General features: G+C 44.9%; 54 protein-coding genes (1 of these 54 cut by a window edge). 2 read left to right on the top strand and 52 right to left on the bottom strand.

Translation table 11 applies throughout. The annotated features are described in order from the left end of the window. The 37 genes from spo0A (AB5150_RS09480) to AB5150_RS09300 form a co-directional block, all read right to left on the bottom strand. Positions 1-396, bottom strand: the start of a protein-coding gene (gene spo0A, locus AB5150_RS09480; protein WP_015533550.1) for a sporulation transcription factor Spo0A. 417 nt of this gene lie to the left of the window's left edge; 396 of the gene's 813 nt are visible here — the first part of the coding sequence; its start codon is at positions 394-396; its stop codon lies off the left edge, out of view. Positions 397-539: 143 nt separating this feature from the next. Continuing rightward, positions 540-1,343 carry a sporulation transcription factor Spo0A gene (gene spo0A, locus AB5150_RS09475; RefSeq protein WP_015533551.1) on the bottom strand — a complete coding sequence of 268 codons (804 nt, stop codon included), beginning with the start codon at positions 1,341-1,343 and terminating at the stop codon, positions 540-542. 245 nt (positions 1,344-1,588) lie between these two features. Next, a complete protein-coding gene (locus AB5150_RS09470) occupies positions 1,589-3,664 on the bottom strand; it encodes a SulP family inorganic anion transporter (RefSeq protein WP_368291737.1) in 2,076 nt (691 codons plus the stop codon). A 152-nt stretch (positions 3,665-3,816) separates the two neighbouring features. Next, positions 3,817-4,929: a SpoIVB peptidase S55 domain-containing protein gene (locus tag AB5150_RS09465; RefSeq protein WP_022216688.1), complete on the bottom strand. Its 1,113-nt coding sequence runs from the start codon at positions 4,927-4,929 to the stop codon at positions 3,817-3,819. Positions 4,930-5,034: 105 nt separating this feature from the next. Next, positions 5,035-6,720, bottom strand: coding sequence for a DNA repair protein RecN (recN, locus tag AB5150_RS09460; protein WP_055272711.1), 1,686 nt, complete (start codon positions 6,718-6,720; stop codon positions 5,035-5,037). Positions 6,721-6,777: 57 nt separating this feature from the next. Beyond that, positions 6,778-7,227: an arginine repressor gene (locus tag AB5150_RS09455; RefSeq protein ID WP_015533554.1), complete on the bottom strand. Its 450-nt coding sequence runs from the start codon at positions 7,225-7,227 to the stop codon at positions 6,778-6,780. A gap of 1 nt (position 7,228) precedes the next feature. Beyond that, the gene (locus tag AB5150_RS09450) at positions 7,229-8,083 is read right to left on the bottom strand and encodes an NAD(+)/NADH kinase (protein ID WP_055144060.1); all 855 of its coding nucleotides are present in this window, start codon (positions 8,081-8,083) and stop codon (positions 7,229-7,231) included. Positions 8,084-8,093: 10 nt separating this feature from the next. After that, positions 8,094-8,897, bottom strand: a complete 804-nt coding sequence (locus AB5150_RS09445; protein WP_022216691.1) for a TlyA family RNA methyltransferase — start codon at positions 8,895-8,897, stop codon at positions 8,094-8,096. 11 nt (positions 8,898-8,908) lie between these two features. Then, positions 8,909-10,786: a 1-deoxy-D-xylulose-5-phosphate synthase gene (gene dxs, locus AB5150_RS09440; protein WP_055144058.1), complete on the bottom strand. Its 1,878-nt coding sequence runs from the start codon at positions 10,784-10,786 to the stop codon at positions 8,909-8,911. 21 nt (positions 10,787-10,807) lie between these two features. Continuing rightward, positions 10,808-11,692, bottom strand: a complete 885-nt coding sequence (locus AB5150_RS09435; protein ID WP_022216694.1) for a polyprenyl synthetase family protein — start codon at positions 11,690-11,692, stop codon at positions 10,808-10,810. Beyond that, entirely contained in the window at positions 11,689-11,922 is a 234-nt protein-coding gene (xseB, locus tag AB5150_RS09430) for an exodeoxyribonuclease VII small subunit (protein ID WP_015533558.1), read from the bottom strand. The genes AB5150_RS09435 and xseB overlap by 4 nt, the downstream gene beginning before the upstream one ends. Positions 11,923-11,924: 2 nt before the next feature. After that, entirely contained in the window at positions 11,925-13,205 is a 1,281-nt protein-coding gene (xseA, locus tag AB5150_RS09425) for an exodeoxyribonuclease VII large subunit (RefSeq protein WP_022216695.1), read from the bottom strand. Further along, positions 13,189-13,668 carry a transcription antitermination factor NusB gene (gene nusB / locus AB5150_RS09420; RefSeq protein WP_015533559.1) on the bottom strand — a complete coding sequence of 160 codons (480 nt, stop codon included), beginning with the start codon at positions 13,666-13,668 and terminating at the stop codon, positions 13,189-13,191. The genes xseA and nusB overlap by 17 nt, the downstream gene beginning before the upstream one ends. Before the next feature lie 36 nt (positions 13,669-13,704). Beyond that, complete coding sequence (locus AB5150_RS09415) at positions 13,705-14,124, bottom strand: Asp23/Gls24 family envelope stress response protein (protein WP_015533560.1); 420 nt, start codon at positions 14,122-14,124, stop codon at positions 13,705-13,707. 100 nt (positions 14,125-14,224) lie between these two features. Then, complete coding sequence (locus AB5150_RS09410) at positions 14,225-14,857, bottom strand: SpoIIIAH-like family protein (RefSeq protein WP_015533561.1); 633 nt, start codon at positions 14,855-14,857, stop codon at positions 14,225-14,227. Positions 14,858-14,869: 12 nt separating this feature from the next. Beyond that, positions 14,870-15,478: a stage III sporulation protein AG gene (locus tag AB5150_RS09405; RefSeq protein ID WP_022216696.1), complete on the bottom strand. Its 609-nt coding sequence runs from the start codon at positions 15,476-15,478 to the stop codon at positions 14,870-14,872. Then, positions 15,478-15,951, bottom strand: a complete 474-nt coding sequence (locus AB5150_RS09400) for a stage III sporulation protein AF (protein WP_349818533.1) — start codon at positions 15,949-15,951, stop codon at positions 15,478-15,480. Before AB5150_RS09400 ends, AB5150_RS09405 begins: the two co-directional genes overlap by 1 nt. A gap of 18 nt (positions 15,952-15,969) precedes the next feature. Beyond that, entirely contained in the window at positions 15,970-17,178 is a 1,209-nt protein-coding gene (locus AB5150_RS09395) for a stage III sporulation protein AE (protein WP_133302879.1), read from the bottom strand. Beyond that, on the bottom strand, positions 17,168-17,557 hold the full coding sequence (gene spoIIIAD, locus AB5150_RS09390) for a stage III sporulation protein AD (RefSeq protein ID WP_022216698.1): 390 nt from the start codon (positions 17,555-17,557) through the stop codon (positions 17,168-17,170). Before spoIIIAD ends, AB5150_RS09395 begins: the two co-directional genes overlap by 11 nt. 25 nt (positions 17,558-17,582) lie before the next feature. Further along, on the bottom strand, positions 17,583-17,783 hold the full coding sequence (gene spoIIIAC / locus AB5150_RS09385) for a stage III sporulation protein AC (RefSeq protein WP_015533564.1): 201 nt from the start codon (positions 17,781-17,783) through the stop codon (positions 17,583-17,585). Positions 17,784-17,800: 17 nt separating this feature from the next. Then, positions 17,801-18,319 carry a stage III sporulation protein AB gene (locus AB5150_RS09380; protein WP_349818532.1) on the bottom strand — a complete coding sequence of 173 codons (519 nt, stop codon included), beginning with the start codon at positions 18,317-18,319 and terminating at the stop codon, positions 17,801-17,803. Between the two features lie 14 nt (positions 18,320-18,333). After that, positions 18,334-19,266 (bottom strand): stage III sporulation protein AA, encoded by a 933-nt coding sequence (gene spoIIIAA, locus AB5150_RS09375; protein ID WP_349818531.1) that lies wholly within the window; start codon positions 19,264-19,266, stop codon positions 18,334-18,336. A 195-nt stretch (positions 19,267-19,461) separates the two neighbouring features. Continuing rightward, on the bottom strand, positions 19,462-20,019 hold the full coding sequence (efp, locus tag AB5150_RS09370; RefSeq protein WP_055144922.1) for an elongation factor P: 558 nt from the start codon (positions 20,017-20,019) through the stop codon (positions 19,462-19,464). A 250-nt stretch (positions 20,020-20,269) separates the two neighbouring features. Continuing rightward, positions 20,270-21,361 carry a Xaa-Pro peptidase family protein gene (locus AB5150_RS09365; protein ID WP_055272699.1) on the bottom strand — a complete coding sequence of 364 codons (1,092 nt, stop codon included), beginning with the start codon at positions 21,359-21,361 and terminating at the stop codon, positions 20,270-20,272. Continuing rightward, positions 21,361-22,758: a shikimate kinase gene (locus AB5150_RS09360; RefSeq protein WP_349818530.1), complete on the bottom strand. Its 1,398-nt coding sequence runs from the start codon at positions 22,756-22,758 to the stop codon at positions 21,361-21,363. The genes AB5150_RS09365 and AB5150_RS09360 overlap by 1 nt, the downstream gene beginning before the upstream one ends. 107 nt (positions 22,759-22,865) lie before the next feature. Then, positions 22,866-29,159, bottom strand: coding sequence for a DUF5057 domain-containing protein (locus AB5150_RS09355; protein ID WP_349818529.1), 6,294 nt, complete (start codon positions 29,157-29,159; stop codon positions 22,866-22,868). Between the two features lie 17 nt (positions 29,160-29,176). After that, a complete protein-coding gene (locus tag AB5150_RS09350; protein ID WP_119999088.1) occupies positions 29,177-30,049 on the bottom strand; it encodes a prepilin-type N-terminal cleavage/methylation domain-containing protein in 873 nt (290 codons plus the stop codon). A 12-nt stretch (positions 30,050-30,061) separates the two neighbouring features. Then, a complete protein-coding gene (locus AB5150_RS09345) occupies positions 30,062-30,586 on the bottom strand; it encodes a prepilin-type N-terminal cleavage/methylation domain-containing protein (RefSeq protein WP_119999087.1) in 525 nt (174 codons plus the stop codon). 12 nt (positions 30,587-30,598) lie between these two features. Further along, the gene (locus AB5150_RS09340; protein ID WP_368291735.1) at positions 30,599-33,415 is read right to left on the bottom strand and encodes a hypothetical protein; all 2,817 of its coding nucleotides are present in this window, start codon (positions 33,413-33,415) and stop codon (positions 30,599-30,601) included. 3 nt (positions 33,416-33,418) lie between these two features. After that, positions 33,419-34,741 (bottom strand): prepilin-type N-terminal cleavage/methylation domain-containing protein, encoded by a 1,323-nt coding sequence (locus tag AB5150_RS09335; RefSeq protein WP_368291734.1) that lies wholly within the window; start codon positions 34,739-34,741, stop codon positions 33,419-33,421. A gap of 31 nt (positions 34,742-34,772) precedes the next feature. Further along, positions 34,773-35,537 carry a hypothetical protein gene (locus AB5150_RS09330; RefSeq protein WP_022216708.1) on the bottom strand — a complete coding sequence of 255 codons (765 nt, stop codon included), beginning with the start codon at positions 35,535-35,537 and terminating at the stop codon, positions 34,773-34,775. Positions 35,538-35,549: 12 nt separating this feature from the next. Next, the gene (gene pilM / locus AB5150_RS09325) at positions 35,550-37,163 is read right to left on the bottom strand and encodes a type IV pilus assembly protein PilM (RefSeq protein ID WP_022216709.1); all 1,614 of its coding nucleotides are present in this window, start codon (positions 37,161-37,163) and stop codon (positions 35,550-35,552) included. A 560-nt stretch (positions 37,164-37,723) separates the two neighbouring features. Continuing rightward, a complete protein-coding gene (locus AB5150_RS09320; RefSeq protein WP_022216710.1) occupies positions 37,724-38,149 on the bottom strand; it encodes a type II secretion system protein in 426 nt (141 codons plus the stop codon). Positions 38,150-38,293: 144 nt separating this feature from the next. Then, a complete protein-coding gene (locus AB5150_RS09315; protein ID WP_055144040.1) occupies positions 38,294-38,710 on the bottom strand; it encodes a type II secretion system protein in 417 nt (138 codons plus the stop codon). A gap of 18 nt (positions 38,711-38,728) precedes the next feature. After that, on the bottom strand, positions 38,729-39,937 hold the full coding sequence (locus tag AB5150_RS09310; RefSeq protein ID WP_161171708.1) for a type II secretion system F family protein: 1,209 nt from the start codon (positions 39,935-39,937) through the stop codon (positions 38,729-38,731). A 220-nt stretch (positions 39,938-40,157) separates the two neighbouring features. Next, complete coding sequence (locus AB5150_RS09305) at positions 40,158-41,219, bottom strand: type IV pilus twitching motility protein PilT (RefSeq protein WP_022217246.1); 1,062 nt, start codon at positions 41,217-41,219, stop codon at positions 40,158-40,160. 74 nt (positions 41,220-41,293) lie between these two features. Next, positions 41,294-43,036 carry a GspE/PulE family protein gene (locus tag AB5150_RS09300; protein WP_015533121.1) on the bottom strand — a complete coding sequence of 581 codons (1,743 nt, stop codon included), beginning with the start codon at positions 43,034-43,036 and terminating at the stop codon, positions 41,294-41,296. Between the two features lie 284 nt (positions 43,037-43,320). Here AB5150_RS09300 and sigK point away from each other — a divergent pair, with 284 nt between their 5' ends. Continuing rightward, positions 43,321-43,941, top strand: coding sequence for an RNA polymerase sporulation sigma factor SigK (gene sigK, locus AB5150_RS09295; protein WP_015533122.1), 621 nt, complete (start codon positions 43,321-43,323; stop codon positions 43,939-43,941). Between the two features lie 19 nt (positions 43,942-43,960). Here sigK and AB5150_RS09290 read toward each other — a convergent pair whose 3' ends face one another. The 9 genes from AB5150_RS09290 to mtaB all read right to left on the bottom strand — a co-directional run bounded on the left by AB5150_RS09290 (position 43,961) and on the right by mtaB (position 50,878). Next, positions 43,961-45,190 carry a U32 family peptidase gene (locus AB5150_RS09290; protein WP_368291732.1) on the bottom strand — a complete coding sequence of 410 codons (1,230 nt, stop codon included), beginning with the start codon at positions 45,188-45,190 and terminating at the stop codon, positions 43,961-43,963. Between the two features lie 25 nt (positions 45,191-45,215). Next, positions 45,216-45,857 carry an O-methyltransferase gene (locus tag AB5150_RS09285; RefSeq protein ID WP_368291731.1) on the bottom strand — a complete coding sequence of 214 codons (642 nt, stop codon included), beginning with the start codon at positions 45,855-45,857 and terminating at the stop codon, positions 45,216-45,218. A 15-nt stretch (positions 45,858-45,872) separates the two neighbouring features. Next, positions 45,873-46,313: an endolytic transglycosylase MltG gene (locus AB5150_RS09280; RefSeq protein ID WP_118649242.1), complete on the bottom strand. Its 441-nt coding sequence runs from the start codon at positions 46,311-46,313 to the stop codon at positions 45,873-45,875. A 45-nt stretch (positions 46,314-46,358) separates the two neighbouring features. After that, positions 46,359-46,706, bottom strand: a complete 348-nt coding sequence (locus tag AB5150_RS09275) for a YlbF family regulator (RefSeq protein ID WP_015533125.1) — start codon at positions 46,704-46,706, stop codon at positions 46,359-46,361. Between the two features lie 12 nt (positions 46,707-46,718). Beyond that, positions 46,719-48,383, bottom strand: a complete 1,665-nt coding sequence (locus AB5150_RS09270; RefSeq protein ID WP_022217240.1) for a ribonuclease J — start codon at positions 48,381-48,383, stop codon at positions 46,719-46,721. A gap of 5 nt (positions 48,384-48,388) precedes the next feature. Further along, positions 48,389-48,667, bottom strand: a complete 279-nt coding sequence (locus tag AB5150_RS09265; RefSeq protein ID WP_015533126.1) for a DUF1292 domain-containing protein — start codon at positions 48,665-48,667, stop codon at positions 48,389-48,391. Between the two features lie 64 nt (positions 48,668-48,731). Beyond that, on the bottom strand, positions 48,732-49,181 hold the full coding sequence (ruvX, locus tag AB5150_RS09260) for a Holliday junction resolvase RuvX (RefSeq protein WP_015533127.1): 450 nt from the start codon (positions 49,179-49,181) through the stop codon (positions 48,732-48,734). A gap of 14 nt (positions 49,182-49,195) precedes the next feature. Continuing rightward, positions 49,196-49,453, bottom strand: a complete 258-nt coding sequence (locus tag AB5150_RS09255; RefSeq protein ID WP_022217238.1) for an IreB family regulatory phosphoprotein — start codon at positions 49,451-49,453, stop codon at positions 49,196-49,198. Positions 49,454-49,519: 66 nt separating this feature from the next. Beyond that, positions 49,520-50,878, bottom strand: coding sequence for a tRNA (N(6)-L-threonylcarbamoyladenosine(37)-C(2))-methylthiotransferase MtaB (gene mtaB, locus AB5150_RS09250; protein ID WP_118649243.1), 1,359 nt, complete (start codon positions 50,876-50,878; stop codon positions 49,520-49,522). 92 nt (positions 50,879-50,970) lie between these two features. Here mtaB and AB5150_RS09245 point away from each other — a divergent pair, with 92 nt between their 5' ends. Continuing rightward, positions 50,971-51,204 (top strand): HPr family phosphocarrier protein, encoded by a 234-nt coding sequence (locus AB5150_RS09245; RefSeq protein WP_015533130.1) that lies wholly within the window; start codon positions 50,971-50,973, stop codon positions 51,202-51,204. A gap of 101 nt (positions 51,205-51,305) precedes the next feature. Here the strand turns inward: AB5150_RS09245 and thiI are convergent, their stop codons facing one another. From thiI to AB5150_RS09215, 6 genes are all read right to left on the bottom strand, one after another. Continuing rightward, entirely contained in the window at positions 51,306-52,493 is a 1,188-nt protein-coding gene (gene thiI, locus AB5150_RS09240; RefSeq protein ID WP_022217236.1) for a tRNA uracil 4-sulfurtransferase ThiI, read from the bottom strand. Between the two features lie 8 nt (positions 52,494-52,501). After that, positions 52,502-53,647 carry a cysteine desulfurase family protein gene (locus AB5150_RS09235; RefSeq protein WP_118649244.1) on the bottom strand — a complete coding sequence of 382 codons (1,146 nt, stop codon included), beginning with the start codon at positions 53,645-53,647 and terminating at the stop codon, positions 52,502-52,504. A 77-nt stretch (positions 53,648-53,724) separates the two neighbouring features. After that, positions 53,725-54,483 carry a 16S rRNA (uracil(1498)-N(3))-methyltransferase gene (locus tag AB5150_RS09230; RefSeq protein WP_368291729.1) on the bottom strand — a complete coding sequence of 253 codons (759 nt, stop codon included), beginning with the start codon at positions 54,481-54,483 and terminating at the stop codon, positions 53,725-53,727. A gap of 28 nt (positions 54,484-54,511) precedes the next feature. Continuing rightward, positions 54,512-55,474, bottom strand: coding sequence for a 50S ribosomal protein L11 methyltransferase (gene prmA / locus AB5150_RS09225; protein WP_015533134.1), 963 nt, complete (start codon positions 55,472-55,474; stop codon positions 54,512-54,514). 11 nt (positions 55,475-55,485) lie between these two features. Further along, positions 55,486-56,643: a molecular chaperone DnaJ gene (dnaJ, locus tag AB5150_RS09220; protein WP_055144029.1), complete on the bottom strand. Its 1,158-nt coding sequence runs from the start codon at positions 56,641-56,643 to the stop codon at positions 55,486-55,488. 26 nt (positions 56,644-56,669) lie between these two features. Further along, the coding region (locus AB5150_RS09215) for an Hsp70 family protein (protein WP_368291728.1) at positions 56,670-57,671 on the bottom strand (1,002 nt) is incomplete at its 5' end.

Below are 57,671 nucleotides of genomic sequence, written 5' to 3'. Positions count from 1 at the left end.
CTCAAGCTCCTTCTTCTTCATATACATCTGTCTGAGTCTTGTCACAAGCTGCACCGGATTGTACGGCTTCAGGATATAATATGTCGCACCCATCTCAAATGCACATCTTATAAGTCTCTGTGATGACACCGATGTGAGTACCACAAATATCGTATTCTGATATTCAGGCAGTTCACTCATATGCTCCATCACTCCCAGGCCATCCATTCCCGAAAGACAAATGTCCAGTATCACTATATCCGGCTTGTAGAGCTTTATTGATTCCACCGCTTCATCCCCGGTGCTGACCATATCAACTACTCTCATCTCGTCCTTTGATGCATATGTGGCGATCTGTTTTGCTATCTGTGTGCTGTCGCCATCAGCAATTACAATTTCGATCCCTTTGTTTCCCATAGTATCTCCCTTGTTATGTATAAATTTACAGGATTAAGCGCTTATCCCAACTACTCTATAATAATATTAAATATGATATAATTTGTCAAGTGCTTTTAATATCATTTTTAATATCACATATTATGACAACATTTTACTACAAATTACCCTGCATTTCTCATCTTCGCTTCCAGTCTTATCTTGTCGGCAATGAGAGCGACAAATTCTGAGTTCGTAGGCTTTCCTTTGCCCGCACTTATGGTGTAACCAAACAGTTCGTTGATAGTCTCTATCTTTCCTCTGCTCCAGGCCACCTCTATGGCATGTCTTATGGCTCTCTCCACCCTTGATGCAGTTGTGCCGTACATCTGGGCGATCGTTGGATAAAGCTGCTTTGTTATAGAATTCAAAATATCCATATCCCCCACAGCTATGACTATCGCGCTTCGGAGATACTGGTAGCCTTTGATGTGCGCCGGGACTCCTATCTCGTGGATTATCCTGGTCACCACCGCCTCCAGCTCATCCGTCTTCTGCTCATTTTCATCCATCTTCAGAAGCTGGGTTGTATTGCTTCCGCGTCCTTTACATGCATCATCAAGCACACCTCTGACCTTTTTCTCATCGTATGGCTGTTCAAGCAGTCTCACCACTGCCTTGTCACCTATCGTCGAAAATACAAAGTCCAGATAATTTCTGTGCTGCTTCGATGAACAGAGCACAAATTTGACATTTCTCAGGTTCTTATTTCCAGATACGCCCTCGACCATATCCGTGATATCCGTACCGGGTATAACCTCGTCCGCGATCACTATGTCTGGCTTATCTTCTGCAATTTTCTTAACAGCTTCGTCACCCTTCTCACAACATCCAATGTACTCATAATCAGGCATATCCTCAAATACGTGCTTTAGCTGTTCAATTTCTCTTTTGTCATGTTTTACCATCATAACTTTAACATGACTCATGTTATACTCCTTCCCAAGTATAATGACGGAATAACAATATTTACTTTTTTATTCCTGTTATTCCACTACGAACATTATATATAAATGTAGTTTTCTTGGGAATATATAGAACTTCGCAAGTTACGACAGCATCAGCTTCCGGAAAACATTTTTTCTACTGCGACTGACACCAGCAGACCACATACGCACATTTAATGAAAAAATGCGGCATATCTTCCCTTTTCGGGTCGATATGCCGCGCATGATCACTTCTCTTTTGTATGTTCTTTTTCTCTGAGTCTTATGATCGCATCATAGGCCGCCGGATTGTGCTCCTTCAGGTGCTCATCCATTCGTTTTCTTCTCGCCTTATATCTGTCGACAAATTCAGGATGCTCGCTCTCAAGCCTGTGAAGAAGCTGGCTCCGCCTGCGCTCGATACGCTCTGCAACAGAGTCCTCATCCTCGCCTGTGGCCCTCACGATCTCCTCTATGTGGGCCTCCATATGCTCAAGCCATTCTTCCTCATCCTGTATATCCATCCGCTTCCAGAAACCGGTCATGAGCTGTTCAACCCCGGTTCCGTTCTTCATACTGCCTATGGATTCACGGATGTGCTTCTCTATGACATCTTCCGCATCATCGCCAAATGCCCACACAAGCTCCTGAGCCATGTGCTCCGCTCTCTTTCTCCTGATGTCATGATAACTGTTATGTACACCAACCAATGGATATGGACTCTCAAGGCCGCAGTCTGACAGTGCTCTCTCCATGGTCTGTCTCACGCATCCTGCCTCTATCATGTCGCCAAGTCCAAGCTTTCTGAGCTGGACGTTGAGCTGGCCTATATGCTCCGTGATATAGAGCTTCACCCCCTTCTCTTTCAGCGTATCATACATGATCCTGAGGGTCTTGGCAGCCGTCACATCCACGCTTCCCATGGCGGACGCATCCACTATTACAGCCTTTGTGTCATCCTGCACCGCATCCATGATATCCTTCTGGAATATGGCTATATTTGCAAAAAACAGGTTACTGCTGAATCTGTAAATAACTATATTCTGTATCGGGTATGCATGCTTGAACCTCTCGAGCGCAAGGAATTCCTCATGTCCAGGTACCAGTCCAAGGAAGCTTCTCGGAGGGTCCGCAGCCTTCCTTATGACTGCGGCAAATGAGAGTATGATTCCTATAAGAACTCCATTTATCGTTCCAAGTACCAGCACACCTAGGAAAGCTCCGCAGAATATGTAGAATTCCACCTTACTCACCTTCCACAGCTTTGCCGCCAGATCAAATTCCAGAGCACTGTAGAGTGCGGAGATGACGATTGCCGTGAGCACCGGAACCGGCAGATAACCTATAAATCCCGTTCCACACACGAGGATCACGATCATCACTACTCCTGCAAATATTCCAGTGAGCTGTGTCCTGCCTCCATACTGCTCACTCATTGTGGTTCTGGACACGGAACCGTTTATCGGACAGCAGCCTGTGAATGCCGCTGCAAGATTTGCCATTCCAAATGCCAGAAGCTCCTGATTATCGTCTATCTTATATCTGTTCTTCTGGGCGAAATTGTTCTCAGCCAGAAGCGTCTCCGCCATGATTACTACTGCTATCGACAGACTGACCGTCATGATATTTGGAAGCATCCTCTCATCTATCTGTGGTACAACGATCTGTGGAAGTCCTCTGCTCACCTCCGACAGACATACTATTCCGTATTCATCCATATCTATCACGCAGGACAGCAACGCTCCCGCTGCCATGACGCATATCGCCATCGGAAACTTTGGTATGAATCTTCTTGAAACAAGCAGTACCGCAAGAGCCGTAAGTCCCATGATTATCGACGGCACATTTACATCTCCTATCGTCTCTGCTATGTGTTCCACAAGCTCGAACAGTTCTCCTGTTCCCGCTCCGGCTCCATAGAGCTTCGGCACCTGCATGAGTATGATGGTGGTGCATATTCCTGATATGAATCCGCCCATGACCGGAGTCGATATGTAATTTACAAGCTTGCCCGCCTTGAACAGGAAGAATACCAGCAGCCACAGCGCCGTAAAGAATGTTATCACAGGAACGACCTGCATCGCCTGCTCTGTTCCCGGCGTAACCCCCAGCGTCACCAGTGCCGCTCCGACCAGCGCCGCAGGCGCGGCATCCACACCGAACACGAACTGCCTCGACGTGGACAGCAATCCAAATATTATGATCGGGAACACCGACCCATACAATCCATATACCGCCGGCAGCCCGGCTATCTGTGCATACCCCATCGATATCGGTATGGACACCGCCGCTATGATAATTCCTGTCAAAAGATCAGAAAGCAAATTCTCTTTTTTATAATTCTTTAGTGTATGACATAATGAAATTTTTGAAACCTTGATTTTCTTGCCCTCCTAGGATGTTTGTGTGTGCCGGTCTGCCTTATGCTAAAGTCCGGCACTTCTGTTCTTAATTTTATCACTAAACAGGATTAATTTCACTCCTCCAGCATATTTTCAATAAAAATCCCATACCCCCTGGTTGGATCGTCTACGAATACGTGGGTGACGGCGCCGATTATCTTGCCATCCTGGATGATCGGGGAACCGGACATTCCCTGTACCACTCCGCCCGTCAGGTCTATGAGGGCATCATCGGTCACGTGGAATTCTATATTCTTGTCGGATGAATTCCTGTCCACATACTCTATGTCTATCTCATACTTCTCAAGCTCGCCGCTCATTCTGGAATATATATAAGCCTGCCCCTTGCGGACTTCATGACCTCTGGCTATATACATACGCTCCGCATCGCCGTATTTCGCCTGGCAATAGCTGGTGTCCAGATGTCCATATATTCCACTGGCACTGTTGCCATCAATAATACCGACCAAAGATCTTCTATATGCGATGCTTCCCTGAAGTCTTCCCGGTTCCGAGGAGTATGACTTGCTTATATTTGTAATATCCGTTGTGTACACTCCACCGGTGCTGCACCGCATCATAACTCCCGTATCTATATCCGACACACTGTGTCCAAGAGCCATGAAATTTGTTCCGTCGACAAATGTAACCGTGCCTATTCCCGACACATCATCCTTCACCCACGCGCCCAGCAGATAAGCGCCATTCTCGTTTTTTTCCGGCGTGATGCTACAGACCTTCTCCTCCCCATCCCTTATATATCTCACGGACAAGCTATCACCCTGGCTTTCAGCAACAATATCAAGCAGCTCCAACCTCTTAGATATCTCCATACCGTCTACACTCACAATATAATCCCCTGTACAGACCTTTCCATCAGCAGGGCAACAGGACTCGCCATTTTCATTTTTAAAGCTACACACATCCACCACCAAGACTCCCTCCGTCTTCATATAGATTCCCATCGCCTCGCCGGACGGAACTACAGGCCGGTCAAATATATCTCTTCCAAACTCCGCATCCTTCGTGGTCGCCCTTGACACTACCCCATCAAGTGTTGAGCTTGTCTTCTCTGACCTTCCAACATCCACTCGTCTGTCCACCAACACACATAAAACCAATAGTGCTGCAAGGAGCAACAGATCCGCCACAGCCACCCATATGATCACCTTCTTATATCGCCTCATAATCTATTCCTCCTACATATACTTAAAAACAACTAATAGCTTATAAAAAAAGAGTAACAGCCTTGGCTGTTACTCTTAGTATGTTGTGTTAGGAATAACTTTATATCAGTATTTTTTTGTCTTTTCTGCCATTTGTTTCATCTCGCGGGCATTGCTCATGACTGCCTCAGTTATGGTCACGCCGCCGAGAAGTCTTGCGATCTCCTCTGTTGATTCCTCGTCGTTCAGACGGACGATCCTTGTCACTGTCTTGCCCTCGTCGGCAGACTTTTCTATGAGATAATGACTGTCTGCCATCGCTGCGATCTGCGGAAGATGGGTTATGCTTATAACCTGATGGCTTCTGGAAATAACTGCCATTTTTTCAGCAACCTTCTGAGCTGCACGGCCGCTTATTCCCACATCGATCTCATCGAATACAAGAGTGCCGATATTGTCCTCGGACGCCATGCAGGATTTGATCGCCAGCATGATCCTTGAGAGCTCACCGCCTGAAGCCACGTCATATAACGGTCTCATCTTCTCGCCGACATTTGTCGAAATGACAAAATAGCAGTCATCGATTCCATTTGCCGTACACTCCGGAAGCCTGTCAAATACCATGTCGAACCGAACCTCCATGAAACTCAGATCAGCAAGTGCATCTCTGATGTCTCTGCACAGATTCTCAGCCTGCCTCTGTCTCTCAGCAGTAAGCGCATCTGCTGCCTTGAGCATGGCTTTCTCCACCTTTTTTATTTTGTCTGAAAGTCCTGCTATATATTCGTCATATTCAGACAGCCTTTCATATTCCTTCCTGCTGTCCTCCAGATATTTGAACACCTCTTCCACGGTGCTTCCATATTTTCCCTTTATATCATTGATGACGTCAAGCCTGGACTCAACACTTCTAAACTCAGAATCGTCAAAGTCCATGCTCTGCATGTAATCATTTAATTCAACGTTAAAATCATTCAGCAGCGCGTCAATATTTTCCAACTGGCTATACAGACCGTCTATCTCTCCGTCGAGATCCTTTATACCCTTCATCGATGCCAGAGCTCTGCCGATCTCATTTCCCGCAGATGAAGAAGATTCATAACCTGTAACGCTGTATACATCCGAAGCTGCCGCAACTATATCGCGTGAATTGACCATCCTGTTGTACTGATGCTCAACATCTTCGTCCTCACCAGTCTTTATATTTGCTGACTCGATCTCCGCGATCTGATACTTGAGGAATTCTACCTTTCTGCTCCGCTCCGCCTCATCCATCGAGAGCTCGTCCATCTCACGCCTGAGTGTGACGTACTCTCTGTGACACTCTGCAACCTTCTGCTTCAGGGGATCTATGGATGCTCTGCCATATTTATCCAGAAGCTTCATATGCTCCGCTTTCTTAAGGAGCGTCTGCTGCTGGTGCTGCGTGTGCATATCTATGAGAAGCGCAGATACCTCCCTGAGCTTTGCGGCGGTCACCGCCATATCATTTATAGTGTTGATGGTTCTGGAATTATTTATTCTCCGCGTGATGAGTATCTCGCCATCCTCCGATGGCTCCACTCCCAGATCTCTGATCTGCTCAATCACCTGGGGATCATCCACCAGGAAAAGCAGTTGACAGAAGCCCTCCTTGTCAGGCTCCCTGACTATATCCTTCGGAAGCTTATCTCCCATACCAATCTTCAGGGCTCCCATGATTATGGACTTACCCGCACCGGTCTCACCGGTAAGTATGTTGAGATTATCGGTAAAATTAACATTTGCATCGTCTATGAGTGCAATATTCTTGATATGTACATTAAGTAACATTTGTATCCTCCTGTTGACGCACAGACTTTATTACACATAACATATTACAGAGAGCTGTCATCTCTGCATCTTATCTATCGTCTTCATGACCGAATCGGTCATCTCCCGGCTTCTGACCGCCAGGAATATGGTGTCGTCCCCGGCTATACTTCCGAGGAGTCCATTTATCTCCACATTGTCAAGTGCTGCGGCAACTGCCATAGCCATGCCCGACACTGTCTTGATCACTATCAGATTCTCCGCCGGCACCATGGATAATATGCCAGCCCCGAGAACCTTTCTGTACGACTCTATGGACTCATGTGTTGCCGACTTTCCCAGAGTGTACTTCTGCCTGCCACCCGCCACGGCAACCTTGGTGAGGTTAATCTCTCTTATATCTCTCGATATGGTGGCCTGGGTCGTATTGAAACCCGCCTCGGCCAGCTTCTCCAGCAGTTCATCTTGGGTCTCTATATCATATTGTTCGATTATCGACAAAATCATCGCCTGTCGCTTCTGTTTCATATCACTTTCCCCCAAGCTTGTTTCTAAGTATCTCGTAGAAATTCACGTCACTCGCCTTTACGAGCTGCGTGGTTCTCTGTGACACGCATATATCAAGGACATCGCCTGCTGCCAGTTCGAAATCATTTCCACCGTCAAATGAAACTATCGCCTCGGTGTCCTGCGTCTTCCTCTTCTTGGCGATCTCTATTGAAACCTTTGCGTCACTAGGAAGCACAATACTCTTCGAAGTCAGCGAATGTGGACATACCGGAGTGATGATCATCAGTCTTGCCATAGGATCCACGATCGGACCTCCGGCTGAGAGATTGTAACCCGTGGAGCCAGTAGGGGTCGATATGATGATTCCATCTCCCTCATAGGCATTCAGAAAGCTTCCATTTACATAGACATCAAGGCCTATAAGTCTTGAAAATCCTGCCCTGCTGATAACTATATCATTGAGTGCCCTCTTCCTGCACTCCTTGCCGTCTCCTGTTCTGACTGTTCCCCTGATCATCATTCTGTCCTGCATGGAATAATCATCCGCAAGCAGTCTGTCTATGATGGTCTGCCAGTTGGTGATCTCCCCCTCAGTGAGGAATCCCACCGTTCCAAGATTTATCCCGAACAGAGGAATCTCCACATGGCTGGCACTGGATGCCACATTGAGGAGTGTTCCATCCCCTCCAAGAACAAGTATACAGTCAAAGCTCTCAAGCTCATCCGTAACATGCTGCTTGTCACATGCACTGAAGCTGTAGCAGTCCATGGCTTTACACGCACCATTTTGCGATTCAATATACGCTGTGAGCTCCGACGTTATACGATTATCCTCATCCTTATCCGGGTTATATACTATATAAAAATTCTTCATATCGTATCCTCTATGACTTGTTCAGTTCGTTGTGGGACTCCTCCACCAGAGCCTTTATGTCGAATTCCTCATCCGTCTTCGACTCGTCCTTTGATATGTGGAGCAGATATTCTATGTTGCCCTCAGGTCCTTTTATAGGTGAATAGCTGAGGTGCAGTGTGCGGAATCCTATACTTCTGGCATAACCGACTATCATCTCCACAACCTCAATATGGGTTGAAAGCTCTCTGACAACGCCCTTCTTGCCAACCTTCTCTCTTCCCGCCTCGAACTGCGGCTTGATAAGGCACACGATCTCTCCACTATCCGTAAGCAGCTCCTTTACCGCTGGAAGCACCTTTGTAAGAGATATAAATGACACATCTATCGAAGCAAATTCAATCTTATCGTCAATATCCTCAGGTGTGACATATCGTATATTTGTTTTCTCCATACAGACAACTCTCTCGTCATTTCTGAGCTTCCATGCAAGCTGTCCATGACCCACGTCAACGGAATACACCTTCACCGCACCATTCTGCAGCATACAGTCGGTAAAACCACCAGTGGAAGCACCTACATCCATGCACACCTTACCCGCAAGTTCCACGCCGAAATGATCCATAGCCTTCTCAAGCTTCAGGCCTCCACGGCTCACGTATTTGAGGGTGTTGCCCCTGACCTCTATCTTAGCAGTCTCGTCAAATGTCGTGCCGGCCTTATCCTCTTTGTTATTGTCAACATACACTATTCCTGACATGATGATGGCTTTCGCCTTCTCTCGTGAATCTGCCAGTCCCTGTTCTACAAGGAGAACATCAAGTCTCTTCTTCATCTGTCTTCCTCTTATTCTGTACAATCTGTCGATATTATATGTTTTATCCTGTCATACAGCGAATCCGCGTCAAGCTTCAGCATCCTCCTGAGCTCCTCCACGCTTCCATGCTGTACAAATGTATCCTCAATGGCACACACTGTCACATCCACATCAAGATGTCTGTCCATGACATACTCCTCGACCAGAGATCCGTATCCGCCATGCTTTATCTCTTCTTCAATAACCACTATATGTTTATGATCCTTGCTGAGCTCATCTATCATATCAGTATCTATCGGCTTCAGGAATCTTGCATTGACAAATGTGACATTTGTTCCATCGGCCAGCAGTCTGTCATACACCTTCTCGGCCTCCTGGACCATGTTTCCAACAGCCACTATGGCAAGCTTCTGTCCCCTGTGGATCATCTCGCTCCTGCCATACTCAATATCCACATTGTATTCCTTAAGTCCGTAATAAGCCTCTCCTCTGGAATACTTGAGCGCAACCGGACCATCGTAAGCAACAGCCCACTCCATCGCTCTGGTGAGCTCATATCTGTTCTTCGGCGCAATGATGGTCATGTTCGGAATATGTGACAGAAACGCAGTGTCAAATATGCCCTGATGTGTATCGCCATCTGCACCGACAAGCCCTGACCTGTCAATGGCAAATATGACATGCAGCTTCTGCAGGCACACATCGTGTAAGATCTGATCATATGCCCTCTGCAAAAATGACGAGTATATCGCAACCACAGGCACCAGTCCCGACGTAGCAAGTCCCGCGGCAAACGTCACCGCATGTTCCTCCGCAATGCCCACGTCAAAAGCCCTGTCCGGGAACTCCGCGGCAAATGCCGCCACTCCTGTTCCCTTGCCCATGGCAGCCGTTATGGCTGTTATCCTTGGATCAGCCTTACCAAGCTCCACCAGCTTTCTGGCAAACACTCCTGTGTTTGTCATGACCTTCCTGTCCTTCATGACCTTTCCTGTCTGTATATCAAACGGATCAATGCCGTGGAAATAGCTCGGGTGTCTCTCGGCATGGGTATAACCCTTGCCCTTCACAGTCTTCACATGCACAAGGATCGGTCTGTTGAGCTTAAGCGCTTTGCGGAAAGTGGCCTCCATCACATCTATATCGTGTCCGTCTATAGGTCCTATATATGTGACACCCAGCTCCTCGAAGAACATACCCGGCACAAATATCTGCTTGATGGAATCCTTTGACTTCTTCAGCCCTCTGGCAAGATGCTCTCCAGCCACAGGGATCTTCATGAGGATCTTCTCCACGTTACCCTTAAAATCATTGTACTGCTGCCCAACACGTATCTTGCTGAGATATGTGGACATGCCGCCAACATTCCGATCGATGGACATATTGTTATCGTTCAGCACAACAAGGCAACCGGTCTTGATATCCGCCATATTATTCATGGCCTCATATACCATACCACCTGTGAAGGAGCCATCTCCGATCACTGCGGCAATCTTCTCATTTGTACCCTTGATACTTCTGGCGCACGCCATTCCGAGCGCAGCAGAAATGGATGTTGAGCTGTGTCCTGTATTGAACGCATCGCACGGGCTCTCACTGGTCTTCGGGAAACCGCTCATTCCTCCAAACTGTCTGAGAGTGCCCATCTCATTCTTCCTGCCCGTCAGTATCTTGTGGACATAGGACTGATGTCCCACATCCCATATAAGCTTATCCTCAGGGAAATCCAGAACCCTGTGAAGTGCCATTGTAAGTTCCACGCATCCAAGATTCGGAGCCAAATGTCCACCGGTCTCGCTCACATGCGACACCAGAAATTCTCTGATCTCATCCGCCAGCTCCGGCAGATCTTCCCTGTCTATATCCTTTATATCGTTTGGTTTATTTATTCTATCCAGTATATTCATATGCACACCACGAGAGGAGTCCTATTTATCCCTGTTTATCAGCCAGATGACCAATTCCTTCAGAAACTCATTGTCCCCGCCTATCTCTTCCAATTCTCTTACTGCTCTCTCCGACAGCTCAGTCACATAACGTCTGGATTCATCAATTCCATGTATCGTGACATATGTAACCTTGCCATTCTCCTCATCACTCAGCGTCGGCTTTCCAAGGAGCGCACTGTCTCCACAGACATCCAGAATATCGTCCTGGATCTGGAATGCCATGCCGACGTCCGATGCTATCTTGTGTACCGCCGCAACCTTAGCCTCGTCTGCCCCCGCAAGTATCGCGCCTATCATCATGGATGCCTCTATGAGGGCTCCGGTCTTGTTCTCATACACATATTCAAGCTGCTCCTTTGAGAGCTCCTTGCCGGTCATCTCCACATCGACGACCTGACCGCCTATCATGCCGTTTATACCCGGCTTCTGCGCAAGCACACACATCGCAGACGCCACAGCATGTATATCCTCACCCATGCCAAATGCCTTACATGCGGTCTCATATGCATAATTGAGCAGCGCATCCCCCGCAAGAATGGCCATCGCCTCGCCAAATACCACATGGGATGTCTTTCTTCCGCGCCTGTAATCGTCATTGTCCAGAGCCGGAAGATCGTCATGTATGAGTGAATATGTATGTATCATCTCTATCGCAGCCATGAACGGCTTTATAACCTCTGATTTGCCACCGAACAGCCTGTATGTCTCCTCCATGAGCATTGGACGAAGCCTCTTTCCACCCGCCTCTACCGAGTACGCCATGGCCTCACACACTGTCCTGTTAAATCCGTCTGCAGGTGGCAGATAGCTCTCAACTATATCGTTGATCCTTACCGCCTTCTCCGCTATAAGTTTATCTATCATGCTTCCTCCTGACCCGAAAGTGTTATCATCTCTTTCTCAACATCGCACAGGTAATTCCTGCATCTGTTTATGAGCTGGACGCCCTCAGAATAAAGCTCCATGGACTCCTTGAGCCCCGTATCAGTATTCTCAAGCGCAGCCGCTATCTCATCAAGTCTGGCAAGAGCCTCCTCTATGGACACATCCTGAAGAGTGTCCGCTGTATCCATATTCTGTGTATCTTCTGCCATATCTATTCCTCCTGCCCGGTCACGTCAGCCACGACCGCCTGTATTCTTCCATCATGAAGAGTTATCTCTATATCATCCCCAGGTGTGATCCCTACCACAGATCTGACAGGCTCACCATCCGATGAAATATATCCAAATCCATTTATGAGCTTAGCTGTAGGCGAAAGGCCATGTATTCTCTCCGTCATGACCGCAAGGGCATTCCTTGTCATGTCGTACTTTCTGACCATCGCGCTCTTCATCCTATCATGAAGTCTGTCGCAGCGCATAGATCTGTCCTCTATCTTATCCGCCATCAGCTCATTTATCTGTTTCTCTATTCTGTCAAGCTGCTGCCTCTGACTGTCCATTCTTCCGGATGGACTTAAGAGTCTGAGCTGCCTGTCATATCCATCCAGACTCCTCGCAAGTCTGTCTATCCTGCCGGATATCAGCATGGTGAGCTGTTCAAGTCTCCTGTCAAATCCGGCAACTGTCTCTGCCACCACCGGAAGCGCATGCATGACAGCCGTGGACGGATTGGATTCTCTCCTGTCCGCAACCATGTCCGCAACTGTGGTGTCTATCTCATGCCCCGTAGCCGATATGATAGGTGTCTCCGCATTGAATATGGCCCATGCCACCTGCTCCTCATTGAACGCCCACAGATCCTCCTTGGAACCTCCGCCTCTTCCGACGATGATGAGGTCGAGCCCCATGGAATCAAGTATCTCGATTCCTCTGGATATATCCGCCGCCGCATACTGTCCCTGCACGGTCGCAGGATAACAATAGAGCTGGGCATACGGATCCCTCCGTTTTGCCACTGCACGGATATCGCTTATCGCAGCCTTTGCCCCCGCCGTCACTATACCAATACGCCTCGGATAGGCGGGAATAGGCTTCTTGTATTCCTGCGAAAACAGCCCCATGCCGTCCAGTCTGGCTATGAGTCTCTCCAGCTTGGCATTCACCTCGCCGTCACCCACACGCACCAGCCTGTCTACATAGAGCTGATACTTTCCGTCTCTCACGAAGACATCAATATGACCAAATGCATGAACCTTGTCTCCGTTCTTCGGAGCAAACTTGAGTCCATATACCTGTTTTCCCGCAAACATAACAGCCGCCAGAACTCCGCTGGGATCCTTGAGACTGAAATACATATGACCTCTCTTGTCTGTTCCGAGTCCTGTGATCTCTCCCTCAACTCCCAGACTGCCAAGCCACGGCTCGCCGCTGACCAACTCCTGTATCCTCTCATTGAGTTCCTTGACTGTATATATGTTATTCTGCTGTGGCATCTGCGCCACTCTCCTTCTTGTCCTTATCACCGGATACAAGCTTTGCAAGAAGTGCATTCACGAACTTGCTCGCCGATGCATCACAATACTTCTTTGCCAGCTCAACCGCCTCATTGATGGCGACCTTCTCCGGTATGCTCTCATCGTACTTCACTTCATAGACACCAAGCCTTAATATAGCCAGCTCCTCCTTGCCTATACGAGGAAGCTTCCAGCCTTCTGATATCTGTGAAATGATCTCATCTATCTCTGCTTTCTTAGAGATGATATTCTTAACCTTGGTGGTTATATAATCTCTGTCCTCATTGCTGACTATTCCGTACAGAAGCGGATCGTCCTCCTCATCTCCCGGCATCTCAGGGTCAAATGCAAAATCAAGCTGATCCTGCATGCCCTCAGCGTCATTGAACTCCAGTGTAAATACTATCTTGAATATCCTGTCTCTTATATCTCTTCTAGTCATATCTTCCTCTCCACTATATAAAGCTTTATCTGTATCCTATCTGCCATCTCCAACACGTACACCGGCTATCCTTATGTTGACTTCCTCAACGCTCAGTCCTGTCATGGTCTCTATAGCCTGCTTGACCTTATCCTGAACCTGACCTGATACTGATGGTATGCTGTACTCGTACAGAACCTCTATCGCAATATCAACCTTTACCTTGCCAGGAAGAAGCTCTACCTTAACGCCCTTTGCAGGGTTCTTCTTTCCGAACTTTGAGGCAAGCTCATTTGGAAGGTTGCCTGTAAGTCTGTATACACCTTCAACCTCTCCGGCTGCAAGCCCTGCTATGATAGCCACTACGTCATCCGCTATCTGAACTTTGCCCAGAGAATTGCTCTCTTCTATATTGTAAGAATTATCCTGAACCGCGCTGCCTTCAATCACGATATCATCATTCAACTTATCACTCATGGTCATACCTCCCGTTTCGTATGGGTTATTTGAATCTTATTATAATCTGAAGGCAGCTATTTTGCAAGTATATGCGATTCACGGCTTATCCTTCCGCTGTCTATTTGCCACCCATGACAGATATTGCAACACTGCTTATATCATACCCTGTTTTTCGGATAACTATGTCCTCTATCTGTGCTCTCTCGGTATCCGACAGCGATTCCACATTCAGCGACACGTCAACAGCCTCATCACTTATCGTCACTATGGCATCGCTATACCCCTTTGCCGCCAGAACTGTCTCGACATCTGTCTCCTTCTCTATGGTATCGTTCAGCTTCACATATGTATCTGTCGCCTCCTTCTTTGCCGAATCGCTGAGTGCCTCATCACCTATCACATCCATCAGAGCTTCCTTGCTCCTTGATCTGCTCTGCTCACGGTTCAACTTTGCCGCGGCCATATTGCTTGTCACCTGTGCACTGGTGAGTACAGCGTCACCGATCTCATCCTCCTGGCCATTGAGCTCCACATCCTCGGTCTGGCCATTCTCATCCTTCACCGCCTGTGAGTTCTCATTTTCCGCCATGGACGAGAGATCCTCATAGTTGATCACCTCCACCTGTTTTTTGTCAGTTTTTTCCTTCTTCTTGTCCTTTCCTGCATCCGCAAAGCTCATGTAACCGGCCACCCCTATCATAACTGCAAGTGCGATGACCGCCAGTCTGTTCTTTCCACTGAATTTCTTCATAGTCCCTCCACATTAATTTGCTTCTAATATCACAATCTTATGCGTCGGCACGTCAAATAATGCCTGCACTGCATTCGTTATCTTCAGCGTTGTATCGCCATTTTCCGCCCCCTTGCAAATGATAACCACACCCTCGGTCTCCGGCTCCCTGTACCTGACCACATACGGCGAGCTCCCACTGCCCTCACTCACCATGACCGTCTCCTCCGACACGCTTCTCTGGCTGCTGTCGCCGTTCTCACTGGAACTGCTTCCGGAGTCCTTGAGTGCTATGTTCTCACCGCTGTCCTTGACCGTTATCATCACTCTCACATCCGATATTCCGTCCACCTGCTCAAGCACTGATGTGAGTCTCTCCTCCATATACTCCACATAATCCGTGGTATCCCCTGACATATTCCGGTCATTTCCGCCGGTCACATCCGCGTCTGTCTCATCGGACTGTCCGGTCCATCCGCTCTTTAGGTCATTTTTATCAGTCTTGCTGTTATTTGCCGGCCACACAACTATCATCAGACAAATCCCTGACAGCAAAATGAGCAGCAACTTGTATAATCTGTTGTTGCTGCTCTTCAATATATTCATGATCCCCGATATTCCCTTTTTCTTAGAATCCTCCACTACAGTCCCTCCTGCATATGATCTGTATTGCCCCTCCTGATGGTAATCCTATTCTCATCAACGCCGTATTCCTCTGACACAGCAGATCTCACTCCGTCTGTGTCTACTTTATCAAACTGTATGTATATCTCCATGCTGTCTATCCCAAGCTCCTCCCCGGTGACTATACGCACCACCGCATCGGCATTACAATTGTCAGATATAAACCGCTCCACTACCTCCTCCATGGCCCTGACATACATCTCATCATCGCCCTCGGCCACGTCCATTCCAAGCGATTCACTGTATGTATTGAACTCTATCCTGTCCGCATACCCAAGCCAGCCTATGACAGGATTTATCACGACCATCATCATGACAAATCCCACAGCCGCCTGGACATATCTGCGCATCTTCGGATCCGGGGCAATATACAGCACGACAGAAAAAAGTATACTGCACACAACTATATTTTTCAGCCACTCAGCAAGCATGCACATCCTCCATCCGTTCTATGATATGTTCACCGACATCAGGGCTATGCTTATGATGAACATCATCACGCTTATTCCGCACGCCCTCAGCATAAGCTCCACTGTCTCCGCCATGATGCCTGCTGCCTCGGCATATCTTTTGTCTCCGACCGGCTGCACCACCGCGGCGATGAACCTTAATATGAACATGATGACGATTATCTTGATCATTGGCACTGCGGCCAGTATGACTATCATGATCGTACACGCCATCCCCATACAGTTTCTGATAAACTCTCCTGTGCTCACCATCACACTGATGACAGCGCTCACCGTGGACATCCCTGCACCTTTTCCCAATGTCCTGAGTATGCCATTTCTTGAAAGCCTGTCCATGGACGGTGCTATCATGCTCTTGACCACATTTATCCCGGTTACCACCGCAAACATTGTCCGCATTCCCCACACCGCCAGGCTCTTCATAAGCCCCGCCATCCGGGAGAAATAATCCTCGCTTCCAAGATTATTTATGAGTGCTATGAGCCCGCCGCATTTGATGAGGGGGAGTATGAACCTTATTATCACATTCTGGCAAATGTATATCACCAGGATTATGACCGACTGTGAATATCCGGCACTCTCCGGGCCGCTCACATATAACACAGACGAGGCGTACATTGGATAGAACGCTTTCATGAACTCCGTGACATCTCCTATGGTGTCCTGCACGATGGACTGCACTAGGACGAAATCCCCCAGCAGCAGCGATAACAGCACCATGTATGTAACCATGAAACCATGGGCGGATACATACTCGCCCATATTTCCCGCAAGCTGGGCAAATGTACTTCCGAGCACGATCACCGCTATGATCTGCAGCGCCAGCCCCCTGCTTGTCCTGACCTCGTATATGACACTGTCGGAAAACACTTTTAGTGCCATGTCTATGGTGGAATCCACGTCACCACTCTTTAGGGACTCGTATATGTCGTAGAAGGTCACGTCGGATTTGTCTTTTGTGATCTCATTGAGGCTTCCGATGACGGAGTCGTCCTCCAATATATCTGAGTTAATATCAGAGTCACTTTCCGTGGTATTTTCCTTTTCATTCTCAGCATAAAATTCTGGACAATATTTGATATCTGTATCATATGATTCAACTTTACTCTCATTACACACATTTGCCGCATCAGGCACTGACACCCCCATAAAGAGCATCAGCACCACCACTATCAAATTACCCCTCAACTATGGTCACCACCAGATCTATAACTCCCATGAGTATAGGCATACTGAGCAGAATAAGAGTTATCTTTCCCGCCATCTCCACCTGGGATGCCATGGCATTGCAGCCGGCATCTTTGCAGATATCTGATGAAAATCGGCATATATACGCTATACCTATCATTTTCAGGATCACGTCTATATATGAAATATTCACCGACACGTACGCAGTCAGCCTGTCTATGTACGAAGCTATAAGTCTGAACCTGCTCACAACAAAATACATGAGCATCACACACCCGGCTATGGACAACACGATCCCGTACCCGGAATCCAGTTCTTTTATCTTCACCGCTATCAGAACCACGATCACCGCAGCCAGAGAAACCGCCATGAGATTCATCATTTACCCCCACATCTACTCTCATTTATTGTCCTATATTTACAATATCCATGATCTCGTTGAACAGGTCACTTATGTACGGGATAACCCAGGAAAGCACAATGATGAGTCCCGCCAGATTGAGCAGATAGGCGTGCTCCTCCTTGCCTGAATGTTTTAGTATCTGGTTGAGCAGTGCCACCAGAATTCCCACTGCACCTATTTTTAGAAGTATCTGGATCGTCATCGTCTCTCCCTCTTAACCTACATGAGCAATATAACTATGAATACGCCTCCAAGCAGCCCAAGTGAATTGGCAAGCCTCTTTATCCCGGAACTTCTGGCGCGTTCCCGCTGGTATCTGTCCGTAATTATATCTTCCACAAGATTTATCCTTGAGAGCTGTGCCTCAACGTCCATATCTCCCATTATCTTTCCAAGCCTGTCCACATCCGCCAGCACCTCCAAGCTCAGGGCACTGTCCCGCCTCAGCATCGCCAGTGAGTCTGTCCACAATTCTGCAAATTGCCTGTCCCTGTTCTTCTCAGACATCTCCGCCAGACCGTTCACCCATTTACCAACATTTCCCTTGAGACGCTTTGCACTGTCGGCGAGTATCTCCGGGAGCTCCGATCCGGCATACATGATCTGCCCCTTGAACAATTGTATGAAGAGCAGCATTTCCTCCATCTCCTTCACCATGCGCCCATGCAACTGCCCTATGGCATGTCCCACCATAAATGAGGCATATACGATCAGACATCCCCCTATCGCCTTAACCATGTCCTGCCTCCCATCTAATCGTACCAGCACAGCCGGTTGCCCTGGCCGTCAAATATATCAGAGATCTGTCCCGCCTTGTCGCCTCCAAGCACGACATACCTCTCAAAAACCCTATTCTCCACAAGACGCCTTATCCCTGCCCTGTCTCTCACATCATCCATGGAATAGCCATGTGCAGTTGCAAGCAGACGGCATCCGCAGTTTATCACGCCGAAAATGGCATCGACATCCTGCTGCCCTCCTATCTCATCGACCGCTATGAGATCAGGCGCCATGGTTCGAACCAGCATCATCATTCCTGAAGCTTTTGGACAGCAGTCAAGAACATCAGTCCTCATGCCGACATCATTCTGCGGAACACCCTTGTAGCACGCCGCTATCTCCGATCTCTCATCAACCACACCAACTGTCATTCCTCCGTCTGACACTACTCTTATGATGTCCCTGAGCAGTGTGGTCTTGCCGTGACACGGAGCAGACACTATGAGCGTGTTCATCAGCTTGCCATCACCGTATATGTATGGCAGGACATCACCGCTGCATCCCTTGATCTCATGTGCCACCCTGATATTAAGAAATGATATGTGTCTGATGCATTTGATCCTTGTTCCATCGAGTATGATCTTGCCCGCAACTCCTACCCTGTGTCCACCGCACACGGTGATAAAGCCCTGACGTATCTCATCCTCATAGGCATACAGGGAATGATTGCAGATACATTCCAGAGTGTCGTTCACATCCCTGGCAGTCACTATGTACGCATCCTTCATATTACAGGTTCTTGATCCGCAGGAATCAACATATATCTCCGAGTCCTCGTATCTAAGTATAAAGGGACTATTCACCCTCAGACGTATCTCCCACAGTCTCCCATAATCAAGCCTCAGCTTCTCAACCATGCACCTGATCCTGATGGGAAGCAGATGCAATATATCTTCTCCACACATATGTATCGTCCTTCTTCTATATAACACTGTCTGTACAGCTACATAAAAAGTATATTCAGAGGGTGGAGAGGTTAGAACCTTGGGTTGCTTACAGCACAAAAAAGTCCCGGCGATTCAAATATCCTGAATCACCGGGACTCTTATTCTTCTTATATGTTATCGTAGGTAGTTATATCCTAATGCTGGTAACAATTATTATACTCTTGAAAGATACTCGCCAGTACGTGTATCGATCTTGATCGTGTCACCCTCGTTAACGAAGAGAGGTACTGATACCTGTGCGCCTGTCTCAACTGTACATGGCTTTGTTGCACCTGTAGCTGTATCACCCTTAACACCTGGCTCGCACTCTGTGATAACAAGCTCAACGAAGAGAGGTGGCTCTACAGCAAATACGTTGCCATTGTGTGAACAAATCTTACACATCTCGTTCTCCTTAACGAACTTAAGTGAATCACCTATAGCTGCTGAGCTGATAGGAATCTGATCATATGTCTCTGGATCCATGAAGTAATAAAGATCTCCGTCATTGTACAGATACTGCATGTCCTTTCTCTCGATGTGTGCCTTCTCACACTTCTCTGTTGGACGGAATGACTTCTCTACAACACCGCCACTCTTGATGTTCTTAAGCTTTGTTCTAACGAAAGCTGCACCCTTTCCTGGCTTAACGTGCTGGAACTCTATAATCTGATAAATATTTCCTTCGAATTCGATTGTAACGCCGTTTCTAAAATCGCCTGCTGAGATCATCTCTGCCATAACTATCTTATCCTCCTTAAAGATATAAACTTCTTGTCACATTTTATAATATATGAAATAAATTTTCAACTATTTTTTACCATACCATCAACCTTTATCAGGTAAGTCTACGTTTCTGCGCTTTCTACTGTCGTATATACACAGCAATACAAACGCACATACTCCCACGGCACTCACGATGGCTCCCGGTATAAGACCTGCGGTATAATACCTGAGTTCTATATCGTGATAGCCGCCACTACTAAATCTCTATCAACTTCTTCTCTGATCCTGTAAGATTCCTATAACCATCCTCCGTCACAGCAACCAGATCCTCAATCCTGACACCAAACTGTCCAGGAATATAGATTCCCGGTTCGACCGTTATGACCATGCCAGGTTTCAATATGTCATCACACTTAGGTGAAAATCTCGGATTCTCGTGTATAAACAATCCCACCGAATGTCCAAGTCCATGTCCAAAGCAATCTCCATATCCGGCATCGGCTATGATACGTCTAGCAACAGCATCAACATCGTTACATCTGACTCCTGGTTTTATCATGTTCATAGACTCCGTCTGAGCCTTGAGTACCGTATCATACACATATTTCATTGAATCAGATGCCTGCCCTATGGCTACGGTTCTGGTCATATCTGAACAATATCCCTCATATATACAGCCAAAATCCATAGTGAGAAAGTCACCCTTATTCAGAGTCTTATCCGTAGGAATAGCATGCGGCATAGATGAATTCATTCCAGATGCAGCTATGGTGTCAAAACTCAAGCCCTCCGCACCATTTTTCTTCATATGATACTCCAGTTCAAGCGCAACATCCTTCTCTGTAATGCCAGGTCTGAGATATTCCAGTATATGTGAAAATGCCTTGTCTCCTATTGACTCCGCTATATGGATATTCTCGATCTCCTCATCAGTTTTTATCTCTCTTAAGGAATCCAGCTTACCATCAAGGCTTATCCATTCCACACCGAATATTCCTGTCGAATATTCCGAATACTCTCTATAGCTGATGCTAAGATTCTCAAATCCAACTCTCAGATTCCCAGAATTTTTTCTCTGTCCATCAAGAATAGATGAAATACACGCAACATATCCTTTTCCAGCAATATCCGCACATTCATATCCTTCGCACTCGCGCTGGACCTGCTCCGTATATCTTGAATCCGTTATGACTGTCTTACCTGATCCTGCCAGAACTATAACGCCCTCGCCGCGGTACGATGCTATATATCTCATGTTGTACCTGTCAGTGATCAATATCGCATCAAGATTCATCTCATCTATTATCCTTCTGACCTTTTCATAAGCAATTGCTGTGTCCATAACCATCATCTCCCACCTTCTATATAAGAACTTATTTCCTGTACTATCTCATCTATTTCAATTCCTGTAACCGGAACTATAATATCAGCGGCAGCCTCATATACCGGTCCTCGCTGTTCCATAAGTTCTCTCACTCTCTGGTCAACATTTTCTCCCTGCAGAAGAGGTCTGGTCGTATCTCCCGCAAGTCGCCTTACTACCTCCTCAGGCTTAACATCCAGATATATGATCCTGCCCATTCGCCTGAGTTCATCCACATTCGCCTGTCTCATAGGAAGTCCACCTCCAGTGGATATAACCGTATGTGACAGCCGGCTGTTCAATTCCTTAAGAGTATCTGTCTCAAGCTGTCTGAAATACTCTTCCCCCTTGTCGGCAAATATCTGCTTTATGCTGCAACCAGCCTTGTCCTCTATATAAGAATCCACATCCAGCAGATCAAAGTTCAGCTTTCTCGCAAGAGCTTCCCCGACAGTTGTCTTACCACATCCCATAAATCCTATGAGGATCACATTTTCTCTGATTGACTGCAGCAACCTGTCGTACACAATATCAGCAACATCCTCTGATATAGATATATCATTCCAGAGCTCATATGCAATTATTCCCTGATAAAGGAGCATACGCAAACCATTGTACGCCAATGCTCCAGCCTGTCTGCAAAGCTTCATAAACTTTGTCTCAAACGGATTATATATGAGATCGATTCCCACACTGACTCTGTCGTAAAAATGTGGATCATCGATGACTACCGCCTCATTTTTCGGTGCCAGACCTATCGATGTGGACTGGAATACCACGAACTTATTATCTACATTTTCCTGCAGTAACTGTCCATAATCACCAAGTCTCATGGCAGTCATTGTCTCTCTGCAAAAATGACCATTCATGTCCTCTGCTATCGTCTGTGCCTTCTCGATCGTTCTGTTAAGGATATATACCTTATCCGCACCCTTATTCATGCACATATATGCCACAGCTCTCGCTGCACCGCCTGCGCCAAGTATGATAACCTTTTTACCGTCAAGTTCCACTCCGTAGGACTCCAGTTCTCTGGACAGCCCCATCATATCTGTGTTATATCCCTTATAACCGTTTGCAGTCCTGACAAGAGTGTTGATCGCACCTATTGCCGCTGCCCCCTCATCTATATCCACAAGTGAAGCCATTATCTCATTCTTGTGAGGTACAGTGGCGTTCATTCCCAATATATTCAGTTCAAACGCTCCCTTTACAGCATCCGCCAGCCCCTCCTTATGGGTGTGGAACGGCACATACACTTCATTGATTTCCAATATATCGCTGAGTGTGTTGTGTATAAGCGGTGACATGGTGTGCTGAACCGGATCACCAAGCAAACCTAATAATCTTGTCTTTCCATTTATCTCCATATGTATCTCCATCCTTCAGTCTCTTATTTTGAACAGAGTCAGTATAACACAAAAAGAAACCGGAGTATATAACCACCCCGGTTTCTATATTTATTGCTATTATTTATACTATATACGCATTATGCAAATACATTCTTCTTCTCGGCAATGAAATCTCCAAGTGCCGGAACGTCTATAGTATTGTCTGTCAGGTCGAACAATGGATCTGCGGCCTTAACCTTGATCATTGTATATACAGGAACTGTCTTGCCCTGGTAATATACCTCCACAACGATGTATGTGTAATTTCCACCATATGGTGCATAACACGAATCATCAGGTGTAAGGGCTGTACCATTGCCATTTCTCACAATATCCTTTATATCGCCTGCAATTGATGTTAACTTGGCTGTACCAATCTTATCGTATGACTTAATCATCTTATCAGTATTCTCTGTATAGCTTGGTCTGATTGAGTAATCGGAATCATCGTAATCCAGATCATAGTAAATGTTAACCTTTGTTACCTTTGTCTTCTCCGGAATTCCAATCTTATAATCAAACTCAGGATCATCTGTCTTTGAGTCAACCTCACTTACATATACAGTCTTTCCTGATGAAGCAAGTGCCTCTGCATCCTTTGGAAGCTCATCCTCTGCAGCCCATGTCTGCTTTGGATCGTAACACTTGATAGTTGGCATCTCTGGTACTGCTGATGCACTGTTTACAATAACGTTGATGAACAGCTTTCTCTCATCATTGTTTCTTGTACGTCTACCTGTAACTGATGAATGTCCGGCACCACAATATGTGATCGCACCACTGCCATAAGCTGTAGTGTAGATGAAGTAAGCCTCCATTGCATCTCCAGGATCCGCTGCATACTTTGATGAACGCATCTTACTGTTCGATGAGTTATTTGAACCTGCAAGAGTATACCATACTGTTATGTTGTCACTCTCAAGATCAAGTGCAAATGCCTGCTGATGTGTACCCGATATGTTCAGTGATGAACTTATGTTGTATGGATACAATGTTACAAGACCTGAGTTAAGCTGTGTAGCCTTAACTGTCTCAGCACAAGCTGACTGATCCTGGTTTGAAGCCTGTGACCAGGCTGTTGCTGCCTTATATGACTCCTGTGCATATACATATGGAAGTGTAGTTGTTGCACCAGCCATATTACCATTGTAGTAAAGTGCTGTCATTGCAAGTGCACTTACATATACCTTCTTATCTTTTCCAAGATATGGCTGCCAGTATGCGTTCTTCTCAACAAATACATCCATAATGTTAGAATTCATACTGTTCAGTAATCCTTCGCCTGCAGTAGGATTATTTGCATATGGTGTCAGGTAATACAAGCTGCTATCCGGTGATGTATATGTCACATCATCAACTGTTCCATCTGCTGTGTATGTAACTTCCAGTGTACTTGTATTAACAGAAGCCTTGCTGTAAGAAACACTCTTAACGTTATACTTACCAAGCTTAAGTGGATTGTCATACTTAACAACATTGTCTGTTATATCAACATGGAATCTGTTCATTCCTACTACTGATAAAAGTGACTTTGTAAGGTTAACTGCACCTGCATTTGCATATGGTGACATTGAATCATGGAAGAAGAATAAATCTCCTCCTGCTGATACATAGTCAAGTATGTACTGACATGTTTCCTTCTTGAAGTCAACCTTAAATCCACCAAATGAATCCGATGGTCCAAGAACAAGTATTGAGTACATGTTCTTCATAAAGCTCTTACCATATGAACGTCTGAGGTAAGTATTGTACTTATCCTTTGCCTCAAGTTCTGCGTTCTTTGCTGTCACATAATCTGAATAATACTTAGCAAAATCAGCTCCGAAATCATCTGACATCTTTCCTGCTTTGAAGTCACCCTCACAGTGATTCATTGTGTTGTACTTTGGCCAGAATATCAGATAATAATCGCCTGTATCCTGCATATACTGAAGGACTTTCTTTGTCTCTGCATTGCTTGTCCTGAAATTATTGATAAATGTACTGTAATTTGTAGTTCCTGTATATTTACCATCAATATAGTCTATTGCATTCTTGAGATAGTTATCAAGAATCTTCTTTGGCGTTGCAACCTTTGCTGACGCTGCTGAATATTCTGTAAGTGCAACAGCGGCAAGGCTCTCGTACTCTTCCTGACTATGTCCATCAACCTTCTCACCCTTGGCAAGCTTCTCAGCCTCTTCTACCATAGTATCAAGGCAATCATACTGAGCATCTACTCCATCTCCTGTCTTGAATGAAGCTCTATCACTTGAAGCAACCACAAGATCAAGATTTATGTCATAATCCTCTGAAAGCTCATCTGCAAGATTCGAATAATAATCATCCGCATCTGTGTTTGTATCAAACTCATATACGCCGAATCTGTTTTCATGTCTTCCAAGAACTGCATACTGAGTAGTTGAAGCGTTATCAAGCTCTGCCATGTTTGCAAATACATTGTACTTTGCAATCTTGTGAGCTGTCTGTGACTCAATATCAAAGTAAAGTGTATCAGTTGCTCCCCATGAGGTTGCCGTCTGTCCCTCTGCCATTGTCTGAACCTGAAGAACATTTATCTCACTCTTTGATACATTATTGTTTACTATCTTGCTGAGACCTGTAGAAGAAGCAACTATATTGCCATCCTCATCTGTTATCTCAAGATACCATGCTGCTGATCCAAAGAATTCTGAGTCAAGCGCTACTGTCAGTGATTTCTCCTGACCATTTGTGATCTTGTCCTCAAGACAATAATCACCGCCACCCTTCTCGAACTTTGTATTCTTATCAACATCTACAAACAACTTGTAGTTATATACTGACTTGTCACCATCAACCTGGAATGTAAACTGTAGTCTGTTGGACTTGATATAAGTCTGCTGTATTCCCTGCTGATATGTAACTGGTTTTGTAGTGATAGTAAGTCTTGTTCTATGTGCACTTCCTGTCACCAGTCTGTTAAGAGATGCTGAAGTTGCATCATCATAGACTACCTTGTAATTATAATATACAGTATCTGTTCCCGGACGCTTATACCATGACTGATCCTGTACGTCTGAGTCCATATAATCAGTTTCCTTGAACTTACCTCCAGCAAGTGACTGAACACGCTTTGTCCATAAACTGTTACCGTATATTCCATCCTTATCACTTATATACTGTGTTGCATCCTTATCGAATCCCCACAGAATATTTGATCCATTTGCTCCTGTATGTCTTGCATAGAGAGTATCTACCAACTGATACATTCTTGATGATGGATCGAGATAATAATTCTTTCTCTCAAGCTTTCCATCTTTATACCAATATCCCTGAAGGAGCTCAGCCTGTGAAAGCTTATCACCATTTGCATTTGTACCCTGCATATTCTCATATACGCTGGTAAGCTCATCACTTATGATCATCGGTCTGCCTGATGCCATGTATGTGAGAAGCTCCTGATACTTTGTGTTTGTCAGGTCGTTACCATTCTCTGCAAGATATGTTGTTGTGTAATACTTGTCACCAACCTTTGGTGATGCAAGCATATTTGTTGATCCTGATATAGGTGCTGTATCTGGGCTATATGTAGATGCATTCATCAACTGACTGAGTGTACCTGTGTGGTAATACATGATGAATGTTGGGAATATCTGATATGTGTAACCCGGCGTAGCATTACCGATATCATTCTGTCCTTTGTACATCTCCGCTGGATTTCTATCCATAGCACTTATATCGCCACCGATATATACCAGATCGTATGTCGCTGCTATATCTTCCTTCATACCAATGAGCTGCTCGGTCGAAACCTGAGTGAGCTGAATATCTCCAATGGATATTCCATCGATAGCATACGCTATCTTCGCCTTGGTAAGATCAAAATCATAATACTCTGTTCTGGCCGCAAGCTCCTGTTTAGACTTACCACTTACTACATCAGATGGAACTGTATAATAGTTTCCTGTTATTTTAGTTGTTCCATCACTTCTTGTTGTATAAGCTGTACTTACGGTATCCTGAAGTGCTGCCACCTCAAGATCAATCGGATAATCCGGCTGAATCTCAAGTACCTTGAACTTGTTATCAGAACCATCGCGATACACACTGGCATTGATAACATCAGCCACTGCCTTTGCCGATGGTGAATCAACTACCGGAATGGTTGGATCTGAATCATCGCCACTGCCATCTCCTGAGCCCTTTCCGTCACCGGCCTTAGAAGAAACTATAAAATACTGTCCACTCTCGACTGCACTGCACAGATCCTTGAATACCGCTGTGCCTATCTCCTTGTTATATGTACCCTTGTCAATAAATACAAAGTCATACTCTGAGAGATCAAGCTTATCATAAGTACCATTCATGAATACTGCCTGGGTTTCGAGATATTTGTCATGCAGACCAGTAACATACGAAACAACCTTTGCCGCATCTGAGAAATCCAGATTAGTATATACAAGATCACTCTTATACTCATAATTGAGATCTGCATTACCAACATTCTCCTGGAAATCCTGATATGTAACTACAACATTCTCATCTTCTGTTCCTGCTGCGTCTATTCTGTATGTGTATCCTGATACATTGTCCTCGTCAACTGTCTTAATATTGAAATCATACTGATAATCAGTATCACTTCCGTCAACAAGACCGGAATTATCAGCTACTCCAACCACAAGATCATCATAAGAGAACTGGTCATCACTGACATCTCCTCCAACTACAACCTTGTAGCTATATTCAGGGCTGAGTCTGTCAAAGCTGTATGTGTATACAGTCTCCATAACTGTGTTGCCATCAGCATCCTTTATCTCCTGACCATTCTCGTCAAGTTTCGGAACCTCTTTCATCTCAAGAGGAGCCTTCATAAGAATATCTACTGATGTTCCTGCCAGATTAAGCTGTGTTCCATTTTCTACTACAAGATATGCATACATATCTGCTGCTGGATCCACTGCATCACCTGCATCATCAGTACATCTCACTGTACCGGAAACTGACTTTGTCTTGACATCCTTATAGTATGATGTTGCAAAGTTGACATTCTTAAATGCCTTACCGCCATTGGTCATCGCCTCTACAAGATCGGCACTGTCAATGAGATAAACATCAGCACCACTTGGCACATATCTTGAAAGACCTGTACCACTGCTTGAAGTACCATTCGCATACATATGTCCTGTCAGATCGCTGTTTGGAGCCTTCTGTACAGATTCCCATGTATTTGTCTTCGCATTGAATGTGTAATCAGCAGAAGCCATGTCTCCACGTGTAGCACTGCTATTCTTCTCTGTGATTTCACTGAACATTGCACTGCCGGCTCCGTCCTCTGAAATCACAAGTATCTTGGCATTATCAAAGTTCCACGACTTTCTGTCTCCTGTAAGACCTGATCTTGAACCAGCCTTATCATATGTGGAATCCTTGATATTATCCGGTATGTTACCATCAAGGAAATCAAGTATTGATACACCCTCATACCACTTATAGTATGTTCCATAGTTAAGGTAATCGCTACCACCCTCGCTGGCTTTTCTCTCTGCCTGAAGAATAAAGTCAGAGATCGTCTTTGTTGTCTTGTTTATATCAGGAGTCGTCTTGTTATCATCTGCCTCCTGATAAAGTGTCTTAAAGAAATCCGGCTCTGTAACAAGGACATTATCATATCTTGCCACAGCACCCTTAGTGATCAGCTTGTATGCAAGTGCACCCATTCTGTAATCATCATTATTTCCTGTTATAAGCTCTGGCTCTGATGTACACAGAGTTCCTGTACACAATGCTATAGGATGTGAGTTTGCTGTAGCATACGCATCCAACCAGTTATACAGATCCTCGCTTATATCATTTGCTTTGCTGGCATAATCGCTGGCACCATTCGCCCAAATATATATGAAATCCGCCTGATTGAGGATTCCCTGGGCTGTTGTATCCATGCTGTTCAGCTCGCTGACTGTACAAGTTGTAAGAGTCACCGCACCGGCAGCCATGTTATCGCTTATCGTCTTATATCCATTGAACACTGCAAGTCTAAAATACTCACCTGCATACACATATCTCCAGAGATATGTTGTTGAATCGTATCCTGTCAGCTTCTTCGCATCACCTGAAAACTTGCTATCAGTGACGGTTTCCTTCAGCTTCTCATCCATATCTGCATTACCACTATATGAATCAGGTACTATCTGGACGATTCTGAATTTGTCCTCTCCTGTCTGTTTCTTGCCAGCATCGTTGGAGTTCTTGACTGCCAGATCGATATTGGACAATCCTGTCAGACTTGTAGATTTGCTTCCGCTGCCGTTCGCATCACTCAGGGAAGCCTGAGAATCGGAGTTAGCCAGTGTATAATTCACAAATATAGAGCTGACTACAAGTGCGAATATAATAGCTATAGATGATAAGACTATTTTTTTATTCTTAAACACTGTATTTTCCTCCTCTATTAATCCCACTCATGCTTCTTGAGCACGAATGAATTTCTGAGTCCAACTACACTTGTTACTTTATATTTTTCATTTGTTTTTTCATCCTCAAATCCAATTATCACAGCCAAACTGTTATCATCTGGATTTACCTGAAGCTGAAAGCTTGCCACATTATTCGCAAGAACCGTTCCCTTCTGAGAACTTGAATCCACATACTGAGTACATGATGAAAGTGTTGCCTGCGCTGCATTTACTTTTGTTGGATCACTGCTCTTGAGATCCTGCTTTGCTTTAGCAATGTCTTCATCACTCATCTCCTGTCTTGATATATACAGCTTCTTATCTGTCTTGCTGTATTTTATTGTACAAAATGCTGTTTTATCAAGCTCAGATGAATACTGTACCCAAAGGTAATCTGCATCTATAAATGTCTGCTCATCCTTTGATGCATCAACACCACCAAAAGTCTTTATATCAGCAATATCATAACATTTACTTTTCTTCTGTAACACTCCACTACCTGATACAATATTCTGAACAACTTCAGCAACTCCTCCCGCTGTACGGAGAGTACTTCCTGTTCCATTTGTTTTAATATATGTATCATCGGGAACAATAAAGCTTCCTGTAACCTTAGTATATGATGTTCCTGTCTGCACATACGCTGACCCATCAATTTTTATATCACTAGCACCCATCACTATATCTGCTATAGCATCATATGTCTCCGTTGCCTGTGTCTGAATCTTCTGCCTTGACGACTGCTTTTTATGTGATGCTACAGTCGTACTTATAATTGACATAACAGCTACCATAAATATTCCAAGTATAGCCATGTACAGTATAAGCTCTATGAATGTGAAGCCTTTATTTCTATTTTTTAATATCATTCTTCACACCCCCTAATTCTTTCCATATGTGTGTCCACCTGTATACTGATTTAAAGAAACCCTTCCCACGGTGTTACTGCCACTATTGTATTTGCAAAAACGATACTCTCCATATCCTGCCAGCACCTGTCCATCAGATTTTCTTATAACAATAACCTGATCTGTAAGAGGGGTTGTCTCTGAATCTGCATCATAGTTTTCAGCATAATATATTGTAACTCTCTCCAGAACTTTATCTGCTGTTGTGGAATTAGCTGTAAATGTTGAAGGATTTCCATCGGTACATGTACCATAGAAAATGTCATAATTAGCACCATTCTGTACTATTCTGATTGCCTCTCCAGCTTTTTGTGTCTTTGTACGCATCTCAAGAGTCGATAACTCACTATCAAACTTCTGCATGGAAGCTGTTGCCTGAGAGGCCCTGATTGATGATATGGTTAACGCACCTGCACCTGACATAATTGCAATAATCGCAATTACTATAATCATCTCAACTAATGTATATCCACTATCTGATTTTAATTTGCTTTTCATCAACCACACCTCCTATTCCACGTTCTTCTTCCAGTTCTGGAATACAAGAATATCTTCATATGAGATGTCTGATATCGATGCCCCTGTTACCTCTGTGTTACCTTCGCTCTTGGATGATGTATAGTTCTTCAGCACCTTTGTTGTAAGCGTATTAAGCTTTTCGTCTGTGCTCTCTGAACACTGTTCAAGAAGATTTGCAACAAATGCAGCGTCTGCTGATATTGACATATTATGGTCAATTATAAGCTTTGATCCAGTGATTATCATACCTCTGAAGCTCTTAACATTCTCATCAAATCTTACATTACCACCGGCAATTATAATTCCCTGGAATGATCCATCACCATTGTTTGGCTGGAGCTTAACATCACCAGAATTGATAACTATGGTTTTAGCCTCATTATCTGTTGCATTTCCAATTGTATTCTCAATTGAAAGGTTCCTGCTAAATACATAAGCAAAATCAACATAGTGATTTAAAGGAGTGATACTGTAATCATATGAATATTCATCTTTATCCTTATTATATGTACTTGTATATCCACTTGCTGACTTGCTATAGCCTGCAATCTCCCACGCATTTACATCAGGCTTAGTTGCCTCATCCTTCTTGTTGAGAACTGACAGATGATCCTTCATATTTATATACATATATGAGAGGAAATTACTTGTAGTCTCTTCATCATTTGCAACTGAACTTCCTGAAAGCTCTGCAGCATCCGCCTTGAGGTCATTAAATACCTTTTTATTGTTGTCTGAACCCTTGTTACCAAGGATGTTAGTAAACACCTTGCCTGTTGAAACATTATCAAGCGCTGTAGCCACATCCATTGTGGTAGTTGTGGATGCTCTCAGGAACAGCGAATCATCGTTATTCTGATCTGTGACAGCACCGCTTGCATTTATCTTGCCCTCTGCCGGAAGAACCAGCTTAACCTGGAACTGCTCATATTTCTGTACATTATAGAGTTTACTGCTTATCTCATCGCCATAATCCTGGAGAAGCTTATAATATTTCTCAGCAAATTTCTCTGCATTGCTTACATTGGATGAATCCTTTCCATCCTCAATATACAGATAATAATAATCATGTCCTGAAACAGTCTGCTTAATAGCTGTTACGCCCTTTTCTCCTTCTGTAGCAAGATCCTTGAGGAAATCATCATACAGATCAAGTATGTTCGCATCTGCCTCAAATGTCTTTGGGAACTGAAGTGTAACTGTAGTGATTCCTGTGTCAGGGTCAACCTTCTCAGTGTTGTTCACTACAGACCACTGGGTAAGGAACATAAGCTGATTTGTCTTCACATCAAGAGACTGTCCTGTAGAATAATCCTTCAGTGTTGTGAATGCGTAATCTGCATTCTCATCAACTGTTATATTCTCATCGTCCTCAGGAACACTTGAAGCAGCAATCTTTGAGAATTCGATATATGACTTACCTGCTATATACAGTGAATTAAGATCCTGTAAGTCAAGTGTTGAATTCTTACCATTTACAATAATTGCACTATCACTAAAGTGTGATCTGAGCTTATATCCTGTTGCAAGATATCCTTTTTGTCTGAGATAATTCAGACTTCTTGTATCCTGTGCATTGTAGCTATATCCAAAATAACTTCCCTGAGTAAATTTCAAGCTTGCTTTCTCTGCATTAAGCTCTGTATCATCAAAGATATACGCATCTGCAGAAGCTTTCAGTGAGCCTCCGTCTTTTCCTCCAATGACGATATTATCTGCCCAAAGCTCTGATAAAGTCTGTGTACGACCTGACAGATTTATCTCAGCTCCGTTATATGCGGCAAGAGAACCTGAACACACAACCACATCTGAGTTGAGTGTAAGTGTGGAATTCTTACCATTTACAAATATTCCTGAGTATGCACTGCTTTCCTTTGTACCCCACATTGTGGTAGGCTTACTCTCATATTTGTTCGTAACCTTTGTCTCGGCTACATCATTATAATCCTTATTGTAATAATCGCTTGCTGCGTAGATGTTACCCTTAACCTGTGCGTCGGTTGTCCGGTTGTCGTTGTCCTCTCCTACCTCGACACCCATATCCGCAAGTATCGCATATTCATACAATGTATTGTTTGATACACTGCTTGTATCAAATGAAACATTGTACTCAGGCTCCGTGAGAACAATGTCCGTAGTGATAGACTGCTCATAGGTTCCTGCTGTTGATCCTTGCAGATTCACACTTCTCTTAACACACACATTCTTGAATGTGACAGACTGAACCTTGTCATTTTCGTAACCCGACTGCTTCTCCGTCTTAATTCCTCCATTATTCTTATAATACTGAGTTGTTGTCTTGTTATTAACATCAGTATATATAAGCTTCATGTTCGATGTATCAAGTCTGACACCATCCGGATTGTCCACCGCATCATACTCATTAGATATGAAAGACTGAAGTGTATCTGTCACGTTCTTAAGGCTCTTATAGTTTGTATCTGCAACAAAGCCTGTCATGAAAAGCTTTTTGAAAAGCTCATTTGCCGATTTATTGTCAAGGGTAGTATACGCCTGAGCCTTAGTATCATACACAACAACCAATTCAGCCGTAGTTGTGTACGCTGAATAAAGGTGCTCATTGGTCGCTGCGCCTACCCCCGCATACATCTCATCAAGTGCAGTTTCTACCTCATAAAAGTTATTCAGGGAATTCAGCTTATAAAACTTGAGCTTGTATGTCATCATAGCTCCCATAAGTATCGCTGAAGCAAGAATGCACATAAATGTGGTTGCGACTATTACAAGGACGAAACTTGAACCGTGATCATCGTTATGCCTAAGCTTTCGCTTTAATCTCTCAATCATCTGTTACTTCCCCCTTGTTCCAGTAACCGTCGTCTTGTTTCCTTTACTATCTGTCAAAGTAACTGTTATATCGTACATATATACACTGTCACTCTGATCCTCTGTCAAACGAGCTACAGGATAGTCAGAATTAACATTGTCAAAATCAAAGTTGGCATATACATTAAGATCTGACGACTTTGCTCCCGCTGCCAGCTTAAGTCTCACCTTGACATCTGACATCTTGGTGTTCTTTCCTGTATTCGTATATGTAAGATCATCAACGTTCGCCACATTGAACTGCTCACGTATGATCTTCTTGTATGTATCGCTGAGCTCTGCTGTCGTCTCGAATACATACACATCCGCCTTCTCAGATATTCCTGAATTATCCACCGTTATGGTATCTGTCGTACAGTATGAACCATTGTATATCGCCGGAACATAGAGAAGATACACAGGTGGCAGACCATTCGTAAACTCCTGCTTGTATACTATTCCATCACCATATAAGGTGGTAGGCTTGTATACATTTTTGCCTGAGCTCTCATACTGTGATCTGATAACTGAGACCGTTGTATAATCTGTGTATTCCACATAACACTCAACTGTATATGTGGATCCCAGCTTTGATATCTTGATCTTGGTATTCTTCTGGAAATGATCCTCATCGAATGTTCCACCACCGGAAAGATAATGGTTGTACTGCACATCATACTTTCTCAGCACGTCAAGCTTCGCATCCAGGAAATACTGATATGCGAGATTATCAAGATTGTTGCCTGTTGCGGCTACATTATAGGTGGCACCTATAATGATAGCCGACTGTTTGCTGTCCAGATTTCTGATAGTTCCCGATTCCGTAGCATTAGTCTGTATGGCGCCACTTTCATCGCTCTTGAATGTCGCACCACCATCAAGACCTGCAAGCACATATCCATTCTTAAGAACCTGATATGCCGCATCATTCACATCCACCTGACAGGTGTAGGTCTCATAAGATTTTCCTATGGATACATCGTTGCAGGTATAGGTTGTGTCCGAATATTCCGCCGTTTTAGAATTCGGCAATGTAATAGACTTTCCCGATGGTGTTCCCTTTGTAAAGGAATATGTCTTTGTTCCATTGCCATCAGGAATATTCACATTTCCTGACAGATCAGCGGTCTTAAAGATCTCCATGATCTCCTCAGCCTTCTCGACTGCATACTGCTTCTTCGTCGATGTAGTACCCGTCTTCGTGGCTGTGATCAATGCATTGGTTATCGGATAGATCAGAATGGCAAATATGGCAGCAGCGATTATAATCTCTACTAAACTAAATCCTTTATTGTTTGATTTAACCATTTATTTGTTCACTCCATTTAAGTGTATGCATCTACTGGGCTGTTGTTGTGGTCGTAGTCGTAGTAGACTTTACTGTTGGGTTTCCAAAGATGTTGTTTGTACCTGTCTGTACATTCACATCTGCGTGATCTGTAGTTCTGTCATCACCGTTTACTGCATATGAGGTTATAGTCATATCTCCCTCATACTTTCCTGTCTGTTCGTTGAATGCTATAGTGACATCGTCAAGAGTCATTCTGTAATCACCATTCTTGATGTAGTCGATGACATCCTTGATATCCTTGTAGTCTCCCTCGTATGTGACAGGGAATGATGCTGAATAGCAGTTGTAACCTGATGCTGTAGCTGCTGAATCATCTATAGTCACGTCAGATGCTGCTGCATCTGTTGAAGCACTTGAATTATCAGCAACGGTAACGTCGCCCACAGCGCCTGCGCCAAGTGTATAGAAAAGTGTCTCCTCACCCATTGTTACACTAGGAAAGTTGAACTTATACTTATCCTTTACACCCTGTAAATACATGATCGTGTTATCCTGATACAGCTCTGATGGAAATTCTGCAAGAACAGCCTCATAGTCTGCCTTGTACTTCTCAGTGTCAGCTATGTACTGCTGTCTGTTCGCATCCTTCTCAAGCAGGCTGTTGTAATATGTCTGTCTCTCGTTGTACTGACTCTCAATACTCTTCTTGTCATCGAAATTGCCCATGGCAAGAAATCTTATAGGAAGCACTAAGATAGCAATTCCCAATAAGAATAATAATAGATTTCTCTGTCCCTTTGTGATTGAATCCATGATAGTCCCTCCTTAATTAACTGATACTTCATCTGTTGAAGTCTCGGTGTCATCTGCATTTACATCCTTGTAGATACATGTAACTGTAAAGTCGTATGTTGTATCCCCGCTCTGCTGATCCACATTCTCAGTGACAGACTGAACGAATGAATTGTCTATGCACTCTATATCCTTGAGGTTTATTGCAAATGCAGCTATATCCTCGTACGACTTCGTGTTACCTGTGAAACTAACCTCTGTTGAAGATGAATCAAACGCTGTAAGACTGATTCCCTTTGGCATCTTGTCCTCAAGCTCCGCAATAAGTGTTCCAACATTCTCATTGAGGTTCTCTGTGTAGCTGTACATATTCTGAGCATCCATGTATACAGACTCTGCATCCTCATAGTCCTGTACGATCTGCTCTATATCCTTGATAGAATCAATATCTCTGTTCACCTGGTCAAGCTTTGACTGAGCCTTGTTCTTCGCTATGAACGAGTACGCTGTAACACCACCTGCAACTATGACTGCTATGATGATAAATGCTATAACCAGTGGTGTTGTGTCAACACTGCTTGCACCGCCCTTGCTGCCAGTCTCACCAAGCTCGAAGCCCATAGGGTCAAAGGCAGCTCCGATAGGAACCATGAGATATACAGGATTATAAATCTTAAGATCAATCTTTGGGTCAAATTTGATGTTATACAATGTATCCATTACTCTGGTTGATACATTGAGCTGAACCTTGAACAAGCCGTCGATTCCCTTGATAAGGGCTCCATCACCTGTGAGGAATACATCGTCAATAGGCTTATCAGGATTCTTTGATGTGAAGAAGTCCATCACACGGCCGATATTGTTGATGAGATATCTGAATGCTCCTGTTATAGCATTGTCATCGAAATCAACTGTGAGAAGTCTCTCGTTCTGGAGAAGAGTCATAGCTGTAGTTGCATCCACGCCCTTCGCATCCATAACTTCGTTGACTACCACATTGGTACCGTATGGAACTGTTCTCTGAAGGAGAAGTGTATCTCCTTTTACGATGTTGAGCACTGTTGATTCACTGCCCAACTGGATTACCATAGTTGTCATTGCCTCTGTTGTCTGAGTCTTGATCAACTGAAGCATTGCATTACCAATATAATCAAGTGCTACTACTTTCAGTCCAGCCATAGCTGCGAGATCATAGTATGATCTTACCATGTTCTCTGGTGCAGCGACTGCAAGAACTCTGAGCTGCTTGTTATTCTCTTCATCAGTAACTGTCTCAAGCACTGTATGAGACACTACGTAATCCTCTATATTAACAGGGAAATACTCTGATGAGTTCGCATTAATAATTCCTTTGATTTTGTTCTCCTTAACGAAAGGTACAAGAACCTCTCTGTTAACGATCTTTGTAGAGGTAAGAACGAATATCGCGTTCTTGTTTGTTATTCCATTTGCTGAGAGCTGAGACTTGATCGCCTCTGCTATTCTCTCTTTGTCTCTGATCACGCCATCCTCATAGGCATCTTCCGGTGTCTCGAAGATGATAGCGTTGTGTATCGTTGACTGCTTCTTGTTTGAAGGTGTAACTTCAACGATAGTAATACTTTCATTTGTAATGTCGATTGTTAAGACTTTATTATTACTCGCCATTTTTATAGCCTCCCTCGCTAATCAGTAGTTTTGTATGGAAAATTCCACATTGCTTTGAGTACCAGCTTACCGCTGTTCACCCCATTCATATAATTGTTCCGGATAAGTGCTTTCCGGATAAAGGTCAACATTCTGTCACCCTTTTAATAGCTCATCTCATCCACATAATGACCCTTTTATATAGAAGAAACTCACTGAAAAATAAGTACCAGCTCTACCTAGGTAAGCCAGTTGCCGCCATAAGTCATGCTATGTGACATGTCACATATACAAAAAACCGCTGACTGCAAAGAAAGAGTGAGTATAAAGGATCAGACTATATAACACTCTATATAACATTCTTTCCTTCATATTCAGCTCTGTGTAAAGATATAGCAACCGGGGAAAATCCCCAGCTACTATAAATATAAATAGTAGATAATGTGTCAGCACCTGACGATGATCACACTCACTGCCTGTACGAGGTTGCAACAGGTATAATCACCGTCTGTGCTACACTTATGTAACATCAATCATGTTCTCATGAACAATCCGTAAGTTTACACAAGTCTGTCAGAATCTTACTTGTATTCTGCACATACGTCTGGGTAAAGCTCTGAACCATCAACTGTTACAGTGAAAGTAGACTTGTCTGAGCTAAGTGTAAACATAAATGACTGATTCTTATCATACTTTGGCTTGTATGCAGCTGAACCAAGCTGTGATACAACCTCGCTTGTAAATGCAGCGCCAGTTCCTGTTACTGCAACAGGCTTTGTTGTTGATAATGTATAATCACCAGCTTCTGCTGCATCGTAAGCTGCCTCTACTGAAAGTGCGTTTGTAACTGCTGTTGCGATTGTCTGTGCATTTGATACATCTGTTGATCTTCTTGACTTAGCGATGTACTTGATAAGTGCCGGTGCAAGAGCTCCAGCAAGGATTGCCATGATAGCAATAACGATAATTAACTCTACTAATGAGAAACCTTTGTTGTTTTTCTTCATAATTTTACTCTCCTTTTTAGTTGTTTATTGTGTGTTGTTATGTGCTTTGCACTATATCAAACCGGCATCCTCGTTCTACCGGGTTTAACCTTTTAGTTATCATGCAGGTCATACATGATATATCAAATAGCTACCAAACGTATGTTACTTGTAAGCATCACACACATCCGGATACAGCTCTGAGCTGTCCACCTTTACGGTGAATGTAGCCTTATCACTATTGACTGTGATAGTGAACTGCTTGTCCTTGTCATACTTTGGCTTGAATGTACTTGTCCCAAGCTGACTTGTGACTTCTGATGTGAACGCATTCGATGTGCCAAGCTGTGTGCCATCGGTATTCACCGGGTAATCACCAGGTGTGGCATCATCATATGCCTTCTCTACCGATAAGGCATTGGCGACTGCCGTCGCTATAGTCTGGGCGTTCGACACATCGGTCGATCTTCTTGACTTTGCTATGTACTTTATGAGCGCCGGTGCAAGTGCTCCGGCAAGAATAGCCATGATTGCTATGACTATGATAAGCTCCACCAGTGAAAAGCCTTTGTTTCTGTTCATCTAACTTCCCTCTTTTGTTTATACATTGTCCATAGCGTTGTACATACTCATGATAGGTCCATATACCGCTGCAACTATCATTCCTACAACGCCCGCAAGAAGTACCATGATCATAGGCTCCATAGCGGCTGTAAGTGCATTTGTAGCAGCCTCAACCTCTTCGTCGTAATAGTCAGCGACCTTGTTAAGCATCTCTTCTATATCACCTGTCTCCTCGCCAATCTTAGTCATGGCCGAGAGCATAGGCGGAAGCATCGTCATATCCTTGAGCGGTTTCGAGAGCGGAACACCCTTTGACACCTGAACTTTAGCATCTAATAATCCATCTCTGATGATCTTGTTGTCCATCATCTTAGCAACCTGCTCAACCGCATCTATCATGGATATACCTGAAGCCATCAATGTACTCATGGTTCTTGCAAATCTTGCACAGGCTGTCTTAACATTCAGATTTCCGAATATTGGAGCCTTAAGTCCTATGTTCGCAAAGAGCTGTTCACCAAAAGGTGTCTTCTTGAAGAACTTAACACCGAACACTATAGCTGCCACTATGATTATGAGCAGCCACCACTTATACATAACGAAATCTGCCGCCGCCATCATCATACGAGTTGCGAGTGGAAGCTGAGTTCCCATCTCCTCAAACATACTTGAGAAGTTTGGTATAACCGCTACCAACACTACTATGATAACTATAACCATAACACAGAGAACTACGATAGGATATGTCATGGCACCCTTGATCTTGGATGACAATGCATTGTCCTTCTCGAAATGCTCTACCAGTCTGTCCAAGCAAATCTCAAGATTACCAGACATCTCACCAGCCGCCACCATGTTGATCATGATAGGCGGGAATACATCCGGGTTAACTCTGAGCGCATCCGCCAGAGTTCCACCTTTCTCTACATATGTACGCGCATCTGCTATGGCCTTTCGCAGCGTCTTGTTCTCGATCTGATCTCCCATCAGCTCCAGTGCGGATATGATGGTAACACCGGCCTTGATGACCGCTGAGAACTGTTTACAGAATACACCCAGGTCTCTTGACTTGACCTTCTTCTTAAATCCTATACCCCCAAGCGGGCTGCTCTGCTCCGTCAGACTCATGATCGAGTAGCCTTCTGACTTCAGCTTCTTCTCAGCACCATCTCTGTTAGGGGCCTCGATGGTACCTTTTTTGTTCTTACCATCTCTGTCAACAACCTTGTAATTAAATACTGCCATTGTCTCTCCTCCGACCCAATCTTAATATTCTTACGTTTTCATGTATCTGCACTTTAAAAGCGCAATAATGCAACATAAATTATATGTAAAATATCTTACTATACCACACAGATTTAATCAACATTTAATTATTTGCACGTTATTTTTTAGACAATGTGCACAATGCGGCTTGGTTATTATACCACATTTTTCCATATGGCAATCGATTATTCCATATATCTTACTGTCCGTTGATCTTCTTTCTCAGGTACTGCTGATCCTGTGCGTATGTCATGGCAACCTCTCTTGTGACGGTTCCTGAAGCATACAGCTCATACAATGCATCGTCCATAGTGATCATACCTAAGGCTCTGCTTGTCTGGATAGTTGACTGGATCTGATGAGTCTTGGCTTCTCGTATCAGACTTCGTATAGCAGGTGATGCAAGCATTACCTCGAAGGCTGCAACTCGTCCGTTGCCGCTCGCTATAGGAAGAAGCGACTGTGAGATAACTCCCTCAAGAACCATCGCGAGCTGAACTCTTACCTGCTGCTGCTGGTTTGTAGGGAAGATATCTATGATACGATCGATGGTACTTGCCGCACCGATTGTATGCAGTGTGGAGAATACCAAGTGTCCTGTCTCGGCAGCGGTTATGGCTGTGGAGATAGTCTCAAGATCTCGCATCTCTCCTACGAGGATGATATCAGGATCCTCACGGAGTGCTGCACGAAGTGCATTTGCATAGCTGAGTGTATCCATACCAACCTCTCGCTGGTTAACTATTGCCTTATTGTGATGGTGAATGTACTCTATAGGATCCTCAAGTGTGATGATGTGATCCGTAAGGTTCTCATTCGCCTTGTTTATAATAGATGCAAGTGTGGTTGACTTACCAGAACCTGTAGGTCCTGTTACGAGAACCAGACCTCTCTTTCTCTTGTAGAGCTCAACAACCTCCCTTGGAATACCAAGCTGGTCAGGTCTTGGGATCTGTGTCTCAACTCGTCTGTACGCTGCTGCCATGTTTCCCTTGTCCATGAATACATTGACACGGAAACGTCCGGTCTCAGGTGAATCGAATGAGAAATCGACCTCTCCTCTGTCCTGAAGTATGGCCTTATGCCTGTCCTTCATAGTAGATCCAATTGCCTCTGCCGCATCAGCAGGTGACAGTGCCGGAACCTCAACCTCGGTGAGCTTACCGTTGATTCTGAGCTTAGGTGGTATACCTACAGCTATATGAACATCTGACGCCTTTGCTTCTACAGAGAAGGCAAGTAATTCCTTCATGTCTAACATAACTTGTCCCTTCCTTTCCCTTTTGCATTAATAATTACAATTTATATATAATCTCATTATATATCTCTTATATCTTACAGCTCTCCCATGTCCACTCCCTCGGCCACGGTCACTGTACTGTGAACAATCTTGTTCATCTCTGCTATGGATGTGATACCATCAAGAACGTGCTTGGCAGCTCCCATCTTCAGTGTGAGCATTCCTTCCTTGAGGGCCTGCTTCTCAATGACATCCGCTGTAGCTCCGGAAGCGATAACAGCCTGAAGCTCTCTTGATACAGGCATCATCTCGTATACACCGATTCGTCCTGAATAGCCTGTGTCGTTACACAGTGGGCATCCCTGTGGCTCGTAGATGATGACATCCTCCTCGTCAGCCGGAACACCGAGCTGAACTCTCTCATCATCCTCCACAAGTCTTGGCTGCTTACATGTGGTACAAAGTCTTCGCACAAGTCTCTGTGCAATAACTCCAACAACAGCATCACCGGCGATGTATGACTCAATACCCATATCGATAAGACGGGTGATGGTCGAAGCCGCTGAGTTAGTATGCAGTGTCGATACAACCAAATGTCCTGTGATAGCGGCCTGTACGGCGATTCCTGCTGTCTCACCGTCTCGGATCTCTCCTATCATGATGATATCCGGATCCTGACGAAGGATAGATCTGAGGGCTGCCGCGAAAGTCATGTCCGCTTTGTTATTAACCTGCACCTGATTGATACCGTTGATGTTCGCCTCGACAGGGTCCTCAACGGTGATGATATTAACATCCTCTGTGTTAAGCTCACTGAGTGATGTGTACAGTGTAGTTGATTTTCCTGATCCTGTAGGTCCCGTTACAAGGATGATACCATGTGGGTTGCTGAGGATATTATCGAAAACCTTCTCCTGCTCTGCATCGAAACCAAGGGCACTCTTCGGTTTTGTCAGACCGTCCTTGGATGTAAGTCTCATAACCGTCTTCTCTCCGAAAACTGTTGGAAGGATAGAAACACGGACATCAAACTCTCTTCTGTCAACCATGATGGTGATACGACCATCCTGTGGTTTTCTCTTCTCTGCTATATCCATACCGCCTATGATCTTGATACGGGCTGTGATACCTGCCAGTATGCTGAGGTCGTATGACATAACCTGCTTAAGTGCACCATCTATTCTGTATCTGACTCTGACGCTGTTCTCCAGAGCCTCTATATGTATATCTGACGCTCTCTGTCTTACTCCGCCTTCGATGATCTGCTTAACCAGAAGTACGATAGGGGAATTATCGATTTCTTCGTTGCCCTCTTCCTCGTCGCCTCCGCCGAGCACATTCTGCTGCTCCTGTCTGTAGGCCTCAGCAGCCTCCATAGCCTGAGCGCTTCCGTAATACTTGTCTATGGCATTCCTGATTCCCTCCTCAGATGCGAGCATCGGCTCTACCTGAAGATTTGTCACAAGACCAATATCGTCCATGGCCATGATATCCATTGGATCTGCCATGGCTACCTTGAGGATGTTCGGGTTATCAGGATCTATCTCTATAGGTATGGCCTGATACTTGGTGACCATGTTCTCAGGCACCATGTGTATAACCTTCTCCTCGATCTTAGCTCCCTTGAGCTCTATGTAGTCAATTCCCAACTGGGTTGTAAGTACCGTAATCAGCATGTCGTTACTTATAAATCCCAGATCAACCAGGGCGTTACCAAGCTTTCTGCCGGTCTCCTTCTGCTTTGCAAGTCCTTCCTGAAGCTGTTCCTCCGTGATAGCCCCCGCTGCTACAAGGACATCTCCAATTCTGATCTTCTTACGTCCCACGCTTAATCGCATTCTCTAAATACCCTCCTCACGTCTCTCGCAATTCTACGCACAGGCAGAATTATCCAAATACCTAAAGCGTATTATATCACAGTATTTTCACATTTTAAACATTTTGTACATATTTAGATACATTTTTTTGCACTTTTATCGGATTTTTGCTTTTTTACAGGGTGGATAGGCACTATTTCTGCACAATAAACATATTATATAAGCAAGCTGACTGTACTAATTGTAAAATAGCCCGTCCAGCAAATGTACAGCCGGTACAATCAATTTACGGGAGCAGTTCATATATGGAAGCGTTTAAAAACCCACTAACTCCCGAAGAAGAGAAAAAATATATTGCGCTGTGCCTGTCCGGCGACAAGGCTGCCCGCAGCATTCTGATAGAGTACAATCTCCGTCTGGTCGCCCACATATCCAGAAAGTACAATTCCGCCGTGAGGGATCCCGAGGATCTTCTGTCCATAGGCACGATAGGTCTCATCAAAGCCATAGACAGCTACAAGCCCGACAAAGGCTGTAAGCTGTCAGGTTATGCCGCCAAATGTATCGAAAACGAGCTTCTCATGACTCTCCGCCACGAGAAGAAGAAGGCGCGTGAGGTCTCGATCTACGATCCCATCGGCACTGATAAAGAGGGTAACGAGATCGTCATCCTTGACATCATAGGTTCGGAGAACGTCAACGTTCTGGACAAAATGATACAGGACGACCACCTGTGCCTGCTTCCCTCCTGCATATCATCGCTCCTCTCATCCAGGGAGAGGGAGATCATATGTATGCGCTACGGTCTTGACGGGCAGTCACCTCTCACCCAAAAGGAGGTAGCCAGGATGCTCGGAATCTCCAGGTCATATGTATCGCGCATAGAGAAAAAGGCTCTTGGCAAATTAAGAGGATGCCTGGATTGACATCCAGACATCCTTATGATCATTCTTTTCTTCTCAGTATAATACCGGTCTCAAGCTCCTTATCAAGCTTCACCCTCAATTTCTGCTTTGGATGTGGCGCAGAGTCCATGCTGTTTTCTTCCTCGTCGTATATCGCCTGAACCTCGCACTCTATATTTGTTCCATCAAAGCCCATGGCTTCAAGCTTCTCTCCCACCAGGAACTTATTCTTCTGCTCAAAGCATACACAGCCATCCGGGGTAACCTCTCTCACAGTTCCAATATACGTATAGTTTTTTACATATGTGTTATTATCATATATCTGTGATTCTGAGTCTGTCTTCCCGAAATAAAATCCCGTTGTGAACTGCCTGTATGTGCATTTGGCTATCTCTCTCTTGTAGTATTCCATGTTTGCTCTGTACTTCTCTTCTGACTCCATATAATCATCTATGGCTTTTCTGTAGGTTCTGGCAACGGTAGCCACATACAGAGCCGTCTTCATACGTCCCTCTATCTTGAAGCTGTCTATTCCGGCTTTCATCATCTCCGGGATGTACTCTATCATGCACAGATCTTTGGAGTTAAATATATATGTTCCCCTGTCGTCCTCGTTGATGGTCATATACTCTCCCGGCCTGGTCTCCTCGACGATGGAATACTTCCATCTGCATGGATGTGTGCACGCACCATGATTCGCATCCCTGCCTGTGAAGTAGTTGCTGAGAAGGCATCTTCCTGAATATGATATACACATAGCGCCATGGATAAATGACTCTATCTCCATATCGTCCGGTATGTTTGCTCTTATCTGTGATATCTCCGCAAGGGACAGTTCTCTGGCAGACACAACCCGCTTTATGCCGTGGTCATACCAGAACTTGTATGTCATGTAGTTCGTGTTGTTGGCCTGTGTGCTTATGTGTAATTCCATATCCGGCATAGTCTCACGAGCTATGGTAAACACGCCCGGATCGGATACAAGAACAGCGTCCACACCTGTATCTTTCAGCTCGCCAAAATAAGCTCTTATTCCATCCAGATCATAGTTGTGTGCAAATATATTGGCTGTCACATACACCTTGGCATTATGTGCATGGGCATATTCCACGCCCTGTTTCATCTCTTCTATGGAAAAGTTGTCTGCTTTCGCTCTGAGGCCAAATGCCTGTCCGCCTATATACACTGCGTCAGCTCCATAGTCCACGGCCACCTTGAGCGTGTCCAGTCCGCCCGCCGGGACAAGAAGCTCTGGTTTCTTATCTCTCATATCGTTTCCTCCAACCATTTTTCGTTTATTTCCTGATACTGAGGCTCATTCCATCCCCTATATTGAGTATGGCCGTCTCCAAATGTTCATTGTGGGTGAGCTCGTACAGGTATTCTCTCATCCTTGAATGTATCGTTCTGTTTCTTCTGGTAACTGCAAATCTGCTCTCAAGGACATCTCCGTCCTGAAGCACGTTGTCGCAGAGCAATACCCCCTTTGGAGCAAGCAGCCGTATAGCCTCCGTGAAAAAATTGCCATACTGACCCTTAGCTGCATCCATGAACACCATGTCATAGCTTTCTGTCATCTCTGGTAATATCTCCAGTGCATCGCCCTCAAGCAGAGTAATCTTGTCTGAAGCCCCGGCTCTGACTATATTCTTCTTCGCCTCTTCTATTCTCGGCTGATAATTCTCTATAGTTGTTACATGTGCGTCATCATCCAGAAATCTACTCATAAAAATGGCAGAAAAGCCAACGGCTGAACCTATCTCAAGAATCTTCTTCGGCCTGTTCATAAGAATCAACATCTTGATGAACTCTCCGGCCTCTCGTCTTATGATAGGTACCCTGTTCTCTTCTGCCTCTCTTCTGATCGAGGTCACAACCTCATCGTAGTCTGTATTGAAGGAATTGATAAATGACGCAAGTCTTTCATCACATACCATAATTATCCTCTCTGTCTATTCCTCGGCACTGTCCTCGCTGGAGGAGTCATCACCGCTGTCTCCGCTGCTATCCCCCGAGGAACTCTTGCCATTTCCCGTTATGATCTCTATTATCTCCTGATTTGTATCGCTCGGTGCTATCTGATATGTACCAGGCTGGATATCATCTGCATATCCGCCTATTCTGACCTTCAGTATAAAAGCGTATTTGTCCTTGATGACCTCCGCCGTCTTAAGGGAATCCGCCACATCCAGAAGCGGCTCGTCCTGAGTTATCTGTATAGTTGCCTTCCGGTTGCTGCCCGGATCCGCAGCCCTTGTGGCAAACACCTGATACGCAAAATCATACGAGTATGAGAAAGCCTTTACCAATATAAATAAAATACATACATTGATGAATAGTCCAAAAAGGAACCTCAGAATCTTCTTCATACTTCTAGCACTATCTAAAGCCATAATCGTTATTCTCCTTGTTCACAAATACATCCCAGCCAGCGCGAATCACCGGGCGTCCTCATCTATGATATCGAAATCAAGATCGTCCGCTATCTGTTCATATACAAGCTTCATCATTCTCACCAGCTTCTGCTCCGCCCTGATAAAGTCATTGACTATAGTATCATGGACTATGGAGTCATATTCCATGAATAGATTATTAACTTCATCATATGGATTGTCAAGCATTTCGTTATTCTGTATTTCATAATTTTTCTTACGAAATTCCATGAGCTGCTGAAGTTTTTCTGGTTTCTGTCTAAGCTTATCCTTGCAATACTGATAATTCTTGTAGACATCAGAATCCTTGATGCACGCATTCAATTGTCTGCTAAGTTCCAATGTATCTGTCATTTTCTCACCCTTCTACACCTCTGTGATTATAGGAAGGATCATAGGGCTTCTCTTTGTCCTCTTCCAGAGGAACTCTCCCATGTCATCCTTTATCACGGATTTGATCTTACCCCAGTCTGTCACGCCGCGGCTCAGGCATCTGTCGAGAGCCTCCTGACATGTGATCCTGCAGTCTTCCATAAGTGTCTCAGACTCCCTGACGTACACGAAGCCTCTTGACACTATATCCGGCCCTGCAACAAGCTGGTTGCTGTATCTGTCCAGGGTCACAACTATGATTATGAGGCCATTCTGTGACAGAAGCTGTCTGTCTCTGAGGACGATATTTCCAACATCTCCAACTCCAAGTCCATCCACAAATACTCCCTGTGCAGGAACCTTGCCGACAACGTCGAACTTCTCCTCACCGATCTCAAGAACATCGCCTGTGGTCATGATCTTGACATTCTCCTTAGGGATTCCCATCTCAACTGCAAGCTCTGCATGTCTCTTGAGGTGTCTATACTCACCGTGGACAGGTATTGCATATTTCGGTCTTGTGAGCGCATATATAAGCTTGAGCTCCTCACGGCAGGCATGCCCGGATACGTGTGTATCCTCAAATATAACGTGTGCACCCTTCGCCTCGAGCTCATTTATAACCTTGAATACCGCCTTTTCATTTCCCGGTATAGGATGTGAGCTGAAAATGACCACATCACCAGGCTTTATGGCTACTTTATTGTGTATGGATGCAGCTATACGTGACAGCGCAGCCATGTTCTCTCCCTGACTTCCCGTGGTGATGAGAACAACCTTCTCATCCGGGTAGTTCTTCATCTCGCTTATATCTATGAGTGTGTTATCCGGTATGTTGATATATCCAAGCTCGGACGCCGTGGTGATGATGTTCACCATGCTTCGTCCCTCTATGACAGCCTTTCTGCCATACTTGTAAGCTGAATTGATGATCTGCTGTACTCTGTCAACGTTGGATGCAAATGTCGCTATGATGATCCTGTGATCCTTGTTGTCGTTGAACAAGTTGTCAAATGTTCTTCCCACTGTCTTCTCTGACTGTGTGAAGCCCTCCTTCTCAGCATTTGTCGAGTCAGCCATGAGTGCAAGTACACCCTTCTTGCCGAGCTCAGCAAATCTCTGAAGATCTATGGTTCCGCCAAATACCGGTGTGTAGTCTATCTTGAAATCTCCGGTGTGGACAATAAGTCCGGCCGGTGTGTATATGGCAAGGGCCGCCGAATCTGCTATGGAGTGGTTTGTTCTGATGAATTCCACTCTGAATGCCCCAAGATTTATATTCTGACCATACTTTACAACCTTTCTTCTGGTGTTGTTCATAAGGTTGTGTTCCTTCAGTTTGTTCTCTATAAGACCCATGGTCAGCTTGGTCGCATAGATCGGCATGTTTAATTCTTTCTCAATGTACGGTATGGCTCCTATGTGATCCTCATGTCCATGGGTAACCACGAGTCCCCTGACCTTGTCCGCGTTTTCCTTGAGATAGGTGACATCAGGAATTACCAGATCGATTCCTAACATGTCGTCCTCAGGGAATGCCAGTCCGCAGTCAATGACTATGATAGAGTCCTCATACTCTATCGCAGTGATATTCATTCCAATCTGTTCCAGACCGCCCAAAGGAATGATCTTCACTGTCTCTTTATTATTCTTATTCAATTTTCTTATACCTCCAAATTTACGTCCTCAAGCAGCTCGTCAAATATCTTGATGACCGCCTCTAATTCATTTTCATCTTCCACAATATCGTATGCTGCCATCTCTTCCGTATCAGCTCCGTTGTTCTCGCGAAGGATAAGGAATGATTCATCATCCGCCTTGTCTATAACGAACAGATAATTCACGCCGCCAAGTGTGGTCTGCTCCACAACCGAGAATTCCACTTCTGTTCCATCTTCTGCTTCAAATATGATACTGTTGTCCGTCTTCCTGTTCTCTGCCATATAAACCTCTTAATACTTCTTCACTTCAGGCGTACACAAAACAAAGGCAGAAGGTCTGTGTCTATCACAGACTGCTGCACTTCGCATCAAGATAGTTCTGCAGTATGACCGCAGCCGCCATCTTGTCTATGTACGTCTTCCTGTTCTCTCTTCTCACTCCGCTGTCCATAAGGATCCGCTCTGCCTCCACAGTGGTAAGGCGCTCATCCCACAGAACAACCTCAAGTCCTGTTCTGCGCTCAAGATCCTCCTTGAATGCCTGTGTGGCCTCACATCTGTCTCCCTCTGAATTGTTCATGTTCTTCGGGTAGCCAAGCACTATCAGCTCTATGCGGTCGCGCTCTCCTGCCGCTCCATACTCTTCAAGTATGGCCTCTATGCGGGCAAGTGTCTGTCTCAGCTTGTTCGCCGACTTTCTCTCTATCGTCTCCAGCGGCTGGGCAGTCATCTTGAGCGGATCGCTCACGGCAACTCCCACCGTCTTGGTTCCATAGTCAAGTCCCAATATTCTCATACTATTCTTTTCCTTTACACGAGGTTATTCTTGATGTAGTCCTCAAGTAAAACCTCAATGATCTCGTCTCTCTCCACCTTCATGATCAGGCTTCGCGCATTCTTGTAGCTTGTGATATATGTCGGGTCACCGCTCATTATGTACCCAACAACCTGGCTTACCGGATTATATCCTTTCTCGGTAAGTGCATCGTATACTTCTCCAATTATCTCGCGTACGTCCACTGTCGCGTCCTTGATTGGAACAATATTCTGTGTACTTTCGTTATTCATCAAATCACGTCCTCATCTTGTTATTATCTCATGAGCCAATTAACATTCCTATTCTAATATAAAAAACTACAAAAGTAAAGGAAGGTTTCCCCCATTTTGGGTATATGTCACATACACAAAGCTGTTCACAAAACTCTCCGGCATGGATATGTCGCCCACATCTATGAGTATATCCATGTATCTCTCCGTATGTCCCCTGAGATATGTCTTATTGTTCTTTTTTACAACCTCTTCCACCAGGACTTCAAGCTCACAGCCCTCAAACTGGGCTTCATATGCGGTCTTGTTGTCATGGGCAAGCTTAAGCAGCACATCGCTTCGCTCATTCTTTATCTCAGGGGCAACCTGCTCTTTCATGGCGGCAGCGACTGTTCCCTTTCTCGGAGAATACTTGAATATATGCATCTCATACAGATTGAGCTCCGTCAGATATCTGACAGTCTCTGCAAATTCTTCCTCAGTCTCTCCCGGGAAGCCCACTATCACATCCGTGGTGAGCGCAGGGGACTTATACGCCTTTCTCAGCATGTCACATTTTTCAAAGTATTGCTTGCAAGTGTACTTTCTGTTCATTCTCTTTAGCACTGAATCACAGCCGCTCTGCAGGCTCAGATGGAAGTGTGGACATACTTTCGAATTGGATGAAATTCTCTCCACAAACTCCTCTGTTATTATCCCCGGCTCAAGTGAACCAAGCCTTATTCTCTTGATTCCTTTGATTTTTGAGATAGCCTCTATAAGCTCTATAAGTGCTCCCTCATTATTCTTATCTTTGCCATATGACGATATGTGTATACCGGTAAGCACAACTTCTTTTATTCCTGCCTCCGCAAGCTCTGATACTTCTGCAAGGATCGCCTCCTGGCTTCTGCTTCTTATCCTTCCTCTTACATACGGGATTATGCAGTATGAGCAGAACTGATTGCAGCCGTCCTGGATCTTGACATATGCCCTTGTGTGTCCCACAGGGACATGGCCGCCCATCTCCTCGTACTCAGTCTCTCTGGATATATCCACGAAGTATTCCATGGCTTCATGATCTTTACCTGGGGCATTTTTTCCATTGTTTCTCACATTAATATAATCATTAACTATTTCTGTGATACTTTTCTTCTTATTGTTGCTTATTACTATATCTATAGCTTCATCCTGCTCGAGAATCTCTCTGGCTGACTGCACATAGCATCCTGCGGCTATCACTATTCCATCAGGATTCATCTTTCTGGCTCTGTGAAGCATCTGCCTTGATTTTTTGTCCGCAATATTGGTCACAGAACAGGTATTTACTATATATATATCTGCTTTTTCGTCAAATTCCACTATATTTGCACCGGCAGCCTTCAGCATGTCGAGCATGCTGTCAGTCTCCGCCTGATTGACTTTGCAGCCAAGTGTTGTGGCAGCCACAGACATTCCTTTTAGCATGTATTTTACACTCCTTATATTGACTTTTGTATTCTATAAAAATATAATAATGACAGTACATAAAAAACTTACAAGGGTTAGGAGGACTATTTATGACAGCAGTTAAGATTTCTTTAAACTCAATCGATAAGGTCAAGAGCTTTTGCAATGACATTGCGAAATTTGACGCAGAATTCGACCTCGTATCAGGACGTTACGTAATTGATGCAAAGTCAATCATGGGTATTTTCAGTCTTGATATCTCAAAGCCTATCGAACTTAACATTCATGCGGAGAGCGGTATCGATGAGATCATGGCTACTCTGAAGCCATACCTTGCAGAATAATCATTATTCTGCCCCGTATGTTATATGGATCTGATAATCAAAGAGATGCTTATTATGAAGCATCTCTTTTTTGTTGTCTTTTATCACTGTTTTATATTGTTTTACTGCTTTGCGCGACACATAACGACCTCTGCCGTATCTACAGCCTTGCGGTACAATGGCTCGATGATTCCTGTGAGCTTTGCCTCCGACTTCTCTATCGCAGAGAGAACCGGATGTGTAACCGGATGCTTTGCAACAAATGTCGTACAGCAATCCTCGTATGGCAGTATAGATGTCTCGTATGTTCCGATCTTCTCTGATATGTCTACTATCTCCTGCTTATCCATACCTATACATGGTCTGAACACCGGCATGGTGCTGACCTGGTTGATAACGTTCAGGCTGAACACAGTCTGGCTTGAAACCTGGCCTATGCTCTCTCCTGTTATCGTACACTGACAGTCATTCTTCTCAGCCAGCTCCTCCGCTATCTTGATCATGTATCTCTTCATGATGATCGTGAGCTCCTCATGAGGACAGTTGTCGTATATTGCCATCTGTACATCGGCAAAGTTGACAACATGGAGTCTGATGGCTCCTGAGTAGTCGGCCACAAGACATGCCAGATCTATAACCTTCTGCTTTGCTCTCTCGCTTGTGAACGGAGGTGCGTGGAAATATACTGCCTCCACAACAACTCCTCTCTTGGCTATCATATATGCCGCAACAGGGCTGTCTATACCGCCTGACAGAAGTGCCATTCCTCTGCCGTTCGTTCCAACCGGCAGTCCTCCCGGGCCAGGTATGGTGATCGAATAGATATACGCTACCTTTCTGATCTCCACATTGATTATCTCCTGAGGTGAGTGCACATCCACTGCAAGATCAGGGAACGCCTCAAGGAGGAAATGTCCAAGCTCGGCGCTTACCTCCATGGAAGTCATAGGATATGTCTTGTCATTTCTTCTGGTGAACACCTTGAATGTGAAGTTCTTTCTGTCGTATGCCTTTTCAACATAATCTATTACCTTCTGCTTGAGGTTCTCAAACTCTGTGTTCTCCTCAACCACAACAGGGCATATTCCAACGATACCAAATACCTTTCCAAGGGCATTTACCACATCCTCATAGTCGTAATCCGACTTGCACTCAACGAATATTCTTCCCTGCTCCTTGCGGATATAGAAATCTCCGTAAGGCTTCAGCTTTCTGTTGATGTTCTTGCAGAGTATGTCTTCAAATATATATCTGTTTTTTCCCTTTGTGCCTATCTCGGCATACTTTATCATAAATGCCTTGTACTGCATATTTCCTCCTATTTCTTCCTCACATATCTTCTGAGTATCGGTAAAAGTTCCTTGCAGCACTCGACTGCATAATCTATCTGTTCCATTGTATTCTCCGGTGAAAAACTGAATCTCAGTGTGGACTCAAGCTTCTCAGGTGGCAGACCTATGGCCTTCAGCGTGCTGCTTGTGGAATGTTTATTCGACGAACATGCTGAACCGGATGAGACATATATGCCCTTCTCTTCCAGAGCATGAAGCATGACCTCACTTCGCACTCCCTTGAAGGTTATGCTGGCTATATGGGGCGCATCCCCGGAATTACTGTACACATCGTCTATCTGTGTGAGTTCATCTATAAGATGTTCCTTGAGTTCTCTCATGTGCGCTACATTTGCATCGAGATCTCTGTAGGTCATCTCGGCAGCCAGTGCCATTCCGGCTATTCCCGGTACATTCTCTGTTCCTGACCGCATTCCGCCCTGCTGGCCTCCACCGTATATCACAGGCTTGACCTTGACTCTGTCCTTTATGAACAGTGCTCCAACGCCCTTTGGTCCGTGGAATTTATGGCTGCTTATGGACATCATGTCTATTCCCATACGCTTCGGGTATATCACATATTTGCCAAATGCCTGTATGGCATCCACATGGAAGAGTACACTCGGATTCTTCTCCTTTATACGTCTGGCAATGTCTTCCACCGGCATGACAGCTCCTATCTCATTGTTGACGTACATGACTGACACTATGATCGTGTCGTCGTCGACCTCATCTACCAACCGGTCAACATCTACCACGCCATCACTTCCGGTCGGGATCCTGACAACATCAAATCCCATATCCTCAAGGAATGTCAGCGGACTGCCGACTGACGCATGCTCGACTACAGTTGTGATGATCTTGTTGCCCGCTCTCCTGTTGGCAAGTGCGCCTCCTATCAGAGCCATGTTGTTGGATTCTGTTCCTCCCGATGTGAACACGATCTCCTTCGCCTGAACCTTGAGCAGCCTGGCTATCTTATCCCTGGCATCGCTCACGTATCTGGCCGCATCCACACCCTTCTGGTGCAGTGATGACGGATTGCCATAGTCCTGTTCCATTAACTTTACCACAAGATCTCTCACCTCTGGATAAACCGGGGTGGTCGCTGAATTGTCAAAATATGCTTCCATGTTGTCTTCCACCATTCCGAAACCGATATACGTCCGGCTTCAAGCTTCTTTCTTTCACTAATCTCTACAATATTGTTCTAATTGTCCCTGTCGGCACTGAACATGATGATCGACATAACCGCCAGTCCGGCCGTCTCAGTGCGCAGTATCCTGTGTCCAAGAGTTATACATTCCGCCCCGGCCGCCATTGCCTGTTCCACTTCTTCCCTGGCAAAGCCACCCTCCGGGCCTATGAATACCCCCAGACTTCTGCGGGCAGAGGACGGTGCTGTCACATCAGCGATGATCTGTCTGGACTTTGCAAGTCCCTCCGCCTCCTCATATGGAATTATATTCATATCAAGAGTCTTCGCCATCTCTATCGCCTGTGCAAATGTTACCGGCTCCGTGATCTCAGGGACGATTCCCCTTCCGGACTGTTTTGCAGCAGCTTCCGCTATGATCCGGCATCTCTCGGTCTTCTTTGCAGCCTTCTTCGCATCAAGCTTCACTATGGTGCGCGCAGTGAATACCGGAACTATCCGGCAGACACCGAGCTCCACCATCTTCTGTACTATAAGATCCATCTTATCCGACTTTGGATATCCCTGAAACAGGGTAACCTCCACCGGAAGCTCTGCAAAGTTATCATTCACATCCTCGACGTGGCACAGAACCTCGTCTCTGCCAAGCTCCGATATACTGCACGTATAATCTCTTCCTCTGCCGTTACTGACAGTTATCTCCTGACCCACTTTAAGGCGGAGAACGTTCTTTATATGGTTAACGTCTCCGCCTGTTATACTTATATCTGTTCCTATATCTCTGCCATCTACGTCTACAAAGAATCTGTTCATATTTGATTATTTCCTCTCACACGCTGGTTCATACATGCTTTTTTGCGACAAAGCTTACCCAGTCATTCATGTAGACAGTATCTACGATATCAAAGTTATTGTCAAGAAGAGCCTGTCTGACCTCATCCTCTTTTATGTTTATAATGCCCGATGATATAAAAATACCATCATCCTTCATAAACTTCTGAACTACAGCCGACATTGGAATTATAACGTCTGCAAGGATATTTGCAACTACTATATCATAATTTGCGCCTATTGACTCTACCAGTTTCTGGTCCTCAAGGACATTTCCGCACTTGAATTCCACAGCCTCGGCAGGAATATGGTTCACATCTCTGTTCTCTCCCGCCACATCAACAGCGATCGGATCTATGTCTATACCGAGAACATGCTTTGCACCTAGCTTATTGCAAACAAATGACAGGATACCGCTTCCGCTTCCGGCATCGAGTATCTCATCTCCATCCTTCATGTACTTCTTGAGCTGGCCTATGCACAGTCTCGTCGTCTCATGGGAACCTGTTCCAAATGCTGTTCCGGGATCTATCTCAATTACTATATCCTCATCCGTTGCATCCTCCGGCACTTCCTCCCAGGTTGGCTTGATGATGATATTGTCATACAGTCTGAATGGCTTGAAGTAGGCCTTCCAGTTGTCTCTCCAGTCCTCTTCCTTCGTCTCACTCTCGGTTATCTCACCTGTTCCGACAGGAAGGAACTCTGACAGTCTCCTGATCTCTGCAGCCACCTTATCCTTTATCTCCTGCACGTCAAATGTATCGTCAAGGAAACAGGACACCTTTGCAGTTCCATCATTTTCCGGCATATCATCCGGCAGGAGATCGACAAACATCGTCTCCATCTCCTCCTCAGTGAGGGGAATATTATCTTCTATCTGAACACCCAAAACGCCTTCCTCTTCGAGGAAGGCGCTTATGAGGTCTTCAGCTTCACATGTTGTATCTATTGTGAGCTTCGTCCATTTCATATATTTTATACCTACTTTTTCTTTCTTCTCTTGTGATCGCCAAATGTAAATGGTCCTGCTGAATCTGTTGCAGGTCTTGTCTCTACAAGTGTTGCCTGCTCATACTGGTTTAGGATCTTCTTCTGCTCCTCTGTGAGCTTCTCCGGCACCTGTACAACAAGTGTTACATAGTGATCGCCTCGCTGAGTTGGGTTCTTGAGGTTAGGTACTCCTTTGCCCTTCAGCTTTATACGTGTATCTGTCTGTGTTCCTGGTGGTATGGTGTAATCAACCTCTCCTTCGATGGTGTTGATCTTGATAACTCCACCAAGTGCTGCCTGTGTAAATGTGATAGGCTCTGATGAATACAGATTGTACTCCTGTCTCTGGAAGTTTGGATGACGATCAACAAGTATGGTAACTGTAAGATCTCCTCTCTCACCACCGTTGATACCAGGCTCACCCTTTCCTTTGATTCGGATGTTAGTACCATTGTCTACTCCTGGTGGAATAGCTATCTGTATCTTCTTTCTGCTCTTTACATATCCTGTTCCTGCACAGTTGCTACACTTGTATCTGATGATCTTACCAGATCCACTACAATCAGGACATGTCTGAACATTACGTACAACTCCAAAAAGTGACTGCTGTGTTGTCACTATCTGGCCCTTGCCGCCGCACTTGCCGCAGACCTCAGGCTGGTGTCCCGGCTGTGAACCGGTTCCCTTACATACATCACACTCATCCTTCAGTGGGAGCTCAAGCTCCTTCTGGGTTCCGAATATAGCCTCCTCAAAGGCTACTCTGATGGTTGTCTTGATGTTTGCGCCCTTCATAGGACCATTTGTATTTCTCTGACGGCTTGCGCCACCGAACATATCTCCAAATATATCTCCAAAGATATCTCCCATGTCCGCGAAGTCAAATCCACCAAATCCGCCGGCACCGCCGCCGTTCTGGTCGAATGCTGCATGGCCAAACTGATCATACTTTGCACGTTTCTCAGGGTCACTGAGGACTGAATAAGCTTCAGCTGCTTCTTTGAATTTCTCTGCAGCCTCTTCATCACCAGGGTTCATATCCGGGTGGTATTTTTTTGCTACCACTCGGTATGCCCTTTTGATCTCGGCTTCAGAGGCTCCCTTGGTTACACCAAGGACTTCATAATAATCGGTCTTTGTCTCTGCCATAGCCTTTACCTTTCATCCTCTATATATTAAACCTCTGTGAAATCTCCATCTACAACATCGCCATCTGAGTAATCAGGTGTGCCTGCGCCTGTTCCTGCGTTTGCTCCAGGACCGTTCTGCTCATAGAGCTTTGAGAACAGGTTCTGTGCGCTCTCCATCAGCTTATCCTTTGCAGCCTTGATCTTATCTACATCTGCATCGCTCATATTCTCTGCATCTGTGCTGTCTATTGCTGCTCTTAAGGAGTCAAGATCTGCCTTTACGCCAGCCTTGTCAGAATCTGAAAGCTTATCTCCTACCTCGCCGAGTGCCTTCTCTGTCTGGAATGCAAGTGCATCTGCCTCATTTCTTGCCTCGATGCCTTCCTTACGCTTCTTATCCTGAGCCTCGTACTCTGCTGCTTCCTTAACTGCTCTATCGATATCATCATCTGAAAGTGATGTTCCTGATGTGATAGTAATGTGCTGCTCTCTTCCTGTTCCGAGATCCTTTGCTGATACATTTACGATACCATTTGCATCGATATCGAATGTAACCTCGATCTGTGGAACTCCACGTCTTGCTGGAGCGATACCATCAAGTCTGAATCTGCCAAGACTCTTGTTGTCCTTTGCGAACTGTCTCTCACCCTGTACTACGTTGATATCAACGGCATCCTGATTATCCTGTGCTGTTGAGAAGATCTGGCTCTTCTTTGTAGGGATTGTTGTATTTCTCTCGATAAGGTGAGTAGCTATACCACCCATTGTCTCGATTGAAAGTGTAAGTGGTGTAACATCCAGAAGAAGGATCTCGCCTGCACCGGCATCTCCGGCAAGCTTACCACCCTGGATACAAGCACCGATAGCAACACACTCATCAGGGTTGATTCCCTTGAATGGCTCCTTACCTGTAAGTCTCTTAACCTCTTCCTGTACTGCGATGATACGGGTTGAACCACCGACAAGAAGTACCTTGTCAAGGTCTGCTGCTGTAAGTCCTGCATCAGCAAGTGCTGTGTTAACAGGGCCCTTTGTTCTGTCTACAAG

The organism is Coprococcus sp. RTP21281st1_F1_RTP21281_210402 (assembly GCF_040915325.1).
GTDB lineage: Bacteria > Bacillota > Clostridia > Lachnospirales > Lachnospiraceae > Coprococcus > Coprococcus aceti.
This window is presented reverse-complemented; position numbering and strand designations above follow the sequence as displayed.

Bases quoted from the DNA above. Each gene is read 5' to 3' on its own strand.
- AB5150_RS09330 (WP_022216708.1), bottom strand. From the start codon at position 35,537: ATGGATTCAATCACAAAGGGACAGAGAAATCTATTATTATTCTTATTG.
- AB5150_RS09365 (WP_055272699.1), bottom strand. From the start codon at position 21,361: ATGGTTATGGACACAGCAATTGCTTATGAAAAGGTCAGAAGGATAATA.
- prmA (WP_015533134.1), bottom strand. From the start codon at position 55,474: ATGAAATGGACGAAGCTCACAATAGATACAACATGTGAAGCTGAAGAC.
- spoIIIAC (WP_015533564.1), bottom strand. From the start codon at position 17,783: ATGACGATCCAGATACTTCTAAAAATAGGTGCAGTGGGAATTCTGGTG.
- AB5150_RS09305 (WP_022217246.1), bottom strand. From the start codon at position 41,219: ATGTTAGACATGAAGGAATTACTTGCCTTCTCTGTAGAAGCAAAGGCG.
- AB5150_RS09275 (WP_015533125.1), bottom strand. From the start codon at position 46,706: ATGACAGATACATTGGAACTTAGCAGACAATTGAATGCGTGCATCAAG.
- AB5150_RS09455 (WP_015533554.1), bottom strand. From the start codon at position 7,227: ATGAAACAGAAGCGACAGGCGATGATTTTGTCGATAATCGAACAATAT.
- AB5150_RS09315 (WP_055144040.1), bottom strand. From the start codon at position 38,710: ATGAACAGAAACAAAGGCTTTTCACTGGTGGAGCTTATCATAGTCATA.
- AB5150_RS09445 (WP_022216691.1), bottom strand. From the start codon at position 8,897: ATGAAGAAGAGACTTGATGTTCTCCTTGTAGAACAGGGACTGGCAGAT.
- dnaJ (WP_055144029.1), bottom strand. From the start codon at position 56,643: ATGGCAGAGACAAAGACCGATTATTATGAAGTCCTTGGTGTAACCAAG.
- ruvX (WP_015533127.1), bottom strand. From the start codon at position 49,181: ATGAGAATATTGGGACTTGACTATGGAACCAAGACGGTGGGAGTTGCC.
- sigK (WP_015533122.1), top strand. From the start codon at position 43,321: ATGGAAGCGTTTAAAAACCCACTAACTCCCGAAGAAGAGAAAAAATAT.
- AB5150_RS09290 (WP_368291732.1), bottom strand. From the start codon at position 45,190: ATGAGAGATAAGAAACCAGAGCTTCTTGTCCCGGCGGGCGGACTGGAC.
- AB5150_RS09335 (WP_368291734.1), bottom strand. From the start codon at position 34,741: ATGGTTAAATCAAACAATAAAGGATTTAGTTTAGTAGAGATTATAATC.
- AB5150_RS09410 (WP_015533561.1), bottom strand. From the start codon at position 14,857: ATGAAGAAATTCAGTGGAAAGAACAGACTGGCGGTCATCGCACTTGCA.
- AB5150_RS09300 (WP_015533121.1), bottom strand. From the start codon at position 43,036: ATGCGATTAAGCGTGGGACGTAAGAAGATCAGAATTGGAGATGTCCTT.
- AB5150_RS09255 (WP_022217238.1), bottom strand. From the start codon at position 49,453: ATGAATAACGAAAGTACACAGAATATTGTTCCAATCAAGGACGCGACA.
- AB5150_RS09350 (WP_119999088.1), bottom strand. From the start codon at position 30,049: ATGATATTAAAAAATAGAAATAAAGGCTTCACATTCATAGAGCTTATA.
- pilM (WP_022216709.1), bottom strand. From the start codon at position 37,163: ATGGCGAGTAATAATAAAGTCTTAACAATCGACATTACAAATGAAAGT.
- AB5150_RS09380 (WP_349818532.1), bottom strand. From the start codon at position 18,319: ATGGTTAAGGCGATAGGGGGATGTCTGATCGTATATGCCTCATTTATG.
- mtaB (WP_118649243.1), bottom strand. From the start codon at position 50,878: ATGCTAAAAGGAATGTCTGTGGCTGCCACAACACTTGGCTGCAAAGTC.
- AB5150_RS09265 (WP_015533126.1), bottom strand. From the start codon at position 48,667: ATGGCAGAGAACAGGAAGACGGACAACAGTATCATATTTGAAGCAGAA.
- dxs (WP_055144058.1), bottom strand. From the start codon at position 10,786: ATGAATATACTGGATAGAATAAATAAACCAAACGATATAAAGGATATA.
- AB5150_RS09235 (WP_118649244.1), bottom strand. From the start codon at position 53,647: ATGGAAGCATATTTTGACAATTCAGCGACCACCCCGGTTTATCCAGAG.
- AB5150_RS09340 (WP_368291735.1), bottom strand. From the start codon at position 33,415: ATGATTGAGAGATTAAAGCGAAAGCTTAGGCATAACGATGATCACGGT.
- AB5150_RS09230 (WP_368291729.1), bottom strand. From the start codon at position 54,483: ATGAACAGATTCTTTGTAGACGTAGATGGCAGAGATATAGGAACAGAT.
- AB5150_RS09415 (WP_015533560.1), bottom strand. From the start codon at position 14,124: ATGAGTGATAAGTTGAATGATGATATCGTGATTGAAGGCAGCGCGGTT.
- xseA (WP_022216695.1), bottom strand. From the start codon at position 13,205: ATGCCACAGCAGAATAACATATATACAGTCAAGGAACTCAATGAGAGG.
- AB5150_RS09280 (WP_118649242.1), bottom strand. From the start codon at position 46,313: ATGGCTTTAGATAGTGCTAGAAGTATGAAGAAGATTCTGAGGTTCCTT.
- spoIIIAD (WP_022216698.1), bottom strand. From the start codon at position 17,557: ATGAATCTCATGGCGGTTTCTCTGGCTGCGGTGATCGTGGTTCTGATA.
- recN (WP_055272711.1), bottom strand. From the start codon at position 6,720: ATGTTACTTAATGTACATATCAAGAATATTGCACTCATAGACGATGCA.
- AB5150_RS09435 (WP_022216694.1), bottom strand. From the start codon at position 11,692: ATGATAGATAAACTTATAGCGGAGAAGGCGGTAAGGATCAACGATATA.
- xseB (WP_015533558.1), bottom strand. From the start codon at position 11,922: ATGGCAGAAGATACACAGAATATGGATACAGCGGACACTCTTCAGGAT.
- nusB (WP_015533559.1), bottom strand. From the start codon at position 13,668: ATGACTAGAAGAGATATAAGAGACAGGATATTCAAGATAGTATTTACA.
- AB5150_RS09465 (WP_022216688.1), bottom strand. From the start codon at position 4,929: ATGAGGCGATATAAGAAGGTGATCATATGGGTGGCTGTGGCGGATCTG.
- efp (WP_055144922.1), bottom strand. From the start codon at position 20,019: ATGATCTCAGCAGGCGATTTTAGAAACGGCGTTACAATCGAATTCGAA.
- AB5150_RS09245 (WP_015533130.1), top strand. From the start codon at position 50,971: ATGACAGCAGTTAAGATTTCTTTAAACTCAATCGATAAGGTCAAGAGC.
- AB5150_RS09320 (WP_022216710.1), bottom strand. From the start codon at position 38,149: ATGAAGAAAAACAACAAAGGTTTCTCATTAGTAGAGTTAATTATCGTT.
- AB5150_RS09345 (WP_119999087.1), bottom strand. From the start codon at position 30,586: ATGAAAAGCAAATTAAAATCAGATAGTGGATATACATTAGTTGAGATG.
- AB5150_RS09360 (WP_349818530.1), bottom strand. From the start codon at position 22,758: ATGGAGATACATATGGAGATAAATGGAAAGACAAGATTATTAGGTTTG.
- AB5150_RS09285 (WP_368291731.1), bottom strand. From the start codon at position 45,857: ATGGTATGTGATGAAAGACTTGCGTCATTTATCAATTCCTTCAATACA.
- spo0A (WP_015533551.1), bottom strand. From the start codon at position 1,343: ATGAGTCATGTTAAAGTTATGATGGTAAAACATGACAAAAGAGAAATT.
- spoIIIAA (WP_349818531.1), bottom strand. From the start codon at position 19,266: ATGTGTGGAGAAGATATATTGCATCTGCTTCCCATCAGGATCAGGTGC.
- AB5150_RS09450 (WP_055144060.1), bottom strand. From the start codon at position 8,083: ATGAAGAATTTTTATATAGTATATAACCCGGATAAGGATGAGGATAAT.
- thiI (WP_022217236.1), bottom strand. From the start codon at position 52,493: ATGCAGTACAAGGCATTTATGATAAAGTATGCCGAGATAGGCACAAAG.
- AB5150_RS09310 (WP_161171708.1), bottom strand. From the start codon at position 39,937: ATGGCAGTATTTAATTACAAGGTTGTTGACAGAGATGGTAAGAACAAA.
- AB5150_RS09400 (WP_349818533.1), bottom strand. From the start codon at position 15,951: ATGCTTGCTGAGTGGCTGAAAAATATAGTTGTGTGCAGTATACTTTTT.